This window comes from Fluviicola chungangensis (assembly GCF_007558725.1).
GTDB lineage: Bacteria > Bacteroidota > Bacteroidia > Flavobacteriales_D > Crocinitomicaceae > Fluviicola > Fluviicola chungangensis.
This window is the reverse complement of sequence record NZ_VLPL01000001.1, coordinates 594,150-651,820: the sequence shown is the minus strand read 5'-3', so window position 1 is coordinate 651,820 and position 57,671 is coordinate 594,150. Positions and strand designations below refer to the sequence as shown.

The following is a 57,671-nucleotide window of genomic DNA, read 5'->3' as shown; positions in this document are numbered from 1 at the left end:
TATAGCGATTTCGGTAATCTTGGAAGACTTAGTTGACCCACCGGTTGTTTCGATATCTACAATTGCGTAATTCACGGCACAAATTTACGGAATTTTTAATGCTTGATTTGTCAATCTGGCGTCGTGCCCACAGAAATTAACTAAATGTCGGTGAATATTGCTTAAATTTGTCAAAAAAAGTATCAAAAATGGCAAATAAGAGAGTAATCAAAAAGCAATTGAACGGGATGATCATCGACGTATTGGATGAGTGTTTTTCAATCCAATTGTATAACGAATCCAAAACAGAAGCTACAGAGAAATTAATTGATGAAGCATTGAGTTTTGGAGATGACGTTTTGAGTAAGATCCACGAAGCAAAGACAAAGAAAGATTTCCCTGCTATTCGTCAGATGATGGAAGATAAAGGTGTTTACTTTATTGAGGAATTGAACGGTTTGCAATAAAATTAAAATGATGATAAACACGTAGGGCGCGATTAATCGCGCCCTACGTGTTTAAACTAGTTTACGCATCCACAAATCACAGGCAAAATGCCCGGAATCCCCATAGGGATGATCCAGGTACTCAAAGCCCAAATGTTCGTATAGTCCCACAGCAATATGTAATTCGGGAAGGGTTTCCAAATAGATTTCGCTGTAACCTTCTGATATTGCTGCTGAAATAGATTTTTCCATCAGCATTTTTCCCAAACCGACACCCCGATGACTTTTCGCAACATAAAGTTTCACCAATTCAATACAGCCTTCCGGTAATCCTTCTGTCGGGTAAATGCCGCATCCCCCGATAATGATCCCCTGTTCCTTCGCTACGAAATAGTGTGCATGTTTTGTCTGAAAGAGTTTAAACAGGTTATCTGTTGTTGGGTCAGTGAATACCGTTCCGGGTTTATTGGCGCCAAATTCTGTCAGGACTTCACGAATTAAATGCGCAATAGCTGCGTTGTCACCGAGTTGGATGTTTTCAATTGAGATCATGCTCTGAAATAACGTTTAAGATTCAGTAAGGGTTTTTCGAAATACCGGTAAGAGATAAGTGACAAGAGACTATTTGATACCAGTAATAATAGGAAATAGAGCACGAAATAGCCCGCTCGCTGGTTCCAATTAAATGCTTCGAATGCTTTACAGAGATAGAATATCAGGAGGCTGTGAAACAGGTAAAAACCATAAGTTAGTTTTCCCGCCCGTTCGAAATAAGGAATCCGGTCTGCTTTGAAGAAAGAATGTTTGGATTTGAGTTGCTCAACCAGGACGAAAGCAAAAAAAACTCCTGAGATTAATCGTTCAAAAGAGATCATCCTTCCGGGAAGCAACTTGTGGGCTGTGTACAAAAAAACGGTTCCGAGAAGATAAATCCCGATGATTTGTCCCTTTTTGAGTTCTTCTATAATCCGGATGGATGGTTTTTCAAACACCCATGAGGCCAATAATCCACCGATTGCCATATCTGAAATGACACTTAGGGTATGATAATATAAAAACGATTGATTTTCTGAATAGTACCAACGGAACAGGAAAGAACAGCCAATCACTGCCAGGAAGAAGATCCGGAAAGAGCGAATCGTTTTCCATTGAAAAAAACCAATCACCAGTGCCCAGCCGATGTAAAACTGTTCTTCGATGCTGACACTCCAGGTTGCGGTGAGAAAATTTAAGGAATCCCTGCTACCGTTGATTATTTCATCAAAATTAGATAAGAACAGGCTGTAACGCCAGAATTCATGAATCGTTTGGATGCCGAATGGAAGATGAGGAAAAACAAAGAACCCAAAAAGGATGATTACAAAGTAAAGCGGCCAAAGTCTCAGGATTCGCCGGATCAAAAAGAAACCCACATGAATTTTCCCTTTTTCCTTTAATTCTTTTAACAGCAAATAAGTAATTAAAAAGCCGCTAAGGACAAAAAAGAGATTGACACCATAATGTCCGATAGAAGTCAATTTACGAATAACCCGAAATGAGGGAGATTCAAAAAAATCGCCCCAGACTTCCCGGTTGATGGTAAACGCATGGAAAAGAAAAACCATGAAAGCACCAATGAACCGCAATCCGTTCAGGTTTTCAAAGTGAATTTTTCCTTTTTGCATCGTTTATTCTTGTTTTTCCTTTTGACGGTGTTCAAATGTAGTGATTATATACTATTGCTTTTTCTAGTACATTTGCAGAAATTTTACAAATTCATGGCGTACGACGTAGCAATTATCGGTGGTGGAATAGTAGGTGCAGCGACACTTTACAAAATGCAAAAGCGTTATCCGGATTTAGCAATTGTTTTGATTGAGAAAGAAGCGAAACTGGCAGACCATCAGACGGGAAACAATTCAGGAGTGATTCACAGCGGGTTGTATTATAAACCGGGTTCACTGAAAGCTAAAAATTGTGTTGCAGGTCGTCATGAATTGGTTGCTTTTGCCAAAGAACACCATATTGCACACGATGTCTGCGGAAAAGTAGTGGTTGCCGTAGATCAATCGGAATTGTCCAACATGGATAAGATTTTTCAGAACGGGTTGGCAAACAATACCGAAGGAATTGAAATGATTGATGCGAAACGGGTAAAGGAAATCGAACCGTATGTGGAAAGCATCGGCGGTATTTGGGTTCCTTGTACCGGAATTATCGATTTTCGGGGAGCAACAGAGAAAATGGCGGAAATAGCACTTTCCATGCAGCCAAAAAGCGCTATGAAGTTGGGGCATGAGGTCATTGGTATTGAGCGCTCACCTGAAAAAACTACGATTGTAACGAACAAAGGAACTGTCGAAGCGAAGTTTTTGATTTTCTGTGGAGGTTTACAAGCAGACCGTTTGGCTAAGAAGGATGGTGTGAAGTTGAAAGAAAAAGTAGTTGGTTTCCGCGGAGATTACTACGAATTGACAGAGGAAGCGAAACATAAGGTTAAAAATTTGATCTATCCGGTGCCGAATCCTGATTTCCCGTTCTTAGGCGTACATTTCACCCGAATGACCAACGGTGAGATCGAGTGCGGACCCAATGCGGTATTCACCTTTAAACGCGAAGGATACGGAAAAACAGATTTTTCGATGAAAGACACTTTTGATGCATTGACCTACAAAGGGACCTGGAAGTTGTTTTTTAATAACATGAAATTTGGAATCGATGAATACCGCAGAGCGTTTTCAAAACGTTTATTCCTGAAAACATTGCAGCGGATTATTCCGTCACTGACAATGGAAGATATTCATCCGGGCAGAGCAGGAGTACGTGCATTACTATTGGCCGAAGACGGAGATACCCGGGATGATTTCCGCTTTGAATTCCATGAAAACTCCATCCATGTTTTGAATGCGCCTTCACCGGCAGCAACAGCTTCACTGGCAATTGGCGGTCAGATCGTTGATGAAGCGGAAAAGCATTTTGGCTGGAAGTAATCTTTGATGATCATTTAAAGAAATATTAATTGCAGGGGTATATTCAAGAGTTCTTTTAATAGAAGAAAGCGCTGAAATACCTGTTGAGTTTCGTACAATGAATTCAACAGGCCTGTCTCAGATATCAGAAAAAAAACGGGCATAAATCAGAGATTATTATGAGGTATGTAAGCCTTTAATTAAATTGGCTAAGATATAACTGGTAGTTTTCCTGGTTCAATGTGATGTGGTATGCGTGCCTTGCATACTCTATATGAATTAGATCTGCTTCTCTTAGGATCTTAATGTGGTCGTGAATTGTGGATACCCGCATTTCCAGTATTTTGCACATATCAGTATTTCTGAATGATTTGTTCTCTTTTAGCAGTTTAATCATTCGTGATCTTGCAGGATGTCCGATTGCTCTTCCAAATTGCGACATAAGTAGTTCTTCAGGTGTGTAATTGTAATCTTTTGATGCTCCCATGATTGATTTAAAATAAATGCATTTTATTTAAGTTAGTGGAAAAGTTGATTTATTACAATAGTATTAATGTTAAATTCCGATATTCCAATTTAGTGAAATAGCTATATCGGAATATCGGTATATACCGATGAACCGTTATAAAAAGAACGACACATTAATTTTCCAAACGACAGAGATGTAATCAGACGTTACCAGTATTTGCCTGATGAATTTCGTAACATGTTGTTTTAATCGTAACACCCCCCTCATCAAAACTTTTTGAAATAATAATTCCTGTTTTTCTTGCATAAGAACTAAATTATTATATATTTGTTATGTTCCTCCAAAGAACAAAACTGAAATCTTCATAGTCCATTTTCTAAGGACTGATTCAAACGAAACCTTAATATTCGACTGGAATAATAGAATTGTAACCAACTTTTGTGTTTTGATAAAATAGGCAGACTGTTTAGTCAAAAGAGAGTCTTGAAAATAGATGACTTGACTAAAATACTATTTGGGAGGTTATTATTAAACACACATCTATTAATAAACATTTGTCTACTAAAATAGACCGATGCTACTAACTGTTAGATTATGAAAAGGGATCTGTTCAAATGGACAAAAAGTATTGCTGCTTGCGTGCTTTTTTGTTCGACAGCGTTTTCACAGGAGGAGCACCAGCTCATTACTACTCCGCAAATTAAAATATCCTATGTGCGTGGGGACTGTGACGTTGAAACCGGAAAACAAGCTTATCAATTTGCTTTTTTAAAAATTGAAAACCTTACCAATGCGAATTTACATGCGGGCTTTAATATTGTCGTTCAATACGATGAAGGATGTGCCGGATGTAATGGCAGTGATGAGAGCCTCTACTATGTTAGTTTGTCACCCAACCAGGTTTATACAGCCTCTTGCGGTTCTGATGACAAAACTAAAGTCTACCTGCGTAATCCGAATTTTTCGGGAGCATGGAACTTCCAGGAATTACGAATTGAAAATTTGATCGTCGAATAATTCAGCATTCGAACCGGATGAAGATCCGTTGATCTTTACTTCTTATTCATTTATACGACTTACTATGAAAGCAACATTACTTATAGTGTGTCTGCTCGGTGTGCTCACTGGGTATACTCAAACTTGCGAAGTCTCAATTGCGGGACCAAACCCTCTAACGATATGTCCGGGAGCTGTCGTTACGTTAACGGCTTCCGGAACCGTTACTCAGTCAAATCAGGCCTTTGACTTTAATAACAATGCACTTCCTGCAGGATGGTCTACGTCAGGAGCGGCTAACTATGGTTCTCCCTGTGGGAATTCGTTGGATAATACGCCTTATTTTTGGGCTTCAACGGCTGTGGGAACACCAAATATTACCAGTCCTGGTTTTGATGTTTGTTCTGGCGGAACACTGGATTTTGAAATGAGATACGCCATTCAGGGAGGCGCCGTTCCTTGTGAAGGCCCTGACGAACAAGACGAAGGTGTTTCTATCGAATATAGTCTGGACGGTGGTGTGACCTGGATTGAATTCGTTTATTTCAGTCCATGGGGTTTTCAACTCGGTGCAAATCCGGGAGGAAATGCATCGATCAATGGAGCAACAGCCTACACTAACTGGAGTCAATTTTCAATTCCGATTCCGGCGGCTGCTGCCACAACGAACACCATGTTCAGATGGATCCAGTTGAATTCTTCCGGTAATTGTTGTGATAACTGGGGATTGGATAATATTTTTATCAATGCAGGTCCTTGTTTAACAACCAATATCGGATGGGACATTCCGGGAAGCAACACGCCCTCATCGAACACGATTACTCTTCCGATTTATAGCGATACGGTAATTGTTGCCGGGTTGTATGATAACAACGGAAATCTTCTATGCCAGTCGGCTCCTCTTACAGTTAATGTGTTTGTTCCGTTTATCAATGGAGGGCCGGATCAAACGGTTTGTGAAGGACAAAATGTCACGTTAGCAGCTTCCGGAGGAACGAACTTTGTGTGGGATAACGGAGTTACAGATGGCGTTGCGTTTGCTCCGGCAATTACGCAAACTTATACGGTGAATGGGACGGATTTGAATGGCTGTGCAGCAACGGACCAGGTTTTGGTAACTGTAAATCCATCCAATCCGTATACTTTATCCTATCCCGATTCGGAGTATTGCATGGATGCGGCTGACCCGACACCAAATCTTTCAACTCCTTTGGCAGGAACTTACAGTGTTTCTCCTGCTACCGTTACCATTAATCCGAATACGGGGGTGATCGATTTATCTACAAGTACTACAACCACTTCCCAGTTGTACACGATTTCGTTCACTCCAAGTGTTCCGTGTTATGCCGTTACAAGTACTCAGCTAACAATCAATGCCTTACCAACAGTGGATGCCGGTGCTGATGCTACCATGTGCGAAGGAGATCAAATGATCATGCTTGCCACCGGAACCGCAGTCAGTTATGTTTGGGGGGTGAATACTCCTAACGGAACAACAGTCACACCTCCTGTAGGAACAACAAATTATACAGCTACCGGAACAAGCGCTGCGGGATGCACAAACACGGATGTCAGAGTACTGACTGTAAATCCGATGCCGACAGCGGTTATTTCTGGTAGTGCAACCGTTTGTATGAATGATCCTCAGCCAACAGTTACATTTACAGGAGCAAATGCTACGGCACCGTATACCTTCAGCTATTCGTACAATGGGGGAGGAACAGTACAAGTGACGTCAAATGCTGCCGGAGTTGCAACGATTACAGTTCCTACAAATGTAGCCGGGACCCATCAATACAGTTTGATTAGCGTGGAGGATGCCAGTGCCGCTGCCTGTTTAAATTTACAACAGGGAGTAGCAACTATCGTTGTAAACGATTTACCCACTGCCTCCATTACCGGAGATGCAACAATTTGCCAATACTCCAATCAGCCTCAAGTGACTTTTACAGGAGGGAACACAGTCGGCCCTTATACTTTTACATATACCTTGAATGGCGTTTCACAAACGATCTCTACGCTGAATGGAACCAACATGGTTGCGATTACGATACCTACAACAACAGTTGGAAGCTTCGTTTATACTTTACAGAGTGTTCAGGATGGTTCTTCAACCGCTTGTACAGCCAACCAGGCAGGAACTGCAACCATTAACATCAATCCGCTTCCGAGCGCCACAATTGAAGGAGACACAAGCCTTTGTCTGAATGAAAATCAACCGATTGTAAGCTTCCAGGGAACAAATGGCGTGTCGCCGTTTACATTTACTTATTCGGTAAATGGAGGAGCTCCGCAAACCATTGTTTCTGTTTCAGGTCAACTAAATATGTCTGTTCCCACGAGTATTCCCGGAGATTTTATTTACGAATTAATATCTGTTCAGGAAAGTTCGGCTTCCATGTGTTCCAATGTGATCGGAAGTGATGTTTTGGTGAGAGTTTGGGACCTTCCTAATGTATTTGCAGGGAATGACTTTCCGATCTGCGACGGGGAATCGGCTACCTTGAATGGCCAGGGTGCGGCCACATATGTTTGGGATAATTATGTAATAAACGGAGTTGCTTTTACTCCTTCAACAACTCTTGATTATACTGTTGAAGGGACGGATGTAAACGGATGTAAAAATACAGATGTAATCCGTGTTACGGTAGTTCCTATTCCTCAGGTTGATTTTTCGGCAACGGAAGTCGCAGGATGTTCACCTTTGATTACCACCTTAACAAATCAATCTACCGGAAATCTGAACAATTGCCAATGGAGTTTGTCCAACGGCGATCAATATGCGGGGTGCGGTACCGTGGACATGGAGTTGAGAGAACCGGGATGCTACGATGTGACACTGACGGTTTCTACTCCGGAAGGATGTACCAATTCGGGGACAAAACCTGCTTTTTTATGTGTTTACCCGAATCCAATTGCTGATTTTAATGTAACTCCGACGGACCTGGAAACATCCAATACATTCGCCAATTTCTTCAATAATTCCTATGGAGCAGTGAGTTATTCCTGGGATTTTTCTGATGGATCTTTCGGTAGTACGGCAGAAAATCCGACCCATGTTTTTCCGGATGAAGAAGCCGCTTATTATGAAGTCTATTTGGTTGCGGTAAGCAGCGATGGCTGCCGGGATACGACTTCCAGAACAGTCCATGTGGGAGAAGATTTGATTTATTATGTTCCGAATGCATTTTCTCCGGACGGTGATGAATTTAACAATGTCTTTAAACCTGTTTTAACATCCGGGTTTGATGTAAACAGTTACCATCTGTGGATTTACAACCGATGGGGAGAACTCATTTTTGAATCACTGAATTATGAAGAAGGTTGGGATGGAACTTACCACAATGAGAAATTGCTTGATGGAACTTACATCTGGAAAATCAAAGTGAAACATAAATCGAGCGATAAAAAAACAGAACTGGATGGCCACGTAAGTTTGCTGAAATGATAGTCACACCTAAACACTATTCATAGCGTTGGAATCGTCTCGGGATATACTTGAGGCGATTCTTGTTTTAAACGGAAAACCAATTCGATTTTTTCAACGTATTTTTGAGCAAAGCAAAATCAATTATGAAAATTCTCATTTCTCCTGCAAAATCCATCAACGAAAATTGTCAATTCCCGGAATTTGATTTCACACAACCTGTCTTCTCCAAAGAAGCAAAATCCCTGGTTGGGAAATTGAAAAAAATGAAAGCAAAGGACATTATGGAATTGATGCATGTTTCAAAAGATATTGCAGAATTGAATGTGAACAGGAATAAATCGTGGCATTTATCTCCCGAACCAACCGAAGACATAAGACCTGCTGCTTTTCTTTTTACGGGTGAAGTTTACAAAGGCCTGGATATCGAGTCACTTTCCCGGGAGGAATTGAAAAAGGCCCAAAATGATCTGCGTATTTTATCCGGGATGTATGGTCTGCTGAAGCCAATGGATTTAATTCATCCGTACCGCTTGGAAATGGGAACAAGATGGGATATCAAAGAAGGAATTTCAAGCCTGTATCAGTTTTGGGGAGATAAATTGACTAAATCCCTGTTGAAAGAAACAGAAAAAGGAGAGGCAATTATCAACCTGGCTTCGGCCGAGTATAATAAGGCAATTCTTTGGAAAAAGGTTAAGAATCCGGTGGTGACTCCTGTCTTCAAGGAGTTTAAAAACGGCGAATACAAAGTGGTAATGATCTTTGCGAAACATGCCCGCGGAGCAATGAGCAGATACATCATTCAAAATGAGCTGACTGATCCCGAAGATTTGAAAAGTTACCACGTTGACGGATATTCGTATGATGAAAAGCAATCTTCAGCTACTGAATGGGTTTTTGTGAGATAATTCCGTGAATTAAACAAGGATGTTTTATTTCTATTCATTTAACCGGGAATTCTTAACAATTCCCTGATGAAAACTTACCTTTGTAACGACCGGTTAAGCAATTTCTTTGCTTAACCTTGCTTCAGTAAACTCACCCAATGGAACAAATTAGTGTTTTTGATATTTTTAAGATCGGAGTCGGTCCTTCGAGCTCTCACACCATGGGACCGTGGAGAGCTGCACAGCAATTCATCAATTTATACCAGGAAAAGCCGGGAATCAAAGAGATTAAACGGATTCATGTGGATTTATATGGTTCTTTAGCCAAAACAGGTAAAGGACACGGAACCGATATTGCTGTTCTTTTGGGATTGATGGGAGAAGACCCTGTTACCATTCCGGTGAACACCATTGACCCGAAATTTGAGAAAATTCATCAGACAAAAACATTAGAAATTTGTGGGGAACACGTCATTACGTTCGATCCCGAAACAGATCTGATCTTTCATTTTAATAAATCACTGCCCGGCCATCCGAATGCGCTGACTTTGACTGTTGTTATGATGGATGGTTCGGAAGAATCACACACGTATTACTCTGTTGGAGGTGGATTCGTAGTGAAAGAAGGGGAAGAGGAAAAAAAATCAGCGGATTCCGTTCAGTTGCCCTTTCCGATTGAAACCGCTTCAGATCTGAAAAGATATTGTGATGAACAAGGTGTGGGGATTTCTGAAATCGTCTTGCGAAATGAATTGACCTGGAGATCCCAGGAAGAAACATTTGCCGGATGTTTAGAGATATGGAATGTTATGCGTGATTGCGTTTACCGGGGTGTAAACACGCAAGGAACACTTCCGGGAGGATTGAACGTAAAGAGAAGGGCATATGAAATGAGCAGACGCCTCTTGAATGGCATCGCTTGCAAAGACTCGAAAGATTTTATCAAACAAATTCAGGCAACCAGCAATATCTTTCAAAACACCTTGAATTGGGTTAGTTGTTTTGCACTTTCCGTAAACGAAGAAAATGCGGCATTCGGGAGAGTGGTGACAGCACCTACAAATGGAGCTTCGGGAGTAATTCCGGCCGTTTTGATGTATTATGTTTGTTTCGCCGGTGGGACGGAAGATAAAGACATTATTCGATTCATGACCGTGGCTGCGGAAATTGGAAGTATTTTCAAAAAACGCTCTACTATTTCAGCCGCGATGGGTGGATGCCAGGCCGAAATTGGAGTTTCTTCTGCCATGGCTGCGGCCGCTTTGACGGAATGTTTGGGTGGTGATCCGGACCAGGCAATGATGGCTGCGGAAATTGCCATGGAACATCATTTGGGATTAACCTGTGATCCGATCGGAGGATTGGTGCAAATTCCTTGCATTGAACGAAATACCATGGGGGCGATTAAAGCGATTACGGCCTGTCAGCTTGCTTTACAGGGAAATCCGGATACCGCTAAAGTTTCTTTGGACGGAGTGATCAAAACCATGTGGGAAACTGCCCTGGATATGAACGAAAAGTACAAGGAAACTTCCGATGGCGGATTGGCGACCAATATTTCGGTAAATATTTCCGAGTGTTGATGCTTATTTTATTTCGATAATCATAACACAAACATCATCAATTTGTTCGGCACCCATTTTCCATTTATGGAATGCTTCACGCATGTAGTTCATTTGATTGCTGATCGTTTCGGAGGAGGAAACCAAAAGTAAGTTCATCATGTTTGCACGTTTCATTTTTTTACGTGTTTCCCCGCCGATTTGATCTGAATAACCATCGGAGAATAGCACTATCCGATCTCCTGAAATACAATTGAATTGATTGTTTTCAAAAGGAACATTTACAAATGATCTTCCAACCGGTCTTCGCGTACCGCTGATCACTCCCATCTGAATAGTTTCATTTTCGTATTTGGTTGGAAATTCATCCTCGGTGTTTTTTGATTTCCTGCGGATGACTAAAGCATTGTGATTTGCCCCGGTAAAATAAAGTATTTTATTGTTCGGCTCGAACACACAAAAACTCAAATCCATTCCATCATTGATGGTGTTGCTTCCCCGGTGGAGGCTTTTCAATAAAAACTCGTTTACTTCTTCAACCATGGAAGCAGTGTTCAGACCGGTATTTTCTTTCGTCACTTTCTCTAATCCATTCATTCCGATGAGCGAGACCATTGCACCCGGAACACCGTGGCCAGTGCAATCACCGATTCCGAAAATCAGTGCATCCTTTCGCGGAAACAGGAAATAAAAATCACCGCTTACAATGTCCTTTGGGGAAAAAAACAATTCAATATCAACTGCGGGGTTTTTAAATTGTTTCAGATTGGGTAAAGAGGCTTGCTGGATATAATTTGCGTAATTAATGGAATCCAGAACTTCTTTGTTTTTAACCTGAAGTTCACCCATAGCTTCAGATAATGCAAGGTGGGATTCCGCAATTTCAGAATTTTTGGAATTGAGTAACTTGTTCGAAAGTTGCTTCTGCCTGTTTGACCGGATGAGTATTAAAAGTCCGCCGCTCAAGAACAGCAGCAATACGACTGACAAAATCACGTAGTTCCTGTTTTTTTCAGCCTGGTCATTTAACCGCCGTTCGCGCTCTTTTTGTAACTCACCCTGGATTTGAAAATTCTTTATTTGAGCTTCTTTCTTTTCGGTCTCATACTTCGTTTCTAATTCTTCCAATGCTTTTACCTGTTCATGCAAATTCATGGTGTCTTTCAATGAATTGTATTTTTCCATAAATTCAAAAGCATCTTTATAGGAACCATTTTTAGCCAATGCACCGGCTAATCCCAGGTAACTGGATATGAGATTCAATGAGTCACCGATTTCTTGTTTTAGTTCACAGGATTTTCTGAAATAATTTATGGCCTCGGAATAATTGGAAAGATCCTGGTAAGTTTGACCGATGTTGTTATAATTGAATGAAATCCATTCCTGATTATTGGTCGCCTTATTCATCTCTAAGGCTTTGAAAAAATAATTCAGCGCTTCGGTATATTTTTTTGTCCGGCGCATAACATTACCTAAGTTATTGTAGTTTCCGGCAATTAAACGTTTGTTTTTCAGTTCTCTTGCGATAGCCAGGCTTTTGTTGTAATAACGAATAGCCTCCGGATATCTTTTTTGCTCCTTCACTGCATTCCCCAAGCTAATGTATGCGTTCGCCTGTAGCAAAGGATCTTCCAGTTGTCTGGCGATTTTCAGGGAACTGAGTAAATGGCTTTCCGCTTTTTTATATTCATCCAATTTCAGATAGCTCAAAGCAATTTGTCGCTGAATAGTTGCTTCAAGGAATTGAAACCCATACCTCTGAGATGTTTTGAGTCCTTTATAAAATAAAACGATCGCATCATTGAATTGACTGGAATCAGCCTTTTGTTTTCCCAAAGCGAGATATACGGAGGAACCGTATTTTAAATCAGGGACTCGTTTCAATGGGATTAATTGGAGAATGGAATCTCTCTTATCCGAACCGATCGAATCTAAGATGCCGGCCTCCCAGGCTAACCATTCAAACTCGTGTGCCTTGTCCTTTTTGATTTCCGTATCTACGGTTTTTATAAATATCAAATCGCACTGGGTTGATTTGCATTTTTTTAATTTGTTATAAGTGGAGGAAACAGAAAGTTGAGACCATAAAAATACAGGGCTCAAGAATGATATAACTAGTAGAATGTTTTTCACAAAACTAAATGTAGTAAAATTTCATAAAGATACCCGATGATTCTCATTATCAAAAATGTTGCAATTTTATTTGCTTTTCTCAAAATCTTTTCAAAACCTTTGCGCCGTAATTCTAAGCGAGAATACAAGTAGTTTATACAGAAGAGGCGAGAGACGGACTTTTTGACCCTCTGGCAACCAACTTTAAGTCCCGATGATATTTGTCGGGGTTGGAAAACCGGTGCCAACTTCCGAGTTTGATACAAAGTGTATCGGACGAATATAAATAATGTGTTATGAAAAGAGCAAAAATTTACATTCCTTATCTGCACCCGGTTCTTCGGGTAATCCCTTTTAACGTTATTTCCGGTCAAATGTGTTGTTGTTGCTGTCGTTAATTCTTCAGTCAATCCCATTTTTCATTTACAACACATTTTTTCATGTCAAGAATCGTTTCATTTCGCACAAGCGAAAAGGCTTTACAGCCATTTCAACATTTGTATTCATCCGGCTCCGAGTTCTTTTTGGAATCCGGAAAGAAATTATCCAATCTTTCCCTAGCCTATCAAACATGGGGTAAATTGAACGACGAGCAATCCAATGTCGTGTGGGTATGTCATGCACTTACCGGAAATCATTTGGTGCAAGAATGGTGGGGCGATTTATTCGGAGAAGGAAAATGTTTTGATCCGAATAACTATTTCATAGTGGCAGTAAATGTCCCGGGAAGTGCTTACGGATCAACCGGCCCCTTGAGTAAAGAGCTTTTACCTGAAGAGCGATTCGATGCTTTTCCTGTGCTGACTATCCGGGATATGGTGGCCGGATTGGAACGGGTTCGAAAAGAACTCGATATCCAACGGATTCATGTTTTGATCGGTGCTTCGCTGGGTGGACAGCAAGTGCTGGAATGGTCCTTACTGATCCCGGATAAGATCGATCATGTGATTCCCATAGCGACCAACCTGAAACATTCGCCATTCGGAATCGCATTCAATGAAGCGCAACGGATGGCAATCCAGGCAGATCCGACATTTTATGATAAAAAAGAACATGGAGGAAAAGCAGGGTTGAAAGCTGCCCGTGCGATGGGAATGTTGAGTTACAGGACTTACGAAGGTTATCGTTTGACACAGAGTGAGGATGATCATACTGCTTTCGATGAGTTCAAAGCGAGTTCCTACCAAAAATACCAGGGGGAGAAATTGGTGAATCGGTTTAATGCGTTCAGTTATTGGATTTTGTCAAAAGCGATGGATTCACACAATGTCTTCCGGAATCGGGATGAAAAAGTGTTGGAACGATGTCGCATGCCTGCGCTGGTAATTGGGATTGATTCGGATATGTTGTTCCCGATTTCGGAGCAGGAAGAAATTGCCGGTTATTTGCCGCGTGCGAAACTGGTGCGTCTGCAATCTGATTTTGGTCACGACGGTTTCCTGGTAGAAACAGAAACATTAACAAATCACATTAAACAATTTTTAAAGATTAATTAAGATGAAAAAACAACTCACAATAGGATTATTCGGTTTCGGATGTGTTGGAACCGGATTGTATGAAGTATTAAACAAAACGACGCTTCTGCAGGCTTCGATCAAGCACATTGTTATTAAGGATTTGAGTAAAAAACGCATCATTGATGCAAATTATTTCAGTACGGATGCAGATCGGATCCTGGATGATGAAGAGATCAACGTGGTGGTAGAATTGATCAATGATTATGAAGCTGCTTATGAAATCGTGACCAAAGCATTGAAATCAGGCAAGCATGTAGTTTCAGCCAATAAAAAACTGATCGCGTATTATTTGGATGAATTGATTTCCCTGGCAAAGGAGAACCAGGTGTCGTTCCTGTATGAAGCTTCCGTTGGCGGTTCCATTCCGATTATCCGAAACCTGGAAGAATATTACAACAACGATTCTCTGTCCAATATTAATGGAATCGTAAACGGGACAACGAACTATATTTTGACAAAGACAGGTGAAGGTGAATCCTTTGATGAAGCATTAAAAAATGCCCAGGATCTTGGATTTGCTGAATTGGATCCGACTTCGGATGTGGATGGTTTTGATGCAAAATACAAACTCGTTCTGTTGTTAAAGCATGCTTTTGGGTTTACAGCGAAACAGGATGCTGTTTGGAATTACGGAATCCGTCAACTGAAAGATTGGGATGCAACATACGCCCGCGAAAAAGGATTGAAGATTAAATTACTGGCTTTCGGAACCCGTATCAATAACCAGGTGATCGGGTTTGTTGCACCGCATTTGATTCCAGCGAATCATTTCGCATTCAACGTGGAGAATGAATTCAATGCGGTAGTGGTAGAGGCTTTATTTTCCGATAAACAATTATTCCTTGGAAAAGGTGCGGGAAGCCACCCGACAGCAAGTGCGGTACTTTCTGATATTTCAGCGCTGCAGTTTGATTATGCCTATGAATACAAGAAGTCCAAAACAGAAGAACGATTGACGTTCGAAAATGATTTTTCATTGAAAGTATATGTCAGTGCAACCACCCAGGAGAAACTTGATGAGGTAGAGTTTGCAGATACCCTGGAAACGTATTCCGGACAATCACATAGCTACAAAATCGGGTTGATCCGCTACAGCGAAATTCAAAAAATGGATTGGAATGCCGCTTCAGAATATTTTCTGGCGGTTGTTCCGGACAGCGTTGAATTGGACACTAAATCCATCCTTTCGGCGTCAGAATCAACAGAATTAATAGAGGAATTGTCATGAGATTAGAATTAAAACTGGTAGAATCCCCGTTTGTCATGGAAGTGAAAAATGAATCCGGAATTGTAATGAAAATGGATGCAGCAGAAAAAATAGGAGGTCAAAATAAAGGAATGCGCCCCATGGAAGTACTGGCAAGTTCGCTTGCAGGTTGTATGTCCGTAGATGTGCTGTTGATCCTGCAAAAGCAGCGTCAGGAAGTTTTGTTTTACGAAGTGACCATAGATGCTAATCGCAAAGATGCCGTTCCTTCGTCCTTTGAAACTATTCAATTGGTTTTTACTTTCAATAAAGAAGTGGACTTGAATAAAGCGCTTGCAGCAGTGAAATTAAGTCATGAAAAATATTGCTCCGTTTCCGCATCCCTGAGTCCAAATATTACCATTCGAACAGAAGTTAGACATCAATTATGAAAAATTATAGAAACGAAACGTTGGCAATCCGCACTCAAAATGAACGCTCACAGGAAGCAGAACACAGTGTTCCTTTGTATTTGACATCCAGTTATGTATTCGATGACGCGGAACAGATGCGCGCAGCTTTTTCGGATGAGATCGAGGCAAACATCTATTCCCGCTATTCCAATCCGAATGTAGATGAACTGCTGGAAAAAGTAGCCCTATTGGAAACCGGGGGAGCCGCTTGGGCCACAGCTACGGGAATGGCTGCCGTTTTCACTACGTTTGCTGCCCTGCTTCAGAGTGGGGATCACATAGTTTCTTCGAAGTCGGTTTTCGGCTCAACACACCAGTTGTTTGTAAATATTCTTCCGAAATGGGGAATTTCAACCACGTACGTAGATGCGATCGATTACGATGGGTATGAACAGGCAATCCGACCCGAAACAAAAATTGTTTATATCGAAACCCCTTCCAATCCCGGTTTGGATATTATTGACATCAAAAGGCTGGCTGCTATTTGTAAAGCGAAAAATGTCCTGTTAGTGGTAGATAATTGTTTTGCCACGCCGGTATTGCAACAGCCTTTGAAATTGGGAGCTGATATCGTGATCCATTCCGCCACGAAATATATGGATGGTCAAGGAAGGGTATTGGGCGGATTGATCGTTTCCGCGAAAGAGGTCATTGCCCGTATCCAGGGATTTGCCCGTCACAGCGGGCCTGCTTTGTCCCCGTTTAACGCCTGGATTCTTTCCAAATCGCTGGAAACGTTGCATTTGAGAATGGAAAAACATTGTTCACAGGCGTATGAAATTGCCGTTCGCCTGGAGAGAAATCGGCAAGTTGCATGGGTGAAATACCCGTTCCTGGATTCACATCCGCAACAGGTAATTGCCAAAGATCAGATGAAATATGGTGGCGGGATTGTCACTTTCGAGGTCAAAGGAGGTTTGGAAGCGGGAAGACGCTTTTTGGACCGTCTGAACCTGTTTTCGTTAACTCCTAATTTGGGAGACAGCCGAAGTATTGCAACACACCCGGCATCAACTACGCACAGTAAATTAAAACCGGAAGAGCGTGAAGCAGTCGGTATTTCAGACGGTTTGGTACGTTTAAGTATCGGATTGGAACATGTGGAAGATATTTGGGAAGATATTGATCAGGCACTCAGTAGGTAAGTTACTGATTTGAAAATGATGAGTTGATGTCATTTGCAGTTAATGATTGAAAGATTAGCAAGTTAGTAAACTTACTTACAGTTAAAATGTACAAATCTGCCGAAGCGAACCCGTTGAGTAAATAGAACCAACTATTGATTCAAGCGAATAATCGCTCCGCGGCGAAAGTGCTAATTTTAGCTCATGGAACGTTTTGTAACTGTAAAACCCAAAAGCGAGCTGATTGCAAAGTATATTTCCTATTATTATTTCCACGATTCGGATGAAGCTGAATTTAAACGGAATTTTGTGTTTTATCCGCATTTCAAGCATGGATTTACGGTTTATAATGAAGGAGAAACACTTCGGGCTTTGTATACCATGAATTACAACAGTCAAATTTCAGTCGAACTCAATGGGGCGTTTCAAAAGATTGGCGTTGCATTTAACCCGTTGGGAATGAATTATTTTGTTTCCTTGCCCGTTTCAGAACTCTATGATCCGCAAACATTTCTCTTTCAATATTGGAATCCGGAAATTGTCCCTGAATTGAAAGAAGTATTCCAGGCAAAGGAACTGCACGAAAAAAGAGATTTGCTTGATTCTTTATTTGAAAGACGTTTCAGACCGAATCCGGACCTGGAAATCGTAAAAGAAGCAGTGAATCATATTTTCAACACGTTTGGAACTATTCGGGTGGATGACCTGGCACTTCAGATAAGTGTGAGCAGGAAAACCTTACTTCGCCATTTCAAAAGACATTTGGGATGCTCGATTGAGGAATACAAGAAAGTCGTTAAGTTTCGTACCAGTATTCAGGCAGCGATCAACTTGGGAATGAAAAACCTGACGGAAGTTTCGCTATACAGTTTGTATTATGATCAGTCGGATTTCACAAACCGATTCAAGGAATTAACCGGACAAACGCCAGGTACTTTTTTTGCATCCGTTCAAAAAATGGGAGAAGAAGATATTTTTTGGAAATTTGATGAATGAGTCCCAATTCTACAAGTATTTGATTTTTTGACGGACTAATTTTGTGCTATAACAAAGCCCAATAATTACCAAATGATCAGAACCACTTTTATAATCGGTGTAGTAATCTTTAGTTGCTTGTTCCGGGTGCAAAATGCTCATGCACAGCAGGGAAAAGTATATGATTCGCTGGTAACTCAGGCATTTGGTCTTTATGAAATTAAAGAGTATAAAGCTTCCGCACAAAAATATGCGGAGGCTTTCGCTTTTTTTTGGGGGAAAGGATACTACGGAGATCGGTACAATGCTGCATGTTCCTGGGCTTTAGCAGCAATACCTGATTCAGCCTTCGTCCAGTTGTTTAAGATGGCGGATAACGGATCTTGCACTGACCTGGAGCATATTAGCTCAGACAGTGATCTCAATTCCTTACACCCGGATAATGCTGGAAAAAGCTAATCAAACTGGTCACGGAGAATAAAGCAAAGGAAGAAGCGAACTATTTCTGTGAGGCTTGTCATCGGATTGAAGTTACTCTTGCTAAAAACAACATAGTAATATATTCGTACGAATTTTTTCCTACCTTTGTAAAGCATAGAAAATCACAAAACAATTATGAATATTCAAACCGCTTTAATAACAGCTTTACTATTAGCCTGTACATGGTCTTTCGGACAAAAAAATACTATAGAAAAACGACTGGACTCCTTATTCAGTGCTCTGACGGTCCAAAATCAGTTTAACGGAAGTGTGTTGATAGCAGAAAAGGGAAAAATTAGTTACAAATCGGGTAAAGGTTATAGTAATGAATTAACAAAGGAGATGAATAGTTCAAAAACCATTTTTGAACTGGCATCTTGCAGCAAGCAGTTTACAGGAGTTGGAATCGCATTGCTTCATCGGGAAAACAAACTGAATTATACGGATGATATCACAACATATCTTCCGGAACTAAGCAGTTTTAAAGGGGTGACCATTTATGATTTACTAAGACACATGAGCGGAATACCTGAATTTTTGGGTGGTTTTGAACGAGATTGGCAAAACACCCGCATAGCCACCAATCAAGATGTGATTAATTATTATGCAGAACGGAAAGACACCTTGGAATTTACTCCTCGTTCTGAACACCGGTATACCAATACGAACTATGTTCTTCTTGCAGCAATAATTGAACGAGTATCTGGAAAAAAATGGGGAGATTATCTGAGCGAAAAAATCTTCAAACCTTTGAAGATGACCCAAACATTCGTTTACAATAGAAGATTGGAACCTAAAAAAATAAAGAATTATGCCTACGGATACAGTTGGGTGAATAATTCATTCGAGAAAGCAACGGAAGATGATAAGAAGATTGGACATATGATGGTTTATTACATGGATGGAATCTATGGTGCTGCGAAAATAAATTCTACTGTAGAAGACCTGTATAAGTGGATAAATGCGATCAAAAATAATGAGCTTTTAACAAAACAAGAGTTTGAAGAAGTGATGGGAATTACTCAAACTACAAAAGGTGAAAAAGTGGATTATGGCTTTGGTTTCGATGTTCGAAAAGGAGATAACTCCATTTCTTTCGGACATACGGGAAGCTGGGACGGGTACATTACCCTGATTCATTACAACTCTAAGAAGGATCGAACGATTATTGTGCTGAATAATTTCAAAAATGGTGTGTGCCCTTATGAATCGATTACTGAAATTTTGGACAACAAACCTTCTTCCAATGAGTTCGTCAAGAAAATCGATCTGAGTGAGGACAAGATCAAACAATTTACAGGAGAATATATAGATCCGTCAGATTCTACTCAAAAACACATCATTTCATACTTGGATGGACATTTAGTCTACAATACGGATAAATTGGCTTGGGATATGCGTTTTTTTCCTTCATCTGAGAATACTTTCCAAGCTATCAGACAAGGAGGTACAAATGGAGTAATGGAATTTACCAAGCAAGGTGATGGGGCTATGAGGTTGGAAATGAGTATGTACGGACGAGTTATCGGACAAGGAGTTAGAAATTAATCATTGGAAACACAGATTAGTTAAGCTGTTTCAATAAGTTTTGATTTACTTATTTTTAATCATGCATTCGTAATTCGGCATTCATAATTATAGATTATCTTTGCCACAAATTATTAAGCATGTCACAAGATATTCAAGCAGTTAGCTATTGCATTGGTTTAAGCGTAGCAGACAGCCTTTTACAACAAGATTTAGGAGGAATTGACCCGGCAGTTATGGCGGAAGCGATTTCAGATGTTTTCCAGGGAAAAACCATGAAGTATTCACCTGATCAGGCAAATGCAATCATTCAAAAATACGTGGAGGAAATCACTACATCAAAATTTGAGGTTTACAAAAAAGAAGGTGCGGAATTCCTTGCTGAAAATGCGAAGAAAGAGGGAGTTACTACAACAGCCTCAGGTTTACAATACGAAGTGATTGAACAGGGAACAGGTTCAAAACCTAAAAGTACGGATACGGTGAATGTGCATTATCACGGCACATTAATTGACGGAACGGTCTTTGACAGTTCGGTTTCAAGAGGAATTCCGGCAACTTTCGGAGTACACCAGGTGATTAAAGGATGGACGGAAGCATTGCAATTGATGCCTGTCGGATCTAAATACCGCTTGTATATCCCGGAAAATTTGGCGTACGGAGCTCATCCGCATCCGGGCGGTGCGATCAAGCCATTCATGACGCTTATTTTTGACGTTGAATTATTAGGAATCGAAAACAATTAAGATGAAAAAAATCATTCTGGCTTCTCTACTTTTAGCGGTTAATTTCGCATGTGGTGATGATAAAGGTACAGGGGAAGTACTGCCGTTAAATACTCCGAAACAGCAAATTTCATATTTAATGGGTGCTGATAATGCAGGACAATTACTTGCGGACCCGAATTTTGCGAAATACGATAAAGATCAGATTCTGAAAGGATTTGAAGAGGGATTGAATAATGAAAAAGCGTTTGATGTGGCTTGTCAGACAACCATTCAAAACCTGTTTGGGCAAAACCAGCAGGAATTCAATCAGCAATATGTGAAAGATGCTTCTTTGTGTATCGGTAAGTTCATCGGCGGGATGTTCAAAACCAGTTGGAAACAGGCGAAATCTTTTGATGACTTTGATAAAGAATACCTGATATACGGATTCAGCCTTGGTTTGAAAAAGGAAGATACCTTGATCAAAAAAGAACTGAAGGAAACCATGTTGAAAGACTTTATGGTAAAGATCAACAACCGGGTGATGGCTGAAGTGACTAAAAAAGAAACTGCGTTCTTTAATAAGGTGAAGAAAATGGCTGGTGTGAAAGAATTGCCGAACGGATTGTATATGGAAACTGTCGTGGCAGGAACCGGAGGAAGTCCAACTGCTACCAGCGATGTAAAAGCACATTATGTTTTGATGAATACGGAAGGCGATACCTTACAATCTTCTTTAACGGCAGCTCAAATTCCCGTGTTTAATTTGGGAGGAGTCATCCCGGGTTGGACGGTCGGGATTCCTTTCATGAAAAAAGGAGGGAAATACAAATTGTACGTTCCGCAAAACATGGCATACGGAAAAGATTCTCCGGATCCGAATACGATTCCACCATTTGCAACATTGGTTTTCTATGTTGAGCTGGTCGATTTCGGACCGATGGGAACTGTAAAATAATAATTAAATCCTCTTCGCTTTTCGAAGAGGATTTTTTTTGACAGTTTGCTTTGATACCTGCTCAATGATCAATGCAGGAGGTAATATCGTACTATTGCGTACGGAACTTTAGGTAAAGTATATTAAGTGTTTGATAATTAATGAGTTAAATTATTTAAAATGAAATTGAATCAGCATGTTTTTGATCAGTTTCCGGTGATCCGGACAAAAAGACTGCTCTTGAGACAAATCGAACTCAAGGATGCTATGGAGATCATGAAGATGCGTCAAAGTAACCGCGTAAATCAGTTCATTGCACGAAACAGCATAACTGGCCTTGAAGCGGCAGAAGAATTGGTGAAAAAGACCTCGGATGCATTCGAATCAGGGTCCGGGATCGGATGGGCAGGAATTTTAAGAGATGGTTCGCAAATTATCGGGACATGTGGGTTTAACCGGATTGATTATCCGAATAACCGCGCGGAAATAGGTGGAGAACTCGCAGTCGATTTCTGGGGAAAGAATATTGCCCTGGAAGCTGTTACTGCCATAGTTTCTTTCGGATTTAAGGAAATGAACCTGCATGCTATCGAAGCGGTGGTATCTCCTGAAAACAGAGGAGCAATTTACCTGTTGGAGTCCCTGGGATTTGAAAAAGAAGCCCATTACAAAGATCGAATCTATTTCAACGGCGTTTATTCAGATATGGCGGTCTATACCTTATTCAGGTTGAATTGGAAATAATAAAATACTTGAAAAGACAGGTCGAAACCAATCATAGCTTGAAAAAGAACGCGATTCGGTAAATAAGCGGGATCAATGTTCCGTTTTCTTTTTTCATAAAGTATCCGGGTCTGAACGGACTGTTTGAACTATTGATTAAATCATACATGATTCCGGCATTTAACCGGAAATTTTGTTCTTCTCCGAATGCATGGGAAAAACCAAAGCCGAGTAATCCGGTTGGGGCCCAGGTCCTTTTGGCAGAAACGATTCCATTGGCGTAATTGTACGGGTTGGATAAAAGCTCAAATTCAAATCCTACAAATAAATAATTGAAAAATCGCCCGTGAATAAATGCGCCGCCTCCATAAACGGAATAAGATCCCGTTAAACCGTATTGTTTGTAAAAGGAGTAATGATAACGTGCAGAAGGACCGAACGAAATATATTTGTTCCGAACAACCCCGAATTTCAACCCAATTCCACCCGTTCCACCAAAACTCCCTGCAGAAAAATGCAAATCTGCCCCAATCTCATTGTATGGAGTAAATTCTTTTTTATCGGCTTCCTCTTCGTCATGAATATAGAGTTCCGTGTCTTCCTGTGCAAAACTGAAGTTGATACCTGAAACAAGGATGAGAAATAGAAAAAAACGTTTCATAAAATGGCTGTAAGTATTTCTTTGTCAATATCGTGAGTTCCCTCAAAATGTGCAACACGAATTCCTTTGGACCGGTAATCGGCAATCAATATTTCCTGGTCTTCTTTCGGGAAGTATTCGTCTTCAGTTCCCAAAACAAAGGTGTTTTTTTGAGCAAGCTCGGTAGGTGCTTCAATGGCCAGGTCGGGAGGGTAAACACTTGCCCAGGAAATAAAATGATCACAGGTAATTTTTCCGTTTGCAAGCCAGCGGGCCGCAGTAGCTCCGCCTTGTGAAAATCCGATCACGGTGATCTTTTCGGGGGAATAACTTTTCAGTATTTCTTGGTGAAGCAGGTCCAGTCCAACGATGTTCAATCGAATATCTTCCTCTCTCCATTCTTTGGTCATCCAGGATGCACCGACTCTTCCGGAAGTTCCTCTTAAATAAAACCGGTGTCTCCCTTCAGGGAAAACAAATAAAATTTCTTCATGGGGAATCCCTGAAAATTTTTGACTGAAATATTCCACCAATTGTCCGTATCCGTGAAGCACATATACCAAATGCCTGGCATTTTGACCGTTTTGGATCGTCCGGTATCTCAGAGAAGAGGGGACATCTATTTTCCCTTCTGCGAAACTCATATTTTCTTTGGCAGGTTCTTAGCAAATTCCGGATAGAGACGGTATTTTTTCGCCACCGGGTCTAAGAAAAATTTAAACTTCAGTTCTTTTTTCTTCGTGATCGAAGGGACATACGTGTAGATGTCTCCGATGTTCTTGGTGTAAGAATCGATCTCACTGGAATAAATGGCAATGTCCATCGGGATCTGGTTCGGATTCTCTTCGAATTCGTGGACAAATGCTTCCGGATGATCTTCTCCGGCAAAATCAAACCATTTCCATTGAAAAACCATCATCATATCGTGGTCGTTAAATACAGAAAAGTAACTTTTCCACCCTGAATTGCGAATCCGGTATCCGACAATCAGGTCTTTCCTGGTTGGGGCAACCAACGATTTGAACTCAATATCCAGTTCTCTTCCCGGGCTGGAAGGAGCAAAAATGGGATTGGAAATCCGGTCAAGTGCGCCATCGTAATAGAACAGGTAGTTGTAATTCCCCGTAAACCCGATTTCAGCAGCCTTTGCCTGACGGTTGTTTTTAATTGCCTCATCCATAGCATATTCCAGTCGATTGATCGTAATGATGGCATCCTGGATCGTATCAGCATTGATATATTCCTTGTAGATCCGCATAGAAAACTTCTCATTTACAGGAATTGCCAAGGAAGCCATAATTTCTCTTTTGGCCCGTGCATCGAAACTTTCGTTGCTTTTTTGGTTTGTGGCTTCTGTTGTAGTATTTGAATCCGAAGTGTTTTCTTCACCACAGGAACTTGCAATAAACAGCAGACAAAGGATGCTAATTTTAAGGATTTTCATATAATTAATAATCGATGTCTAAGTTAAAACGATTCTTCAGGTCGAAAAGGTTTGAATTTTTCTTGGCTAATTTCTCAAATCGGTCAGGACCGTTGAGATACTTCACTTCTTCAGGAGCATCTTTAAGCATTTCCAACTGGATAACCAGGTCGTAATTTTGGATTTCCTTCCGGATGTATGCCATTACTTCCCCAATCGCACCTTCCAGTCGGGTCATTTGAATAGTATTGTCCACTTCAAACTGGAAAGTCGTTTCATCCAGCTGTATGGGGTCACGTTTGATCATAACATGGTAAACCTGGTCCTGTCCGTTCAGTTTTTGGGTATGTGCCATGGTTTTCCAAAGCCGGACCACATCATCCTTGTGGAATTCTTTTTTAGGTAAATCACTTTGAGGAACATGTGCTTTTGCTTTTTGCTGCTCAATTAAATGATTGATCGATAAATTATTGGAATTCAGATTTCCGGTAGGAGCAGAAAGGACTTTGGCCTCAGGTTTTACAGAAAAAGCAGCTCTTTCGGGCGCTACGGAAGGTTTGTTCACCGGTTTCGTCTCGTTTCTCAGACTTTGTCCGACGAAAGGAATAATGAGGACCGGATCAGTTAAGGATTTTTTTTTTCGAGCTCAGATTTAACCGAACAGATTTGCATCAGGGTCAATTCGACCAGCAGTCGCTGATTCTTTGCGGACTTGTAATCCACATCGGCTTTACTGAGTACGCCTAAACAACGCAATGCAAACGCGCCGTCGACTTTTTTCGCCTGTTCCACAAATAGTTTCTCTGTGGTTTCACCGACTTCCAGCAAATTTGCCGTGCGCGGATCTTTACAGATCAATAGGTTCCTGAAATGTTCTGCAAGTCCCACTAAGAAATGATGTCCGTCAAATCCTTTTTCCATGACATCATTAAAAAGCAACAAACAGGCGGGAATATCTTCATTCAAAGCGTTTTCTACAACTTTGAAATAATAATCGTGATCCAGTACATTCAGATTTTCCAGTACGGCTTTATGCGTAATCGTTGTTCCGCAGAAGCTGACAATCTGGTCGAAAATAGACAAGGCGTCACGCAAAGCACCATCCGCTTTTTGAGCAATCAGGTGCAATGCATCCGGATCTGCAGAAATAGCTTCCTGTGTAGCCACATGCGCCAAATGGTCTGCGATGTCTTTGACTTTTATTCGCTGGAAATCAAAAATCTGACAACGAGACAAAATAGTTGGCAGGATCTTGTGTTTTTCCGTTGTTGCTAAAATGAAAATTGCGTGTGCTGGCGGTTCTTCCAAGGTTTTTAAGAACGCATTGAAAGCTGCCGTTGACAACATGTGGACCTCGTCAATGATATACACCTTGTGGGTTCCCAATTGCGGAGCAATGCGCACTTGGTCAATCAGCCCGCGGATATCATCTACGGAGTTGTTCGATGCCGCATCCAATTCGTAAACATTTAAGGAAGCTCCTTCGTTAAAAGATTTACAGCTTTCGCACTGATCACAGGCTTCAACAACCTCTGTTCTGTTAAAACAGTTGATCGTTTTCGCTAAAATACGTGCAGTAGTTGTTTTACCAACTCCGCGTGAACCGCAAAATAAGAAGGCTTGAGCCAAATGCTGGTTCTTGATTGCATTTTTAAGCGTGTTGGTAATTGCTTTCTGCCCAACAACCGTATCAAAGGTCTGGGGTCTGTATTTTCTGGCAGAAACAACGAAATCCGACATGACCACAAAATTAATCAAACTTTCGCAAAGTTTGAATGCTGTTAATAACTAAAACAAAGGAAAATTGAAAAGTAAAACCGGGAATAAACAATTCATTTGAGCAGGCCGAACTTTTTCCCTGCCTCTCAACGTGTTTGGTTTTCCAAAATCCCGAAATCCCGGATGCGTTTTTCCAGGATGTTGGAGTAGTACAAAGCTTCGTCCTTACCTCCTTCCACATAGGATTTTTGCACCCACAATTTCGCATTCTGCAAATCGTTTAAAACTTCATAGGCCAAGGCGATATTGTAAGCTGCACGGGCTTTTATCTTTGATTTCGGATTCGAGTCGTATTCTTCTTTCCAGGTATTCAGTGCACCTTCCCAATCTCTTGTAAGCGCTTGCCTTGCACCGATTTTCATACGGCCTTTTTTTCCGACATACATCATGCGTTGTTCCCAAAAGTAAAGTGGTACCAGGTCATGTGCAAAGGATTGGCCGGTGAAGTAACTGACATTTACCAGGGCGTCGTTGCGTTTAATTAAACGGGCCAGAGCTTCAACCGGGTTGGAGGATCGCTGGATCCATGTTCTGTCTTGCTTGTACCGGTCTTCATACAGAATGGTTTTATCTGCCGGATAGTATAAGCGAAAACCTGCTCTGGCTGTTGCTTTTCCGGTGATTTCTACTTCCGCACCATTCCCGTTCAATACATTTTGAACCGTTGTTGCAGCTGTTGCAGCAGAATTGATCACGCTGAAATCCGTGTCAAAGAATTCCAGACTTAAAACCGCATCTGTTCCGTATTGCTTACAAATACTGTCTGCCTGTTCCCAGGTCATGGGTGATCCGAAATCTACGCTTGTAGCTTTGGATGCAAGCATGGAACTGTCGCAGCGCATAATTTGAAAACGGGAACTTGTTCTTAAAAGTTCGTCTATTCCCCGGATGCATTCATTGGACAATTCTTTATCCTGTTTCGGCGTTTCGAGCGTTAAGGTCCCTTCAAGTAATCCTGCTTTTCCGGGGATGGAATGATTCAGTAATGCCAGAGATTTGATTTGCGGATTGATGCTGATCGTTGCCGGACGCTGTACTTCAATTCTCATTCCTTGAGTTGTTCTGCAAGAACTGAAAATCAATAAACTAATGGTGCAGATAGTAAGTATTTGTTTCATCGTATTTTGCTTGGATACAAATATATTTGATTCTTTATAAATTCAAGATAAAATGGTTTTTTAGTTGCTGAATCAATAATTGATTTTCTTATTTAAACTGTAAAGTTTTGATAAACAAAACTTTAATATCTTTAAATATTTTTTCAAAATAACTTTTTTGTTAAAATTTACGATAAACTGTTTATTGATTGACTTTTTTGTATTAGTTTCACAACTCACTTAAATCAAAAAATATGAAGAAAATCTTATTAGCATTGTTCATCAATGCTACTTTTGCACTAACGACTCAAGGTCAAACTCTTCAGTCGTATCTAACTCCATGGAAATCCAATGGTTTCATTTATTGGTCGAAAGAAGATGGAGTAAACTACAAGGTCAATGTTTATCAACTGGTAAATAGTAGTTACACATTAATTTCATCTACAAGATCTACGAATAACTACTTTCAATTCACGTCTCCTCAGTTAACTTCTTCAGATTTATTTTACACCATTGGAAAATATAGTTCTACTGATGTTTTATTGGAAGAAAGTGATCCTCAATCTATTGGAGATCATCCTGGTCCGGTACCCATTTGTTATTTGGATTGCAATGGCCTACGTGAGTCCTACCGTATTAACCTTATGCAGACTTATAATGGTTCCACTTATTTGATGGCTTCTGATAATGCAGGTGCACACAATGCTTTAATTGGGCAGTATGCTCCTTATTATCAGGCGATTGATATTGTGAATTATGAATTGTATGATGTTCTTCATCCTTACAGAAAAGCAACTGCTGGATTTGGGTCATTAATTTACGAAAGGGATCATATCGAGATTTTTCCCACTACACCAGGTGGGCCATATTATGATGCGCAAAACAATATAGTAACAACAGGTTTCTTGGTTGAAAAGAAAATGGACAAGTATGAGCATTTTAACACTGCAAATACGGGAAACTATGAAGCATCTACGGATTGGTGTGAAGCAAATATCGGGACGGGGACAAGTATTTTTAATGCTAATTTGGATCCTGCATCACTTCCAACTAGTGGAAATACAGTAACGGGAAACCAAGCTTGGTTTTTAACCCAAACAGGGACAGACTCTCAAGGGAATCCGATTTATCAAATTCCAAATCAATTGTATTGTTCAACCATGCAGAACGGTTCAGGAAGTTCAGGAGGACCTGGGGCTCCCAATATTGATGATTTTATGGAAGCAATAGAGCTTTGTTTTGATTTTGCTACGGGTGATGTTTCTGGAGATCCGGAGGATTGTTTGATTCCGGACGGCCCTATTGGTGGTGGTCTTGGAGGACTTATCGGGGGAATCACCTTTGAATCCCTGGATAAAGAATCCGGGTATTATTTATCTATTGATAATCCGAATGGAACACCTAGTGTGAAAGGAGAAGAAGGTGATTTTTCTGCTGGTTTGTACAGAATCAATTTGTTCTTAACTGATGGGAGAATCATTCCGGTCTATAGAGTGTTAGGTCCAATTGCAGACGCACGAGTTGTTGAAATTAGTATCTCACCCAATGTAATAGTAAATTCAGAGTTAAAATTCGGTGTTCAATCAAATGAGAATACTTCTGTCAATATCTTGGTACAAAAACTAGATGGAACAACGGTTTACACAGAAGCAGTCAATTTAATTGCCAATACTGAAATCCTTCGAGTAATACCAATTACCGGTGATATTCCATACAACCAATTGAGAGTTTCCGTAATTTTAGATGACGGAACCGTTATACAGGAAACGGCTTTAACAGAATAATTCGTTAACCAGGAGGCTTCGGCCTCCTTCATTTTACTTTGTATGAAAACGCTTTTCACTTTTCTTTTAGCAGTATCAATAAATACAGCTTTTACACAATTCGATATTGTTTTTCAAAAAAATATTGGAGGCAGTGGTTTTGATGGATTGGAAATGATTTATACTCCGGACAGTTCGGGTTACTATTTGATTGGACTTTCCAATTCGAACAGTTCGTTTGATAAAAGTGAAAATTCGCGTGGTGGTTTTGATTTGTGGATCCTGAAAACAGACCTGAATTTTAACATCGAATGGCAAAAAACCATAGGAGGAAATCAAGAAGATTCATATACAGGTGCGATTGTTACCGATACGGCAATTTATTGTTTATTAACTACTTTTTCAACGCCTTCTTTTGAAATGAATGCTACGAATTATGGGCTCTATGATTTTTGGTTCTTAAAATTGGATTTAGACGGAAATATTCTTGATCAGAAAACTTATGGTGGAACTTCTGGTGATCAAGCAGTGAAATTAATGAAATGGAGTAATCATTTCCTACTTTTGGGCACAAGTAATTCTCCCATCAGTGGCAATAAAACTCAGGACTCAAAAGGAGCTGGGGATTATTGGCTATTGGAAATCGATCCTCTAGATTTATCGGTTGTAACCGAAAAAGTCATAGGAAGTGCTAACGGAGACACTTTTAGAGATGCTACTATAACCGATAACCAGGAATTGTTTTTAATGGGGTATTCTTTAGTTGGAACAAGTGGTGATAAAACAGATAATGGATATGGGGCAACTGATGTTTGGATGGTCAAACTGGATAATACATTGAATGTTGTGGCGGATAAGTGTTTTGGTGGGTCAAATTCCGAAGAACCGGCAGGAACACTTATTACCGATGGAACCAATCTCTATTTTGTCAACTCTTCTTATTCGGGAGCAACCGGAAACAAAACAACACTCCAGGTACCTGGTTTTGATGGGAATTCAAGAAGCGACATTTGGTTAGTAAAATTAGATGATGACTTAAATAAAGTTTGGGAAAGAAGTTTTGGGGGATCACATGATGATTACCCTAGTAGAATAGTTCTTTTAGAGGATGGGTTGTTAGCTATCGGCTCAAATGCGCAATCAGCGCAAGGTACAGGGAACAGGACTGCTCCTTCGTATGGCGCAAGAGATGGTTGGATGGTTTTTGTAAATACAGATGGAACACCCATTGGACAATTCACTTTAGGTGGGTCAGCAGATGATGGGGTTTCTGTAGGATATCAACGAGGAGACACATTGATTTGTTTGGCTTCAACTGCGAGTCCAGTTTCCGGTAACCAGACTACGGGAACACATGGGAGTACGGATGCTTGGTTGGTAAAGTTGAAAATCACGGATTTAGCCACATCGAATTTTGCAGCAAAGAACTTCGACCTGAATCTCTACCCCAATCCGTCCAATGATTTTGTCGTGTTTGATTTTTCGGCACCTCAAGATAAGGATCAACTGATTTCTATTTTTTCGAGTGATGGAAAAAAAGTAGATGAGTTTATATTGCTTGCTGGGGAAAACTCAAGTACATGGTATCCAACTTGTGGCAGCGGGATTTATTATTATTCAGTTGGAGAATTGAAAGGAAAAGTAGTAATTGAAGATTGACAGTTACGTTTATTATGTGACAACAATCAAAATGTCACTAGATGATTTAATGCAGAGAACCTGAACAAACATCTTCTTGGAATCAAAATTCGCTGATCTTTTTCATTTTGAATTTTATATTTTGGATTAAAACTATCTTTGTGTAAAATTCAATGCATGAAAGTTTATAACAACATATTGGAAACCATTGGGAATACTCCTTTGGTCAAATTAAACAAACTAACCAAAAACTGTAAGGCAACTGTTTTGGCGAAAGTTGAAACAACGAATCCGGGGAACTCCGTAAAGGACCGAATGGCGGTGAAAATGATCGAAGACGCGGAAAAGAACGGATTATTGAAACCGGGCGGTACTATCATTGAAGGAACTTCCGGTAACACAGGAATGGGGCTTGCTCTGGCTGCTATTGTAAAAGGTTATAAACTGATTTGTGTTTTGAATGACAAGCAGTCGAAAGAGAAGATGGATATTCTGCGTGCGGTAGGTGCGGAAGTAGTGGTTTGTCCAACTGCAGTTGAGCCTTCGGATCCGCGTTCATATTATTCTGTTTCCAAAAGACTGGCGAAAGAAATTCCGAATTCCTGGTACGTGAACCAATACGATAATTTGTCGAACCGCATTGCTCATTACGAGCAAACAGGACCGGAGATCTGGGAACAGACCGACGGGAAGGTGACACATTTCGTTGTCGGAGTGGGAACAGGAGGTACCATTTCCGGAGTTGGAAAATACCTGAAAGAGCAAAACCCGAATATCAAGATTTGGGGAATCGATACCTACGGTTCTGTTTTCAAAAAATACAAGGAAACAGGAATTTTTGACGAAAATGAAATCTATCCGTACATCACCGAGGGAATCGGGGAAGACATCCTTCCTGCAAACGTGGATTTTGATGTGATTGATCTATTTGAGAAAGTAACGGATAAAGATGCTGCAATTTACACGCGTCGTTTGGCACGCGAAGAAGGAATTTTCGTAGGAAACTCCGCAGGAGCTGCTATCGGTGGATTGTTGCAATTGCAGGACCAGTTGACTGAAAACGATGTGGTGGTAGTTTTGTTCCACGATCATGGAAGCCGCTATGTTGGTAAGATCTTCAATGACGATTGGATGCGCGAACGCGGATTCCTGGAAGAAGAATTTAAAACAGCGGAAGATGTCATTGCACGTCATGCAGACTTACCTTTGGTTACCTTATATTCCGAAGAATTGGTGTCGCATGCCATTATGAAAATGCGTAAGTACAACATTTCCCAAATTCCGGTATTGCGTGACGGAGAATTGGTCGGTTCATTGAATGATTCCCAGGTTTACCAGTTGTTGGTTGACAATCCGGCATTGAGAGACACACCGATTTCCAAAATCATGCAGAAACCTTTCCCGGTTGTTATGGGAACAGCAAAATTGGAAGATGTGGCGAAACTGATCAATGAACAGACTCCTGCAGTGATTGTTGAACGGGCAAACGGAGACAAAAAGATCCTGACTCGTCAGGATGTAATTGCGTCTTTGGCGTAATAACCTCATGATAAATGAAAACCGTAGTGTTCAGTCACGACAGAGTACTGCATGTTTTTAAATGAGAATGGATAAAAAAAATTACACAGATCAAATGCAGCGAACGGTGGAGATTCAATCCACCGTTTCGCGTATTGTCTCATTAGTTCCTTCGCAAACCGAATTATTGGTCGACCTGGGTTTGCGGGACAAATTGGTCGGTATTACCAAGTTTTGTGTACATCCTGTTGGGTTGAAAAAAGAAGTGCAGCTCATTGGAGGGACCAAGAATGTCAAAATTGACCTGGTTCGATCCTTGAATCCTGATTTGGTCATTGGGAACAAGGAAGAAAATAATCAGGCGGATATCGAAGAACTGGAAGTAATCCATCCAACCTGGATGAGCGATATTTTCAACTTGGAAGATGCGCTCGATATGATCCGGAAAATAGGAGAGATCACTGAAACGGCAAAAAGAGCTGAAGAGATTGTTTCGGAAATCAAAACGAACTTCTCACAATTGGAAGGGTTAAAAAAAACAGGTAAAACCGTTTTATACCTCATTTGGAAAAATCCGTATATCGCAGTCGGACCAAACACCTTCATCGATTCCATGTTGCATACGCTGGGGTTTGAAAATGCAATGACAAAGGAACGTTACCCGGAAGTGAACTTACAGCAGTTAAATCCCGATCTGATCTTCTTAAGCTCAGAGCCTTTTCCTTTTAAAGAGAAACACATCGAAGAATTGCAAAATCAATTTCCGGCAAGCCAGGTTGTTTTGGTCGATGGAGAATATTTTTCCTGGTACGGGTCGCGATTGATCGGTGCACCGGCCTATTTCACAGAATTGTTACATCAGATCAAAACTTGATGATTCAATCTCTTTCAATGCGATTATAGAGAGAAGACAAATTAGCAGGATGTTTTAGCTTGTCAAATATTCTTTTTCTTCTATGAGCTTCTTCACTGCGTCGAGATCATTTTTTACTATCGCAGAAATCAGTGCATTACTCATTCCAATTTAAGAACTAGTTTGCTATCCTGAATTGAAAACGGAAGTAATTTGTTAAATCAAATCGAAACGTGTAAAGGTTTTAAGAGGATGTATTAAATTTATGCAAGCACATCTGTTTAACACCATGAAAAGATCATTCTTCACAGTCATTTTACTCGCGGTTATTTACCTGGTTTCCGCATCATTCAAAGCAACAAACTATCATACCATCACAATTAAAGTAACTAACATCCGGAATAATAAAGGAAGTATTCAGCTTCAAATTTTCCGGAGTGCAGAAAATTACAACAAAGGACTTCCCTGGAAGGTGAAGATCGTGGATAAGAGTGAAATGAAGAACAATACATTGATATGCACTTTTACCGGAATTGAAGAAGGGGAATACGGAATAGCACTTTTGGATGATGAAAATAAGAACAAAGAAATGGATTACACCATGTTCATGCCCGATGAAGGATTTGGATTTGCAGATTACTACCACACTTCCTGGAGCAAACCCAAATTTGAGAATTTTAAATTCGTACTAAAAGAAGATAAAACGATGACTGCAAAAGTGCGTTACGTTTAACTATTGTTCAAAAATCGGCATTCCGAATACCATTTTGGTCATTTCATGAAGTGGGCGTTTGTCTTTCTTGAAATTGATCTGTCCACTGATTGTATACAGGCTCCCGTGCTGATGTTTGATCTCGATACTGATCGATTCGGAACTGTTCAGGAAATCGTTAAATGCTTTGACAGGTCCCATGTTTTCAATGAACGCAGTAACAAAAGTACTTCCGTAAATCTTCGTAGATTTTTCCAGGTGACCTTTGACGAAAAATACATCGTTGCCCGAATAGGGAACAATTGCTGTTGGATCAACCCCGATAAAGTAGGCGTTGGCTGAAAGCTGCTTTAAATGAAACACCGTATTCCCGAAGTTCAAAGTCAGGTTTGGTCTGCGAACCGACTCTGGAAATGCTTTCCACAAATCTTCTACCTTGCAGTCATGTTTCGATTGAACGATCAGGTTCATGACCGGCGTGGGTAAAAATCCAATAATACTTGGAAGACTGTCTTTCGGGTCCTCGAGGTATGTTCCCTGAAAATCTACCGCATAAGCTTCAATGTCTTTAAAGTGAGGAAGTCCGTCGGGTAGGAAGTTCAGTAAGGTATCCGGCAATGCTTCCGGGATGAACCGTGAATAAACATATACTCCTTCGGATTTCAAACCGAATTTCAAACTGGCATGAAGTTTTTTGGGATATACCACATTCCCTTCCAGGTTAATGGATTTATCCCGGTGTTGAACGGATAATTTCATGGAAGAAAAACCACTTTTTGCCGGAAGTTTTTGGAGGTCCAAAGCAATGAATTCGTTCTTTTCGGGAGCAGCTTTCTTGAGTTCTTTAAAAGGCTGATTAAGGATTTGCATGAGCGTTTGTTCCAATTCATCCCGGTCTTTTTTTCCCTTGATCTGTTGGATAAACAATCCGCAATGTCCTTTTGCACTTCCGGCCTGGTTGGATTTGCAATAGGCACCAATGTGCTTACTGAAAGCGTCTGCATCCTTTGTCTGCACAGCAATCAACAGATAGGTTTTATGATTTCGTTCAATGCTGTAGAGCACAATGTCTTCCTGGGGATCAATCCGCAGTGATTTTTTATTGGAATCGCCGTTGAAGTTCTTATTAATCAATTCGCGCACCTTTTGGATAAAGGCATCGTCTTTTTCAGCAAACAAGGTGTTGTACACTTCTTTCTTGACAAATGATTCTGCATCCAGTCTTACTACCCATTTAACATCCCCAGGAATGGGTACAAGCGGGTTGGTTTGATTGGTAGAAAGAATATTCAGGCAAATAAAAATGAGTAAACTGGAGGCTGTAAGCAGCACTACAAGAAAGGCAGCATAAAAGCGTTTTTTTATTTGCATGGCATAAAGGTAATTTTTTATTGAAATTGTAACTTTGTTTCATGGGAAAATTCTTTTTCTGGTTACTTAAGCTATTCGGTTGGAAAATAGATGATCATGTTCCAATAGGAGTTAAAAAAGCAGTTGTGGTCATGGGACCACATACATCCAATTGGGATTTTATTATCGGAAAAATTGCATTTGCACATTATAAAGTGAATGCGAAGTTCCTGATCAAGAAAGATTTGTTCTTTTTTCCGCTGGGACCAATTTTAAAAGCAATGGGAGGAATTCCCGTCGACCGGAAGAAGAGCAACAACAACATTACTGAGCAGGCAGTGAAGTATTTGAATGAAAATGAAAAGTGCTTCATGGTTTTTACCCCTGAAGGAACACGCAGTTATCAGCCCAAATGGAAAAAAGGTTTTTATTACATTGCTCAGCAGGCACATGTTCCCATTTATATCGGTTACATCGATTATAAACAGAAAATCGGCGGATTCCATTCCCTTTTTGTACCTACAGGTGACGTAGATACTGATATAAAGTATATCAAGAATGTTTTGGCGGAATTTACCGGCAAAGTTCCTGAAAACGGAATCCGTAAAGAAGATTGATATGTCAGATTTTTTAAGAACGGTAAACGTAACGAGATACATTTCCCCTTTGCGGGAAGGTGGTTCACTGCCTGCATTGGTGGATGCGGATGACGATTTCAAGTATGTTCTGAAGTTTAAAGGAGCCGGACATGGAGTAAAAGCATTAATATCTGAATTTTTGGGAGGGGAAATTGCACGCATGCTGGGCTTTAAAGTTCCTGAATTGGTCTTTATAAACCTGGATGAAGATTTCGGACGTTCTGAAGCAGATGAAGAAATTCAGGATTTGTTGCGTGCAAGTCATGGATTGAATTTGGGGTTGCATTTTCTTTCCGGTGCCATTACATTTGATCCTGTGGTGACAAAAGTGGATGAGGAAACGGCTTCGCGGATTGTGTGGCTGGATGCCTTTATAACGAACATTGACCGTACTTTCAGAAATACGAACATGTTGATCTGGAAAAAGGAATTGTGGCTGATCGATCACGGTGCATCGTTTTATTTTCATCATACGTGGGAAAACTGGGAGAAAACCGCTCAAAGTAATTTCACCTATGTGAAAGATCATGTGCTTCTGCCACAAGCTGCCAAGATGGATGAAGCAGACGCGTTTGCGCATTCCAGGTTGACGCAGGAAAAATTGAATGAACTGGTGGATGCACTTCCTGAATCCTGGCTGGAATGGGAAGACCTGGAAGCAACTCCGGATGAGATAAGAATGGTATACAAACGGTTTTTAACTATTCGTCTTGATCATTCGCAACAGTTCGTAAATGAAGCTAAAAATGCCCGGAATGTTTTTATATGAATATGCAGTAATACGCCTGGTACCGCAGGTTGAACGCGAAGAATTCATCAACGTGGGTATTATCTTGTTCTCGAAAAAGCAAGGGTTCATTCAAACCAGGATCGTGCTTCCCGAAGAACGACTGAAACTCTTTAAGTGCGAAATAGACCTGGAACAGATCAAAGCGAACTTACATGCTTTTGAGTTGATTAGCGCCGGATCAAAAGCCGGTGGGCCCATTGCGTGTGAAGAATTACCGGAACGCTTCCGTTGGTTGACTGCTGTAAGGAGTTCGGTCATTCAAACTTCACGTCCACATCCCGGGAAGACGGATGATTTGGAGAAGGAGGTGGATCGGTTATTTCTGGAATATGTGGGTTAATTATCAGGTAGGAATTCCAGTCTTGATAATTAAATCATTCGTAATTGATAATTACTTTCTGAAGGAGTCTGTTTTTTTATCATATCCGTACGGACAATGTCTGCAGCCGCTTTTACAACAATATCCACGCTTTAAATGATATTTTTCCGTAAAAACAATATACCCTTCCGGGGTATAATAAAAATCTTCCGGATCTAAACCATTATTTTTGGGAAGTGGACGAAAATTATCATTCATACAACAAAATTACACATTTCATGGAGCTCTTTGATACATCCAAATCCATTTTACAGGAAATCAGATTGGATCCCGGTAAATTCCGGAACGTTCGCCTACTTGTAAAGCGGGATGACCTGATTCACCCGGAAGTCTCCGGGAATAAATGGCGCAAGCTCAAATACAATATCGAACTGGCTGAATACCAGAAAAAAGACGGAATTCTTACTTTCGGCGGAGCTTATTCAAACCATTTGTTGGCAGTTGCCGCTGCCTGTGTATCTGCCGGATTGAAATCAATCGGAGTTGTAAGAGGGGAAGAATTGAACAGCGAGAGCAATGAGAACCTGAAACGTTGTTCCGAACTGGGCATGGAACTGAAGTTTGTTTCGCGCGAATCGTATGACGAACGTAATGAAAAAAGCTGCCAGGAAGGCTGGAAAGAAGCTCATCCACATTTTTTATTGGTCCCGGAAGGAGGCGCAAATTATTACGGAATGGTTGGATGCCAGGAAATCTGGAAAGAACTTTCTGAAAAAGTAGACCACGTGTTTGTTGCACAGGGAACTACGACAACCAGTTGCGGGTTGCTGATCGGATCAGCTGAAAATACGGTACTGCATGTTGTTCCTGCGTTGAAAGGATTTGATTCGGAAGCTGAAATGCGCAAGCAGCTTTTTCCGTTTTTGATCGATGAAGAAACAATTGATGACTACATGAGGCGGGTAGAAGTGCACCCGGAAGCCCATTTCGGTGGTTATGGGAAATGGACTCCGGATCTCCTGGATTTTATTTCCTCTTGTAAAAATGCATACGATTTGCCGTTGGATAAAATCTACACCGGGAAAGCGTTTCATGCCTTGATGGAATGGCTAAAACAGCAGGATTTTAACATACCGCAAACCATCCTTTTCATACATACCGGCGGATTGAAAAATGGTGGAGTTTAATTATTCTCCGACGTATATATAGATGACAGAGCACTATTTCAATTGTTTTCCCAAATTCTGAACCTTTTCCAACCACTTCTCGCGCATTTCCGGTTTGGAATTCCGGACAATACCGATGTAACTGACTTTAACAGGTTTGATCCCGCAGAATTTCAAAACGGATCGCTTCAATTGATTAACACTTGGTCTGTGAAATACGATGCGGTAAAACAAGGACGGCTGATCCAAAGTTGTGATGATATGTGCTGTTTTCCCTGTTAAGAGTTTGTCCCAAAACGGAGAGTTTTCCCGGTATTGAAAAGCGAATCCCGGAAGAAATAAGCGATCGATAAATCCTTTGGTGATGGCAGGAAGTCCGCCCCACCAAACCGGGTGAATCCACACCAGGTGCTCCGCCCACTGGATTTTTTCCCATGCGCTCAAAAGATCGGGTTCCAATTCCGTTCTTTTTTGATACCCGAATTGAAGGTTCGGGTTAAAGTTCAGTTCTGCAATGACGATTTCCCGGATTTCAGCACCGGAATCGGCAGCACCTTTTTTATATGCTGCTGCAATTCCGAAATTGAATGAGTCCTTATTCGGATGTCCGTTGATTAGTAAGATTTTCTTGCCCATGATTGTTTTTTTGAGCAAAACTACTTGCTAAAACTTCCTTAAAAAAGGACATTTGTCACCAAATAAACCCTTTTCGGATGCGGCTTAAATGGCGTTGTGTAATGCCCAGATACGAAGCCAGGTGCTTTACTGGAATTTGCCGAACGCATTCCGGTTGCTCTTTGATGAGGTTTTCATAACGTTCGTGTGCAGAATCACGCGTCCTTCGAGTTCAAGGCAAAAAGAGTGAAAACTAATTTCATAACGGATTATTTGTGTTTACTCAATACCACCGGGAAAAAAAAGTTGTCAGGGAGCAATAAAAAACCCGGCACTTCGATCAAGTACCGGGCTTTTTTTCAAATCGAAAGCTGCGCTGACGCTTTTAAATCAGTCAGCTGCTGCTAATCTCTTATTCAAACAATGTCTTGTCAACTTCTCCGTTGAATTCAATTGTTTTTACAGTTCCGGAAAGTGTCATTTCACCCATGATTTGGGTTAGTTTGTGAGGAAAAAGAAAACCGTTTACCTCCTTGTAATCATCATACATGACGGTTACTTCATTAGTTTCTTCCTCTTTTTTGGTAATGGAAACGGTTTTGAATTTCAGGTTAGTAACCGCATCGAAGTAATCAAAAGATTCTTTTTCACCATCATTCGTAGTCAACACATAATAGTCTTTTCCTGCGATTGTCTCGATGCCTTTGATTTCGTACTTCATCCCGGAAGTTTTATATGTCGCTTCAGGGAACAAACCTTCTCCTTTTTTCTTCGCGGCAATTTCCTCAGCACTCATTGCTTTTTTGCCTGTCTGCATATTCATTTCAGAACCTGTTGTCCCGTCGTAATATGAGCTTTGGAAAACCATTCCCTGTGCTTCAATTTTTATTGCTTCTTTGTTCGGAGCAACAAAAGCTTCCGTCATGGTGATTACTACCGGGATTTGAGGGGAAGAAAGTTCGATTTTCTTTACAACTGATTTTACTTTCTTCATTTTCTTCGCCAAATCCTTAGCAGAAGCCGTTTTCGTAACCGTATTGACATATCTTTCAATCAATTGGTCTGCTGTGATGTCTGCCTTCTTCATTTCCTTTACAGGATTTCCGAATGGATCTAATTTTTCGATTACACCATCGCTATCGAACGCTTTCAGTTTTGGTAAAATATCCTCGTTTCCTACTACTACGATATTGAATCCGTTCTTGAAGTATTTTTGAGCAACGGTCAATACGTCATCCTTAGTAATAGCATCCAGGCGCTTTAAGTATGTTTGGTAGTAATCGGCAGGTAAATTGTCACGGATAATATTCAACGCAAAACGAGCAATTGTTTGAGGTCTTTCCAATGAACGTGCAAATCCTCCTGCCATTGCAGACTTCGCAAGGTTCAATTCATCATCTGTTACGTAGCTGTCGCTGATTTTCGTGATCTCTGCCAACAATTGAGTGATCGCTGAATCCGTTACTTCATTTCTGAAACTTCCGGATGTTCCGAACCAGCTTCCGTCTCTGGTCACCTCGAAAGAAGAATACGCACCGTAAGTGTAGGCTTTATCTTCACGAAGGTTTTGCATCAAGCGGGCTCCGAATGATCCTCCACCCAAAATGCTGTTCATCACATTCAGTGCGATTTGATCGGAAGCTCCCGGTTTCATTTCGATAGGGAATGTAATGGATATAACTGATTGTACGGCTCCTGGCTTGTTAACGAAAATCACACGGTTTCCTTTTGCTTTCAACCCTTTCCCGAAATCTTCCTTGTACGGCTGACCACCTTTCCATGCTCCGAAATACTTTTCAGCCATTTTCATTGCATTGTCTTTGGTGATATCCCCTACAATTACCAGGTATGCTCCGTTCGGTGTAAATACCTGCTTGTAGTTGTTTTTCACATCGTCCAGTGTAATTGCAGCCAAAGAAGCTTCGTCCATCACTTCACCAAGCGGGTGATTCGGGAAATCGATCTTTGATTCTGCATTGGAAGCCATCGTGTTGGGATCTGATTTCGCAGATAACAATCCGGATTCATTTTGTTTTTTGATGCGTTCAAATTCACTTTGCGGGAACGCTGGATTCATTGCGACATCCTGCATGATATCCAATCCTGTTTCCATGTGCTTGGTCAAACAGGAGAAGTAAATGGAATGACCATCTGCATTCAGGTCTGCACCCATATTATCCACTTCTTTATCCAATACGTCTTTCGAACGTTTGGTTGTTCCGGAAGTCAATAATTGCCCCATCAGGTTGTTTGTTCCTGCTTTAGAACCTTCAATCATAGGAGAAGCTCCCATGGTAAGCGAGAAAGAAACCCGTGGTAATTTATGGTTCTCAGAAAGAATAACGGTAATACCGTTACTTAATTTGAAAACTTCCGAGTTTTTAATATTAATGGTTGGAGCCGCAGCCGCAGCGGGTCTTACAGAACGGTCAACTTGTCCGTAAACCCCTGTAAATGCTGTTAAAGCAACAAGTGTAATTAACTTTTTCATGACGCTGTTCTGTTAGTTTGCCTTTGGTAAATAATATAAAATGATCCGATTGTCCTGGGTCAGGTACTTTTTAGCAACACGTTGGATATCTTCACGTGTAATACCCATGTAGATTTCCATTTGCTTGTTGATCAACTCCGTATTTCCGAAATACATTTTGTTTTGAGCTAAATTTTCAGCGATTCCGGCTACTGTTGAGTTGGAGCTTACGATTTGGTTCTCGAACTGATTGCGAACAGCCTGAAATTCTTCTTCGGAAATTAAATTGTCCTGGATCGATTTGATCTCTTCATCCAGTGATTTCTCCAAATCTTCCACTTTTGTTCCGTTAGCAGCAATAGCAGCAACAATTCCTAATCCCGGGTCTTCCATATTGAATGCGAAAGAGAAGGCAGCAACTGCTTGTTGTTTTTTCTCTACAATGTCTTTGTTCATGCGGGAAGAATTACTTCCGGATAACACGGCATTTAACATTTCAATCGCAGCAAAATCCTTGTCCGTTTCTTTCGGGAATTTGTATCCCATAAATACTGCAGGCAATTGAATGTTGTCGTAAACGGTTTCTCGCTGAACACCGGTGATCGGTTCGAAAGCCGGATTTGGTCTTGGAATATCACACGGCATTGCCGTGTACTTCTTCAATAATTCTTTTGCTTTCGGATCAGTCGGGTTATTGAAGTTTTTGGCGTCAAACGCCATTTTCTCCACACCGTATTTCGTTTTGAATTCACCTTCTCCCAGGTTTTCGAAATCACGGAACAAGTTAATTGCTTGTCCTTTCGGAACGGAAGCAAAGTACTTATCGATCCACTTCTTTGTTTGTTCGATATTGATATCCCCGGCAATGGAAAGAATGGAATTGGAAGGAACATAGAATGTATGGTAGAAATTCACGTAATCAATTTCCTGGGCTGCATTCAAATCTTCCATACTTCCGATCGGTACCCAGCGGTACGGATGGTTTTTGTATGCCAGTTTGAATAGGTTCTCCATAAATGTAGCGTAAGGCTGATTGTCAACACGCTGTCTTTTTTCCTCTTTTACGACTTCCCGTTGTGTTTCAACACCTGTTTGGTCTACTTTTGCGTGAAGCAAACGTTCACTCTCCAGCCACAATCCCAATTCCAATTGGTTGGAAGGAAGGATCTCGTAGTAATACGTTCTGTCCTGGCTGGTATTTGCATTTAACGCTCCACCATTTTTTTCCACTAATTCAGAGTATTCACCTCTTTTAATGTTGGTGGAACCTTCAAATAACAAATGTTCAAAAAAGTGCGCAAAACCTGTTCGAGACGGGTTTTCGTTTTTTGAACCTACGTGATACATGACTGAAACAGCTACAATGGGAGTAGCGTGTTCTTCATGTAAAATAACATGCATTCCGTTTGCCAGATCATATTCGATGTACTTTACTTTCTCCTGGGAGAAAGCGGTAATCGAAGAAGAAAGCAACAATGCTGTAAAAAGACTTTTTTTCATGTTGAATTTTTCGACTTGTTTGCACGAAAATAACAACAAAAATTGCTTTACAATCATTTAGGTGAATTTCGGATATAAAACTGGACGAACGGTTTTTATCTGCTTTCAGTAAGAGCGAAAAGTTTTTTGGCCTTATTGGGGTTTCGCAATTAACCATTAGTTAGCATGGTTTTTGTTATATTCGGGACTATGAAATTTTTGACTTTTGGCTTTTTGCTGCTTACATCCGGTCTTTTTGCACAAAAACAGACTGTTTTCGCCTATATGGACTACAACAATTTTTTCCATTCGTTTAAAGACGGGTATTTTAACCAGGTCGATCACCAGGCAGTTACAGGGGTTGCATACGGAGATGAAGTAATTGCTTATTACAACAACCAGCGCGATTTTAAAATTTACGACGGAACTTTTTCCCGGGTAATGACCAACCAGCCGGCAACATTCAAGATTTCGGACCATATGGCGGCCTGGAATATTGGTCAGCTCATTTATTATTATGAAAACGGAAAACCGCATAACCTGACTTCGTTCGGTGCGGATTACTGGGTGGGTGATTCATTGATTACTTTTCAGGATACACGTTACAATTCATTGAATGTGGTCTACAAGGGGAAAATATCGACACTTGTTCAAAGTACGGTGGAACTGCCTTCTCCGGTGGTCCAGGGAGATAATTTGGTCGTTTTTAAAGATAACGGAGATATTTACAAAGTCTTCTACAGGGGACAAATCTATGACTTGGGGACGTACAATGGGACAGAATACGAGTTTTTTGCAGGAACCGACATACTCGGTTTTAACGATCCGCAAACCCGTACATTTGCCGTTTTCCAGGATGGGGAATTTTTTGATGTGGAAGAATTCAGATCGCCTAAAGTCAAAGCCGGAAGAGGATTTGTTGCATACGAAGATTTACAGGGAAACCTGAAATATTACGGAAAAGGAAAATATGAAACCCTGAGTTCCTTCGCCCAGTTTTGGGATGCAAAAGATGATCTGGTGGTTTGGGGCGACGCCAATACGACGTACCAATTTTACAAAGGAGAAAAGAAAAACCTGGCCAATTTCGTAGTGAAAGAATGGCAGATGAAAAACGATGTGGTGGCTTTCAGGACTTTAATGGGTGGAGTAGGTGCCTCCGTTGGAGGAGTTTACAAAGAAGTCACCTCGATCAACGACACGGATTTCGTTATCAACGGCCACGGTGTCATGGTTCAAATGAAAAATCGAGCAGTAATCGTTTTGTATAACGGACAAATCTATAGGGATTAAAACAATTCAAAATTCCAAACAGGAAGTCAACTTTCGGAAATTTAACGAATTCACTTTGGTATTTTGCATTTTTCATTTTGAATTAGTAGTATCTTTGTTCCTCTAAAAAATGGATAAATGAATAGTTGGTTTACCGTAAAGGTTAAATATACAAAACAGCTGGAAGACGGTACTTTTAAGCGTGTTTCAGAACCGTATCTGGTTGCAGCAATGACGTTCACAGATGCGGAAGCAAGAATCTATGAAGAGCTTGGAAGCCTGATCCGCGGTGAGTTTGTCGTGACAGGAATTACACGTACTGATTTCCACGATATTTTCCACTATGAGGATGCAGATGTTTGGTACAAATGCAAAATCACTTATGAAGCCGGAGGCGATGGTGGTGAAGAAGGTGCGAAAGCCAAAAAAGTATCTCAAAATTTCATTGTAACGGCTCATTCCGTTAAGGATGCATATGAACGCCTGAAAGAGAGTCTGGGTGGAATGATGATCGATTATGTGATTCCTTCTATTACGATTTCCCCTATCGTGGATGTTTTCCCTTTTGGAGATGAAGCCGAAGATCGTGTAGCTGTTGATTTCGAAAAACAAGTGAAAGCAGAAGTTGCTGAACATGCTATGGGAACAAAAACGGTATTTTCAGCTCCGGGGTCGGATGTGGATGAATTCGAAGGAGATGACGAAGATTCAGTGATTGATGACCAATTCGGAGAAGAAGAATAAAAATGGATGATTTCCTCGATGTAATTCGAAACGACCATCACCAATTTGACAAAGGGAAACTGGAAGATCACTTTGGTGATGAACCTTTTGCCTTGTTAGCCAAATGGCTTCGGGAAGCGATTGAAAAACCTGCGATGGAACCCAATGCGATGATTGTTTCAACTTTGGGATTGAATGGGTTTCCAAGGTCTCGTGTGGTTTACTGGAAAGAGTTACTGGAGGAAGGAATTGTTTTTTATACGAATTATTCCAGCGATAAGGGAAAAGCAATCGAAGCGAACCCGCAAGTACATGCGTTATTGTACTGGCCGGAATTGGAACGCCAGATCAGTGTTACCGGGTTTGCGGAAAAAGTTCCGGCTGAAATGAGCGACGCTTATTTTGAATCACGTCCGAGAGGCAGCAAGTTGGGAGCTTGGGCATCCCACCAAAGTGAATTCCTGAACTCAAGAGACGAACTGGAGAAACGAGTGGCTGAATACGCTGGGAAGTTCCCGGATTTTATTCCAAGACCCGAACATTGGGGAGGTTATTTGATTCGGCCGATCAATGTGGAGTTCTGGCAGGGAAGACCTTCCCGCTTACACGACCGGATCGTGTTTAATTTGAAACCGGACAATTCTTGGGAATTATATCGCAAGTATCCTTAATGAATGATTGAATTATTACCCCACATATATACCCTTTCCAACGGGCTGAGATTGGTTTATCTGCACACAGGCTCACCGGTTGCTCATTTGGGAGTGACTGTTTTGGCCGGTTCCAGGTTTGAAGAGGACCATGAAGTCGGACTGGCACATTTCCTGGAGCACAGTATTTTCAAAGGGACTCAAAAACGGAAAGCATTCCATATTCTCTCCCGACTGGATTCAGTGGGAGGAGAATTGAACGCATATACCACGAAAGAAGAGATTTGTCTCTACGCTTCGTTTGTGAAAACCCACTTGAATCGTGCTGCGGAGCTATTATCAGACATTGCAATCAACAGTAATTTCCCTGAAAAGGAGATCCAAAAGGAAAAGGAGATTGTATTGGACGAATTGAATTCGTACCTGGACAGCCCAAGCGATAAGATTTTCGATGATTACGAGGCGCTCATCTTCCCCAATCACCCTTTGGGGAATAACATTTTGGGTACGCCTGAATCGGTGCAATCTTTCGGTAGAGATTCGCTCAAAAATTATGTAGATAAGTTCTTTTTTACCGAAAACACAGTGATTTCATTTGTCGGAGATATCCCCTTGAATACACTGGTGAAATGCTTGGAAAAGTATTTTCATTCCATGCCTTCTGGAAAAATGAAAGCGATCCCGAGAGGGTTTGACAGTTATATACCTGTAAAGAAACGGGTAGAAGAAGGAAATTACCAGGCACATGCCATCATTGGCGGAATAGCTCCCGGATACAACAGCGATCACCGCAGGGGAATGACCATGCTTACGAATGTACTGGGTGGCCCGGCAATGAATTCCCGTTTGATTCTTTCCGTTCGTGAGAAATACGGATATACGTACAATATAGAAGCACAATACTCTCCGTACCCGGATTTGGGATATTGGTCTATTTATTTTGGAACCGATCCGAAATACCTGGCAAAAACGATGAAGATCATTTATGCCGAATTAAAGAAACTGCGTGAAATCCCATTAACGGCAAAACAATTGCAACAGGCCAAAGAACAACTCAAAGGGCATATTGCTTTGTCGCTGGATTCGAACCTCGGACTAATGCAGGGATTGGGGAAATCATTGCTATTGTTCAACCAGATTGACACGATCGGGGAAATGTATGCCGGGATTGATAAGCTAACCAGCGAGGAGTTACTGGAAATTGCACAGACCTATTTTAGGGAAGAGCATATATCGGAATTGATTTATGATGTGAAGTCCGATTCGGGTTCTGGAAATTAGAATTCGCTTGTTCGCAAATTTGCGAACTGTATTATTGAAATCCTAATTCAAAATTGACCGGTTATTTAGTGATTTTTGTCATACGTTCTCCAAGAATTGAGCCGTAACTTTGAACTATCAAATTTACAGACATGGACTTTCAAACTTATTTAAAACAATTCGAACAGATTTTAAATGCATCTAATCAACAAGCTCCCTACGATAACGAAGATTATTTGAATTACACCAAGCTTAATTGGTCGCGCATGAACCGATGGTTGAAAAAAGGAGAGATCCTGCCTCATGTCAGAGAAAAGATCGAGTCAATCAACGAAAAGCAGGAATGGATTGTCATTACCGAGCCTTGGTGTGGCGATGCCTCACACATTGTACCGTTTATCCATATGATGGCGGAATTGAATCCGTTAATCCATGTGGACTACGAATTGCGTGATTCCGAACCGCATCGTATTGAGCAATACCTTACAAACGGCTCCAAGGCTATTCCGAAACTGGTAATTAAAAATGCCGCGGGTGAGGATCAAGCAACCTGGGGACCAAGACCGGTTGAATGCCAGGTTCTTTACCAGGAATTACATGAGAGCAAAGCTCCTTTTGAAGAGGTGAAAATCAAACTTCAGAATTGGTATAACGAACATCACGGAGTGGAGATCCAGGAAGAAGTAGTGGCCTTGTTATAAGACACGGTCGTGAAATTCACGTGTCAAAGCCTTGTATTCTTCCGTGTAACTGCCATTTTCCGTTCGGATGTGCAAAGACGAAAATTGGGCTTCGAGGGGGTATTTGATCAGCGAAACGATCATGCGCACAGGCTTGTCGGGTTTCCCGAAAAGGGTGATGAGTTCCGAAATAAACAAATTGTTTTCTTCTGCCAATCGTTGGATGCTTTCTGTACTTTCGAACGGAATAATGATCCAGGCTTTACCTGTTTTTGTAAGTAACCTGGAAATAGAACGAATCAAATCCGGAAATGACAGACTTTCCGTGTGGCGAGCCAATGATTTATGCTCATCCGGGTTTTTCTGACTGTTCTCAAAGAATGGCGGATTGCTGATAATCGCATCGAATGGTTCTTTGGGAAAATATTGCTGGATGGGTTGGTTTATGATCGAAATCGGGGATTGGAACGGACTGTTTTGTGCATTGAAATGAGCGTCCAAAACCGCATATTCTGAAATCTCGAGTCCGATTATTTCATGAAAATTGAAACGTTGTGCACACATGAGCGAAAGAATTCCGGTTCCGGTGCCTATGTCCAATAAGCGTTTAGGATTTTCCCAATGACAGACAGATCCGAGAATCATCGAATCGGTCCCGACTTTTAAAGCGGCATGTTTTTGCTGTACCTGGAAGTGTTTGAATTGAAAAACACTCATTATTCACCCATGTACATTTCAATCAGTCCTTCGGGAGACGTGACATGCAATGTTTTGGATTTACGGTCGACCTTTTGAACAAGTCCTTCAATGAATGGGATGAGGATCTCTTTTTCGCCGTTCATGACAACGATCAATGGATTTACGCTGTTATCGACTACTTGTTCAATGATCCCGGTTTCTCCGTAACGTGTGTCCACTAATTTGAAACCGACGATTTCGTGATCGTAAAAATGCTTGTCATCTAATTCCGGGAGAACAGACAAAGGAAGGTAGCAGTTTTTGCGCAGGATTATTTTAGCATCGTTTTCAGAATCAACACCTTCCAGTTTGATTGCTGCAAACCCTTTATGTTTTAATTGAAAGGATTGAACAAAGAAAGGGGTTAGTTGGCCGTTGATGTCGATGAAAAAGGCATCCAGAGTTTTGTAATCTTCCGGATTGGTTACGTCTAAAAATAGCGAAACTTCACCTTTGTATCCGTGAAGTTTCGCAATATAACCAAGTTGAAAGCAATCAGCATGTTGCATAGATCAACTTTTAATGAATTAAGCCTCAGCTTCTCCTTCTTCAGCAGCCGGAGCATCCTCTGCAGGAGCTTCAGTAGCCTCTTCGGCAGCAGCTTCCGGAGTTGCAGTTTCTGCTTCTTCGGCAACCTCTTCCACTACAGGAGCTTCTTCAACAGGCGTGTTTTTAGCTTCAATCGCTTTTGCTTTTGCTTCATTTGCATCAGCTTCAGCTTTCAAACGTGCTGCTTTATCAGCAACAGCGTCTTTTCCAAGACCTTCAATTTTCCCTTGGATTTTAGATGCTTTTTCAGCTTCCCAAGCAGCAAATTTAGTTTCTACCTGCTCAGCAGTCAAAGCTCCTTTTGTTACACCTTTCAATAAGTGATTTTTGTACAAAATTCCTTTGTAAGAAAGAATTGCACGTGCAGTATCAGACATTTCAGCTCCTGTACCAACCCATTTTAAAGTTGATTCAAAATTGATGTCAATTGTTGCCGGGTTCGTGTTCGGATTGTAAACCCCCAACTTCTCAATGAACTTACCATCACGCTTAGCGCGGGAATCAGCTACTACTAAATGGAAAATTGCTTTTCCTTTTTTACCGTGTCTTTGCAAACGAATACGTGTTGCCATAATGTTAATTGTTTGAGGTACGAAACCTCGATTAAAATGAATATTAACTCCTGCTTAGCGAATAAACAGGGTGCAAAGATAGCAAAAGCTTCCCAATCTGCAAATAAAAAGGGTACGATATTTCTACCGTACCCAGAACCAATAAATTTCGTTAAGATTTCCGATTAGTCTTCTCCAAAAGTTAATTTGATACCCACTTGAACAAAGAAGTTGCTGAAGTTTGCAATTTGTCTTAATTCTTCACTTGGAGATGTTAAGGTTGATCCGGTTGGATTCGTAGAGAAATTGTTGGAAGAGGAATTCAGTTCATCTACATACTTGATGTCTTTGTTGTATGCCGGAACGCTTCCAAGAAAATCGTTCCCGTTGATACTGTATTTTGTTACTTCTGTTTCTTTTGATTTTACGCGTAAACTGTTGGCTCCCACTTCAGCAAAGAAACCGAATTTCTTCCCGAAATGAACATTCAGACCGAATGCCCCGGTATATCCCAATGCCACTTTTCCGCTTGTGGTGGATGCTTGCACGACACTTACCCCGGGAGAAGAGTTATCATTTGATTCATATTTAACAGAGCCTAAAAGGGGAATGAGTAATCCCGTACGGGCGTATACAGACATTTTTTCTCCTCCCGATTTGATATAGAAAGCCGGAGCAATACGGAACTGACTTGACTTCATGGTCTCCGTAAGTGTACCGCTGGGATGGTTTTCTTTATGGGTAGTAGTCTCCGAACCAAAGAAGCCGTTCAAACCTAATTCAATCCCGAAATGCTCTCCGAACATGTAGCCGGGTGTCAGGTTTGCCTGAAGCCCATTTCCCAATGTCCCGTAAATAGCTTTTGAGTTGGTAAGGCCGCCGGCATCATGTTGTTCGTCAGTTCCCAGAAACTGCCCTGGTGAACCAAGACCATAACCAACCGAAACGCCCAGATTGAATTGTGCGGATGCTGTTCCGAAAGCCATTACAGCCAATACAGGTAGAATTAATTTTTTCATAAGAGAGATTTTAGATTTTTTTGCAATGTAGAATCTTTTAGTTATTTATGCAAGCATAATATCATGAAAAATAACACGTATTTGTTCGAAGAAGTGAAAACTATCGTGGAACAAAAATTTAGAAAGGAAAGCGCAGACCACGATTGGTACCACATCGAACGGGTATTGAAATTGGCTGAACATATTCAGGATCAGGAAGGTGGGGATTTGTTGGTTGTCCGGCTGGCGGCCTTATTACACGATATTTCCGATCACAAACTGAATGGTGGCGTAAAAAATGACTGTGGAAGAGTTTCGAGAGAAATACTCACGAAACTGAATGCGGAGAAGGAACTGATTGACCGGGTGTGTTCCATTGTGGATAAGGTTTCCTTTAAAGGAGCCGGAGTAGAAGATGAAGTGGGAAGCCTGGAACTGGATATTGTGCGAGACGCTGACCGCCTGGATGCGATCGGGGCAATTGGGATTGCACGTGCATTTCATTACGGAGGAAAAAATAACCGCTCTTTCTATGAGCCTGATTTGGGACCGTCTCTTCATTCGGATTTTGAAAGCTATTCTTCTGATAAGTCACATACCCTGAATCATTTTTATGAGAAATTATTATTGATAAAGGATCGTTTGAGAACCAAAACCGCACAAAAGATCGGGGAAGAAAGACATCAAATAATGGCCGCTTTTGTAGCTGATTTTCTGAAAGAATGGAATGTTAAATTCAAATGAATCGATCGGCTAAATCAATTTACTAAAAGTTAATTCTCGAAAAAAAATCCCATTTTTACGGCATGATTGAACATGTTGCATTAGGCATAGATATCGGTGGAACCAACACTGCTTATGGTTTGGTGAACCGAAATGGAGAGGTGTTATTCGAAGAATCCGTTACGACAACAGATTATTCTGATCCCGAAGATTTAGTAGAAAAGATTTACCAGGATGTAAAAAACAAGGGGTTCTTGGATAATTTACTCGGTTTGGGTGTTGGGGCTCCAAACGGGAATGCATTTACCGGAAATATTGAATTTGCTCCGAACTTAAAATGGAAAGGAGTAATCCCGATTGCCGAATTGTTTGAACAGAAATTTCACAGGCCCACTTTGTTAGCGAATGACGCAAATGCAGCAGCGATCGGTGAGCATCTTTTCGGAAATGCAAAAGATCTGAACGATTTTGTTTTGATTACGCTTGGAACAGGGCTTGGTTCAGGAATTTTTATCAATGGCGAATTGATTGTAGGTTCCCAGGGTTTTGCCGGTGAATACGGTCATATTCGGGTCGTTCATAACGGACGTTTGTGCGGATGTGGAAGAAAAGGTTGCCTGGAAACTTATGTTTCAAGCACAGGTGTCGTACGTAGTGTGGAAGAATTGAGTAGTACCTGTAAAGCGGATTCCAAATTGAACGGACTCTCGAAAATTACCGCAAAGGATGTTTTTCAGTTGGCAGTAGCCGGAGATCAATTTGCTTGTGAAATCGTAGATTATACAGCAGAAATGCTCGGGATTGCCTTAGCTGATTTTGCTGCGTTCTCTAATCCGAAGGCTTACATTCTTTTTGGAGGATTGGCGCAGAGTGGTCCCTATTTTTCTGAAAAAGTAAAAAAACACATGGAGGAGAATCTGCTTCAGATCTACCAGGGACATATCGAAATTCGAAATTCAGCTCTTCATGATATGAACGCAGCTGTATTGGGTACGGCAGCTTCTATGTTCTGGAAAGCAATCAAAAAATAAGAGAAAGCATTACTTTCGACTAAAAGACAAGCGTTAGCGCAGTCACACAAAATAAACCGGCGGAGACAAGTGATTAAAATTTAACCATATGAAAAACAGGATATTTCTACTTACGCTAATTTGTTCTTTTTCGGGCTTTTCTCAAATCCAGGAATTGAAAACCAATTCGGACATGGCAAGAGATAAAGTGTACTCAGATAAATTATCCAAAGCGATACCAAGTCCGTCACGCTACGTCAATACATTTGTAGGGACAGGAGGGCACGGACATACTTTTCCGGGGCCGGTACTTCCTTTTGGAATGGTTCAAGTGGGACCTGACACGCGGTATGAAGGATGGGACGGTTGCGGTGGTTATCATTATTCGGATTCCGTGATTTACGGATTCAGTCACACGCATTTGAGCGGAACAGGAATTCCGGATTATTCGGATGTGCTGCTGGTTCCGCAACAGGGAAAACTGAATACCGTTCCGGGATATAAAAAAGCAGGGGGATTTGGTTCCGTTTTCAAACATTCCAAAGAAAAGGCGCTTCCGGGTTATTACCATGTAGAAATGGAAAACGGGATTACAGCAGATTTGACGGCTACTTTGCGTTGTGCCCTGCACCGGTACCAATTCTCAAACCCGAAGGGAAAACGCTACATCGTTATTGATTTAGGATACCGCGATCGCGTATTGGAAGTGGAGGCGATGAAAACGTCTTCGACTTCGGTTGTAGGAAAACGTGTTTCCGAGGCTTGGGCGACACATCAGCACCTGGCGTTTAGTTTGGAGACATCCATTCCCTTTACCAAGACCAAATGGATTGAAGATAAAAAAGAAGGGACGTATTTGTTTGTATTGGAATTCCCGGAAGGTGTAAGGGAAATTGCAGTGCGTGTTGGAATTTCCGGAACGGACCAGGCGGGTGCAACTGCCAATTTGAAAGCGGAACTAACCAGTTTTGATTTTGATATTGTCCGCTCACGTGCGCTTGCAGCCTGGGACCTGGAATTGGGAAAGATCAAAGTGAAATCTTCTCAAAAGGACGTTCTAAATAACTTTTATACAGCACTTTACCATTCGTTTATTCATCCTTCACTTTGGACGGATGTGGACGGGAGATACCGCGACTATAACGATCAGATCCAAACCTCAGAAAATTCCTTGTATTCTGTTTTTTCCTTGTGGGATACGTATCGCGGAGCGAATCCGCTTTACACCATTGTTCAGCCACAAAAAGTTTCTGATTTCGTCAGTTCCTTTTATAAGCAATACCAAAATACGGGATTGCTTCCGGTGTGGACCTTATCCAATAATGAAACGAATTGCATGATCGGGTATCATTCCGTTTCGGTAATTACAGATGCTTATTTGAAAGGAATTCCACTTGAAAATCCGGAAGGATTGCTGGAAGCGATGATTGCTTCAAGCACGGCAGATCAATGGGGAAAGAAACAATACGAGGAAATCGGGTTCATTTCTGCCAATACCCAGGCCGAATCGGTTTCAAAAACATTGGAATATGCATACGACGATTGGTGTATTTCGAGATTTGCAGAGAAACTGGGGAAAACAGATATTGCAAAGAAGTACCAGGTACGCTCAGCCAATTGGATGAATTTATTGCACCCGGAGTCGCGCTTTTTTCAACCGAGAAAAGACGGGATCTTCCTTCCTTTTTTCAAACCGAATGAAGTAAACCACCACTTTACGGAAGCAAACGGATGGCAATATTCCCTGGCTGCTCCGCAACACATCCAGGCTTTGATTGATATGCACGGAGGAAATGAAGGAATGATCAATTTCCTGGACACGATGTTCCTGGGTTCTTCCTCCATGTCGGGGCGTGAGCAGGCAGATATTACAGGCTTGATCGGGCAATACGCACATGGAAACGAGCCTTCGCATCACATGGCGTATACCTACAACTATTGCGGTGCTCCGGAAAAAACGCAGGCTTTGATCGATACGATTCTAAAAACGTTTTACGTCAATGCGCCGGATGGTCTTTCAGGAAACGAAGATTGCGGGCAAATGTCTGCATGGTACGTCCTGAGTTCGATGGGCTTTTACCCGGTTTCCCCGGGCAGTCCGACGTATACAATCGGTCGGCCGATGATGGACCATGTGCTGATCCAGGGCGAAACAACTTCTTTTGAGATCAATGTAGTGAATAATTCAGAGGAGAATAAGTATGTTCAATCTATTTCCTGGAATGGAAAAGCATACCAGAAATTATTTATTACCCACGACATGATCAGAGAAGGGGGTGTTTTGGAAATTTCAATGGGCGCGAAACCGAATAAGCAGCTGGCAAATTATGAATTGGATCTGCGACATGAAATCAGTCCGGCTTTTGTTCCTGTTCCCTTTTTCACCACTTCTCAAACGATGTTTGAAACAAGTATGGAATTGGGGATCGACGTACTTTTCTTTGAAAAAGGGAAAGTGTATTACAGTTTTGACGGGGAAAAGTACCAGCCGTTTTATAAGCAAGGAGGGAAAAATATTCACCTGAATGAAACAACACAGGTCTATGCAAAAGTAGTGCGTGACGATGGTTCGGAAAGCAAAGTCATCAAGACTTTATTTACAAAATACGTCCGGGATAAAAAGATTACGCTTGCCACGGAATATGCAAACCAATATTCAGGTGGTGGTTCGCAGGCATTGGTTGATGGTCAAAAAGGAACCGAAGAATACCGCGGAACGGAATGGCAGGGTTCCTTCGGGAAAAATGTTCAGGGAGTCATTGAACTGAATGAACAAAGAGAGATCTCCCTGATCCAGTTCTCGTATTTACAGGATCAGAAATCGTGGATCTTCCCTCCGAAAAGTGTGAGCATCGAAGTTTCAACAGACGGAGTAATTTACCGGAAATTAGGCAAAGTTGCGGGAGTTCCGGTAAAAGAAGGTGAAACTTTGAAGGTAGGAGAGTTGAGTGTTGAAATCGCTCCGACTTCTTGCAAGTTTATCCGTTTCAGCGTTGAAAATTACGGATCATGTCCGGATTGGCACCTGGGAAAGGGAAATCCGACCTGGTTGTTCCTGGATGAAATAATTGTTAAGTGAGAATTGAAATGTATCATGGAAAAGAGGTGGCTCCCAATAAGAGGGAAAGTCACCTTTTTTATTGAATGTACTTATCAATTTTCAACTGAAAATACATAAACGGTTAAGGTTTCCTCTTAAAAGTTGTTAACTTTAGCGCTCTTTTAAACTAAACTTAAAGAATGAAAAAAATAGTATTCGCTTTGGTCTTACTGACCTACACCATGGGTAACATTGCTCGCGCAGATGAGGGAATGTGGCTTCCGTTTTTGATCGGAAGAAACTATGAGGACATGAAAAAGCATGGCTTGAAATTAACTCAGGAGCAAATTTATTCCATTAACAAATCTTCTTTGAAGGACGCGGTTATCTCGTTCGGGGGGTTCTGTACCGGAGAGATCATTTCCAACCAGGGATTGATCCTGACAAATCATCACTGTGGTTATGATGCAATTGCAGGAGCTTCAACCGAGGAACACAATTACCTGGACAATGGCTTTTGGGCTAAAAATTTCAAGGAAGAGATCGCTGTGAAAGGACTGACAGCTACGTTCATGATCCGTATGGAAGATGTAACTGCTCAAGTGGCGAAAGAATTGAATGCAAAAATGTCACCGGAAGAACGTGCAAAGAAAATCAAAGAAGTAACGGATATCCTTGTAAAGGATGCTACAGCCGGTACGCACTACGAGGCATTTGTTCGTGATTTTTATGATGGAAATGAGTTTTACCTGTTCGTAAAAGAGACATTTAAAGATGTGCGCTTGGTAGGAACACCTCCGCAATCTGCCGGAAAATTCGGTGGAGATACAGACAACTGGGAATGGCCGCGTCATACAGCGGATTTCTCCATGTTCCGTGTTTATGCCGGAGCAGACAACAAACCGGCTGATTTCAGTGATGCAAACGTTCCGTTGAAACCCAAACATTCCCTGCCAATCTCATTGAAAGGCGTAAAACAAGGTGATTACGCCATGATCATGGGATTCCCGGGAAGAACAAATCGTTATTTGACTTCTTACGGTGTGGAACAGGCTATTTCCTTGGAACAGCCGAAAATTGTGGATATCCGTGCGAAGAAACTGGAGATCATGAAAAAGTACATGGATAAAGATGTGACAGTCCGTCTACATTATTCATCCAAATACGCACAGGTGGCAAATTACTGGAAATACTTCATCGGTCAGACAAAACAGTTGAAAGGAAACCATGTGGCGGATAAGAAAAGAAAAATAGAAGAGGAATTTACGAAATACGCTGCCGGTAAAGCGGAATACGACAACGTGCTTTCGGACATCGAATCGGCTTTTAAAGCAACGAATGATATCATTTACATCAAGGTGTACAACAGTGAGTTTGTGCGCCAGGTAGACATTAACTCGTTGGTGTATTATTACAAACTGGCTTTTGATGCGAAAAAGTCAGGAAATGAAGAACGTTACAATATGATCCTGGATGTTGCAAAAGCAACAGCAGAAGAGATCTATGCTGAACGTTCCATGGACATTGAATTGGAGACTCTGGAAGAAGTATTGAAAATGTACATTCGCGACGTCCCGATGGAACAACAGGTTGGTATTACACGTTCCATTGGTATGGACGGGGTAGATGCGTTCATGAGCCGCGTGAAAACGAATTCCATTTTTGCTTCAAAAGAGCGTTACGAAGAATTCATGAAGAACTTCGATGTTGAAAAAATGAGTCAGGATCCGTTGTTTATCCTGATCAAAGACTTGGATAACGCATACCAGGCTGCCATGGCACAGGATGCGGTGAAATCGGCGAATGCCAAGTTGACTGCAGCAAATCGCGCATTTGTAAAAGGTGTACGTGAAATGCAGCCGAACAAGAAATTCTATCCGAATGCAAACTCAACGATGCGTTTGACCTACGGAAATGTATTGGCTTACGATCCGCGTGATGCTGTTCATTACGACTACTTCACTACGTTGGATGGAGTGATGCAGAAAGAAGATCCTTCTAACCCGGAATTCGTGGTGGATCCACGCATCAAGGAGTTGTGGATGAAAAAGGATTACGGTCAGTACGGAGTAAACGGGAAATTGCCAGTAAACTTCCTTTCCAATAACGACATCACAGGAGGTAACTCCGGTTCACCGGTAATCAATGCAAACGGAGAATTGATCGGAACTGCATTTGACGGTAACTGGGAAGCCATGTCCGGTGACATCTATTTCGAGCCGAACATTCAGCGTACGATCTCTTTGGACGTGCGTTACACGCTTTGGTTGATCGACAAGTGCTACGGTGCTGCGAATTTGATTAATGAGATGAAGTTGGTGAAGTAACCAAAATCAATAAGAACAGAAAAGCCCTGACATGTATCGTCAGGGCTTTTCTTATGCTAATGAGTTTTATTTTTCGCGAATTTCTTTTTTGATCTCGATGCGTTGTTCTTCTTTGTGCATGGATTTCGAATCATTCATTTCCAGTTCTTTCAATTTCTTATCTGCTTCAGCACCTTTGTAGACTTCTTCTGTTGTTTTCCCGTTTTCATTGCGGATGATTCGAACCACTTTCTCACCGTTCTCATCGGTTACTTTGACGTCTTCCGTTACCCGGTCAGATTTCATTCCTCCTTCTATTTCCCGGAGCTTTTGGTCTGCTTCAGCACCTTTGTATACTTCGCTGGAAGTTTTGCTACCGTTCGTGGTATTGATGGTCAATGTTTTTTCACCGTCAACCACTTCCATTTTCACTTCTTTGCGAA

Annotated in this window: 54 protein-coding genes, 2 pseudogenes and 1 riboswitch (2 of these 57 cut by a window edge); of the genes and pseudogenes, 34 read left to right on the top strand and 22 right to left on the bottom strand. The window is 41.2% G+C overall.

Annotated features, from left to right (window positions below):
- Positions 1–75, bottom strand: partial view of an exonuclease domain-containing protein gene (locus FO442_RS03180; protein WP_144331688.1) — the 5' portion only. Its footprint begins 1,302 nt before the window's first position; only the first 75 of its 1,377 coding nucleotides appear in the window; the start codon lies at positions 73–75; its stop codon lies beyond the left edge, outside the window.
- A 113-nt stretch (positions 76–188) separates the two neighbouring features.
- Here FO442_RS03180 and FO442_RS03175 point away from each other — a divergent pair, with 113 nt between their 5' ends.
- Positions 189–446 (top strand): hypothetical protein, encoded by a 258-nt coding sequence (locus FO442_RS03175; RefSeq protein ID WP_144331687.1) that lies wholly within the window; start codon positions 189–191, stop codon positions 444–446.
- A gap of 51 nt (positions 447–497) precedes the next feature.
- Here the strand turns inward: FO442_RS03175 and FO442_RS03170 are convergent, their stop codons facing one another.
- Together FO442_RS03170 and FO442_RS03165 are read right to left on the bottom strand one after the other, a co-directional pair.
- On the bottom strand, positions 498–977 hold the full coding sequence (locus FO442_RS03170; protein ID WP_144331686.1) for a GNAT family N-acetyltransferase: 480 nt from the start codon (positions 975–977) through the stop codon (positions 498–500).
- On the bottom strand, positions 974–2,089 hold the full coding sequence (locus FO442_RS03165) for an acyltransferase family protein (RefSeq protein ID WP_144331685.1): 1,116 nt from the start codon (positions 2,087–2,089) through the stop codon (positions 974–976). Before FO442_RS03165 ends, FO442_RS03170 begins: the two co-directional genes overlap by 4 nt.
- A 93-nt stretch (positions 2,090–2,182) precedes the next feature.
- Here FO442_RS03165 and lhgO point away from each other — a divergent pair, with 93 nt between their 5' ends.
- Positions 2,183–3,394: an L-2-hydroxyglutarate oxidase gene (lhgO, locus tag FO442_RS03160; RefSeq protein WP_144331684.1), complete on the top strand. Its 1,212-nt coding sequence runs from the start codon at positions 2,183–2,185 to the stop codon at positions 3,392–3,394.
- A gap of 175 nt (positions 3,395–3,569) precedes the next feature.
- Here lhgO and FO442_RS03155 read toward each other — a convergent pair whose 3' ends face one another.
- Entirely contained in the window at positions 3,570–3,860 is a 291-nt protein-coding gene (locus FO442_RS03155; protein WP_144331683.1) for a winged helix-turn-helix domain-containing protein, read from the bottom strand.
- Between the two features lie 576 nt (positions 3,861–4,436).
- Here FO442_RS03155 and FO442_RS03150 point away from each other — a divergent pair.
- The 4 genes from FO442_RS03150 to FO442_RS03135 all read left to right on the top strand — a co-directional run bounded on the left by FO442_RS03150 (position 4,437) and on the right by FO442_RS03135 (position 10,738).
- Positions 4,437–4,859 carry a hypothetical protein gene (locus FO442_RS03150; RefSeq protein ID WP_144331682.1) on the top strand — a complete coding sequence of 141 codons (423 nt, stop codon included), beginning with the start codon at positions 4,437–4,439 and terminating at the stop codon, positions 4,857–4,859.
- 64 nt (positions 4,860–4,923) lie between these two features.
- Positions 4,924–8,286 carry a T9SS type B sorting domain-containing protein gene (locus tag FO442_RS03145; protein WP_144331681.1) on the top strand — a complete coding sequence of 1,121 codons (3,363 nt, stop codon included), beginning with the start codon at positions 4,924–4,926 and terminating at the stop codon, positions 8,284–8,286.
- A gap of 125 nt (positions 8,287–8,411) precedes the next feature.
- Positions 8,412–9,176, top strand: a complete 765-nt coding sequence (gene yaaA, locus FO442_RS03140) for a peroxide stress protein YaaA (protein ID WP_144331680.1) — start codon at positions 8,412–8,414, stop codon at positions 9,174–9,176.
- A 137-nt stretch (positions 9,177–9,313) separates the two neighbouring features.
- The gene (locus FO442_RS03135; protein ID WP_144331679.1) at positions 9,314–10,738 is read left to right on the top strand and encodes an L-serine ammonia-lyase; all 1,425 of its coding nucleotides are present in this window, start codon (positions 9,314–9,316) and stop codon (positions 10,736–10,738) included.
- A 3-nt stretch (positions 10,739–10,741) separates the two neighbouring features.
- Here the strand turns inward: FO442_RS03135 and FO442_RS03130 are convergent, their stop codons facing one another.
- Entirely contained in the window at positions 10,742–12,736 is a 1,995-nt protein-coding gene (locus tag FO442_RS03130; protein ID WP_186279857.1) for a tetratricopeptide repeat protein, read from the bottom strand.
- Positions 12,737–12,980: 244 nt separating this feature from the next.
- Positions 12,981–13,118, top strand: a riboswitch (SAM riboswitch).
- 151 nt (positions 13,119–13,269) lie between these two features.
- On the opposite strand from FO442_RS03130, the gene FO442_RS03125 reads away from it, so the two are divergent.
- From FO442_RS03125 to FO442_RS03080, 10 genes are all read left to right on the top strand, one after another.
- On the top strand, positions 13,270–14,325 hold the full coding sequence (locus tag FO442_RS03125; RefSeq protein ID WP_144331677.1) for a homoserine O-acetyltransferase family protein: 1,056 nt from the start codon (positions 13,270–13,272) through the stop codon (positions 14,323–14,325).
- A 1-nt stretch (position 14,326) separates the two neighbouring features.
- Complete coding sequence (locus FO442_RS03120) at positions 14,327–15,574, top strand: homoserine dehydrogenase (protein ID WP_144331676.1); 1,248 nt, start codon at positions 14,327–14,329, stop codon at positions 15,572–15,574.
- Positions 15,571–15,984: an OsmC family protein gene (locus FO442_RS03115; protein ID WP_144331675.1), complete on the top strand. Its 414-nt coding sequence runs from the start codon at positions 15,571–15,573 to the stop codon at positions 15,982–15,984. The genes FO442_RS03120 and FO442_RS03115 overlap by 4 nt, the downstream gene beginning before the upstream one ends.
- Positions 15,981–17,150, top strand: a complete 1,170-nt coding sequence (locus FO442_RS03110) for an O-succinylhomoserine sulfhydrylase (protein WP_144331674.1) — start codon at positions 15,981–15,983, stop codon at positions 17,148–17,150. The genes FO442_RS03115 and FO442_RS03110 overlap by 4 nt, the downstream gene beginning before the upstream one ends.
- Positions 17,151–17,333: 183 nt before the next feature.
- Positions 17,334–18,125, top strand: a complete 792-nt coding sequence (locus tag FO442_RS03105; protein WP_144331673.1) for a helix-turn-helix domain-containing protein — start codon at positions 17,334–17,336, stop codon at positions 18,123–18,125.
- Positions 18,126–18,197: 72 nt separating this feature from the next.
- Positions 18,198–18,563 carry a hypothetical protein gene (locus FO442_RS03100; protein WP_144331672.1) on the top strand — a complete coding sequence of 122 codons (366 nt, stop codon included), beginning with the start codon at positions 18,198–18,200 and terminating at the stop codon, positions 18,561–18,563.
- Positions 18,564–18,719: 156 nt separating this feature from the next.
- Positions 18,720–20,132 (top strand): serine hydrolase domain-containing protein, encoded by a 1,413-nt coding sequence (locus FO442_RS03095; protein ID WP_144331671.1) that lies wholly within the window; start codon positions 18,720–18,722, stop codon positions 20,130–20,132.
- Between the two features lie 119 nt (positions 20,133–20,251).
- The gene (gene bamJ / locus FO442_RS03090) at positions 20,252–20,857 is read left to right on the top strand and encodes a BamJ family beta-barrel-assembly machinery protein (protein WP_144331670.1); all 606 of its coding nucleotides are present in this window, start codon (positions 20,252–20,254) and stop codon (positions 20,855–20,857) included.
- A gap of 1 nt (position 20,858) precedes the next feature.
- Positions 20,859–21,776: an FKBP-type peptidyl-prolyl cis-trans isomerase gene (locus tag FO442_RS03085; RefSeq protein WP_144331669.1), complete on the top strand. Its 918-nt coding sequence runs from the start codon at positions 20,859–20,861 to the stop codon at positions 21,774–21,776.
- A gap of 159 nt (positions 21,777–21,935) precedes the next feature.
- Entirely contained in the window at positions 21,936–22,499 is a 564-nt protein-coding gene (locus tag FO442_RS03080; RefSeq protein WP_144331668.1) for a GNAT family N-acetyltransferase, read from the top strand.
- A 31-nt stretch (positions 22,500–22,530) separates the two neighbouring features.
- On the opposite strand, the gene FO442_RS03075 is transcribed toward FO442_RS03080, so the two are convergent.
- From FO442_RS03075 to FO442_RS03050, 6 genes and pseudogenes are all read right to left on the bottom strand, one after another.
- Positions 22,531–23,139, bottom strand: coding sequence for a hypothetical protein (locus FO442_RS03075; protein WP_144331667.1), 609 nt, complete (start codon positions 23,137–23,139; stop codon positions 22,531–22,533).
- On the bottom strand, positions 23,136–23,762 hold the full coding sequence (locus FO442_RS03070; protein ID WP_144331666.1) for an alpha/beta hydrolase: 627 nt from the start codon (positions 23,760–23,762) through the stop codon (positions 23,136–23,138). The genes FO442_RS03075 and FO442_RS03070 overlap by 4 nt, the downstream gene beginning before the upstream one ends.
- Positions 23,759–24,562, bottom strand: a complete 804-nt coding sequence (locus FO442_RS03065) for a hypothetical protein (protein ID WP_144331665.1) — start codon at positions 24,560–24,562, stop codon at positions 23,759–23,761. Before FO442_RS03065 ends, FO442_RS03070 begins: the two co-directional genes overlap by 4 nt.
- A 4-nt stretch (positions 24,563–24,566) precedes the next feature.
- Positions 24,567–25,106, bottom strand: a complete 540-nt coding sequence (locus tag FO442_RS03060) for a hypothetical protein (RefSeq protein ID WP_144331664.1) — start codon at positions 25,104–25,106, stop codon at positions 24,567–24,569.
- A gap of 65 nt (positions 25,107–25,171) precedes the next feature.
- Positions 25,172–26,281, bottom strand: a pseudogene (gene dnaX / locus FO442_RS03055) (DNA polymerase III subunit gamma/tau); the annotation flags it as partial.
- A gap of 125 nt (positions 26,282–26,406) precedes the next feature.
- Positions 26,407–27,438, bottom strand: a complete 1,032-nt coding sequence (locus FO442_RS03050) for a DUF6340 family protein (protein ID WP_144331662.1) — start codon at positions 27,436–27,438, stop codon at positions 26,407–26,409.
- Between the two features lie 233 nt (positions 27,439–27,671).
- Between FO442_RS03050 and FO442_RS03045 the strand changes: the two genes are divergently transcribed.
- The 5 genes from FO442_RS03045 (at position 27,672) to FO442_RS03025 (ending at position 33,922) form a co-directional block, all read left to right on the top strand.
- On the top strand, positions 27,672–29,201 hold the full coding sequence (locus tag FO442_RS03045; protein WP_144331661.1) for a hypothetical protein: 1,530 nt from the start codon (positions 27,672–27,674) through the stop codon (positions 29,199–29,201).
- Positions 29,202–29,243: 42 nt separating this feature from the next.
- Positions 29,244–30,839: a T9SS type A sorting domain-containing protein gene (locus FO442_RS03040; protein ID WP_144331660.1), complete on the top strand. Its 1,596-nt coding sequence runs from the start codon at positions 29,244–29,246 to the stop codon at positions 30,837–30,839.
- 156 nt (positions 30,840–30,995) lie between these two features.
- Entirely contained in the window at positions 30,996–32,357 is a 1,362-nt protein-coding gene (locus FO442_RS03035) for a pyridoxal-phosphate dependent enzyme (protein WP_144331659.1), read from the top strand.
- Positions 32,358–32,424: 67 nt separating this feature from the next.
- On the top strand, positions 32,425–33,210 hold the full coding sequence (locus FO442_RS03030) for an ABC transporter substrate-binding protein (protein ID WP_144331658.1): 786 nt from the start codon (positions 32,425–32,427) through the stop codon (positions 33,208–33,210).
- Between the two features lie 268 nt (positions 33,211–33,478).
- Complete coding sequence (locus tag FO442_RS03025; protein WP_186279855.1) at positions 33,479–33,922, top strand: DUF2141 domain-containing protein; 444 nt, start codon at positions 33,479–33,481, stop codon at positions 33,920–33,922.
- Here the strand turns inward: FO442_RS03025 and FO442_RS03020 are convergent, their stop codons facing one another.
- The gene (locus FO442_RS03020; RefSeq protein ID WP_144331656.1) at positions 33,923–35,272 is read right to left on the bottom strand and encodes a hypothetical protein; all 1,350 of its coding nucleotides are present in this window, start codon (positions 35,270–35,272) and stop codon (positions 33,923–33,925) included.
- A gap of 41 nt (positions 35,273–35,313) precedes the next feature.
- Here FO442_RS03020 and FO442_RS03015 point away from each other — a divergent pair, with 41 nt between their 5' ends.
- From FO442_RS03015 to FO442_RS03005, 3 genes are read left to right on the top strand one after another with little or no spacing between them, the layout of a single operon-like run.
- Positions 35,314–35,868: a 1-acyl-sn-glycerol-3-phosphate acyltransferase gene (locus tag FO442_RS03015; protein ID WP_144331655.1), complete on the top strand. Its 555-nt coding sequence runs from the start codon at positions 35,314–35,316 to the stop codon at positions 35,866–35,868.
- 1 nt (position 35,869) lies between these two features.
- Positions 35,870–36,658 (top strand): HipA family kinase, encoded by a 789-nt coding sequence (locus FO442_RS03010; RefSeq protein ID WP_144331654.1) that lies wholly within the window; start codon positions 35,870–35,872, stop codon positions 36,656–36,658.
- Entirely contained in the window at positions 36,645–37,019 is a 375-nt protein-coding gene (locus FO442_RS03005) for a DUF3037 domain-containing protein (protein WP_222101967.1), read from the top strand. The genes FO442_RS03010 and FO442_RS03005 overlap by 14 nt, the downstream gene beginning before the upstream one ends.
- 51 nt (positions 37,020–37,070) lie before the next feature.
- Here the strand turns inward: FO442_RS03005 and FO442_RS03000 are convergent, their stop codons facing one another.
- On the bottom strand, positions 37,071–37,256 hold the full coding sequence (locus FO442_RS03000) for a C1orf53 family protein (RefSeq protein WP_144331653.1): 186 nt from the start codon (positions 37,254–37,256) through the stop codon (positions 37,071–37,073).
- Positions 37,257–37,276: 20 nt separating this feature from the next.
- Here FO442_RS03000 and FO442_RS02995 point away from each other — a divergent pair, with 20 nt between their 5' ends.
- Positions 37,277–38,185, top strand: coding sequence for a 1-aminocyclopropane-1-carboxylate deaminase/D-cysteine desulfhydrase (locus FO442_RS02995; protein WP_144331652.1), 909 nt, complete (start codon positions 37,277–37,279; stop codon positions 38,183–38,185).
- Between the two features lie 33 nt (positions 38,186–38,218).
- Here FO442_RS02995 and FO442_RS02990 read toward each other — a convergent pair whose 3' ends face one another.
- From FO442_RS02990 to FO442_RS02975, 4 genes and pseudogenes are all read right to left on the bottom strand, one after another.
- Positions 38,219–38,800 (bottom strand): NAD(P)H-dependent oxidoreductase, encoded by a 582-nt coding sequence (locus tag FO442_RS02990; RefSeq protein WP_144331651.1) that lies wholly within the window; start codon positions 38,798–38,800, stop codon positions 38,219–38,221.
- A gap of 55 nt (positions 38,801–38,855) precedes the next feature.
- Positions 38,856–38,999 (bottom strand): annotated as a pseudogene (locus FO442_RS19025) (Crp/Fnr family transcriptional regulator); the annotation flags it as partial.
- Between the two features lie 192 nt (positions 39,000–39,191).
- Positions 39,192–41,270 carry a M16 family metallopeptidase gene (locus FO442_RS02980; RefSeq protein WP_144331650.1) on the bottom strand — a complete coding sequence of 693 codons (2,079 nt, stop codon included), beginning with the start codon at positions 41,268–41,270 and terminating at the stop codon, positions 39,192–39,194.
- A 12-nt stretch (positions 41,271–41,282) separates the two neighbouring features.
- A complete protein-coding gene (locus FO442_RS02975; protein WP_144331649.1) occupies positions 41,283–42,749 on the bottom strand; it encodes a M16 family metallopeptidase in 1,467 nt (488 codons plus the stop codon).
- A gap of 189 nt (positions 42,750–42,938) precedes the next feature.
- Between FO442_RS02975 and FO442_RS02970 the strand changes: the two genes are divergently transcribed.
- From FO442_RS02970 to FO442_RS02950, 5 genes are all read left to right on the top strand, one after another.
- On the top strand, positions 42,939–44,021 hold the full coding sequence (locus FO442_RS02970; RefSeq protein ID WP_144331648.1) for a hypothetical protein: 1,083 nt from the start codon (positions 42,939–42,941) through the stop codon (positions 44,019–44,021).
- Positions 44,022–44,138: 117 nt separating this feature from the next.
- The gene (locus tag FO442_RS02965) at positions 44,139–44,744 is read left to right on the top strand and encodes a DUF4494 domain-containing protein (protein ID WP_144331647.1); all 606 of its coding nucleotides are present in this window, start codon (positions 44,139–44,141) and stop codon (positions 44,742–44,744) included.
- A gap of 2 nt (positions 44,745–44,746) precedes the next feature.
- Complete coding sequence (gene pdxH / locus FO442_RS02960; RefSeq protein WP_144331646.1) at positions 44,747–45,394, top strand: pyridoxamine 5'-phosphate oxidase; 648 nt, start codon at positions 44,747–44,749, stop codon at positions 45,392–45,394.
- A gap of 3 nt (positions 45,395–45,397) precedes the next feature.
- A complete protein-coding gene (locus tag FO442_RS02955; RefSeq protein ID WP_144331645.1) occupies positions 45,398–46,654 on the top strand; it encodes a M16 family metallopeptidase in 1,257 nt (418 codons plus the stop codon).
- Between the two features lie 131 nt (positions 46,655–46,785).
- A complete protein-coding gene (locus tag FO442_RS02950) occupies positions 46,786–47,334 on the top strand; it encodes a thioredoxin family protein (protein ID WP_144331644.1) in 549 nt (182 codons plus the stop codon).
- Here the strand turns inward: FO442_RS02950 and FO442_RS02945 are convergent.
- The 4 genes from FO442_RS02945 to FO442_RS02930 form a co-directional block, all read right to left on the bottom strand.
- Complete coding sequence (locus tag FO442_RS02945) at positions 47,329–48,030, bottom strand: tRNA1(Val) (adenine(37)-N6)-methyltransferase (RefSeq protein WP_144331643.1); 702 nt, start codon at positions 48,028–48,030, stop codon at positions 47,329–47,331. The genes FO442_RS02950 and FO442_RS02945 overlap by 6 nt on opposite strands.
- Complete coding sequence (gene rimM / locus FO442_RS02940) at positions 48,030–48,560, bottom strand: ribosome maturation factor RimM (RefSeq protein WP_144331642.1); 531 nt, start codon at positions 48,558–48,560, stop codon at positions 48,030–48,032. The genes FO442_RS02945 and rimM overlap by 1 nt, the downstream gene beginning before the upstream one ends.
- An 18-nt stretch (positions 48,561–48,578) precedes the next feature.
- Positions 48,579–49,172: a 30S ribosomal protein S16 gene (locus FO442_RS02935; protein WP_144331641.1), complete on the bottom strand. Its 594-nt coding sequence runs from the start codon at positions 49,170–49,172 to the stop codon at positions 48,579–48,581.
- A 164-nt stretch (positions 49,173–49,336) separates the two neighbouring features.
- Positions 49,337–50,170 carry an outer membrane beta-barrel protein gene (locus FO442_RS02930; RefSeq protein WP_144331640.1) on the bottom strand — a complete coding sequence of 278 codons (834 nt, stop codon included), beginning with the start codon at positions 50,168–50,170 and terminating at the stop codon, positions 49,337–49,339.
- A gap of 63 nt (positions 50,171–50,233) precedes the next feature.
- On the opposite strand from FO442_RS02930, the gene FO442_RS02925 reads away from it, so the two are divergent.
- The 4 genes from FO442_RS02925 (at position 50,234) to FO442_RS02910 (ending at position 57,249) form a co-directional block, all read left to right on the top strand.
- Positions 50,234–50,893 carry an HD domain-containing protein gene (locus tag FO442_RS02925; protein ID WP_144331639.1) on the top strand — a complete coding sequence of 220 codons (660 nt, stop codon included), beginning with the start codon at positions 50,234–50,236 and terminating at the stop codon, positions 50,891–50,893.
- Positions 50,894–50,955: 62 nt separating this feature from the next.
- Positions 50,956–51,903: an ROK family protein gene (locus tag FO442_RS02920; RefSeq protein WP_144331638.1), complete on the top strand. Its 948-nt coding sequence runs from the start codon at positions 50,956–50,958 to the stop codon at positions 51,901–51,903.
- 88 nt (positions 51,904–51,991) lie between these two features.
- Positions 51,992–54,961, top strand: a complete 2,970-nt coding sequence (locus FO442_RS02915) for a GH92 family glycosyl hydrolase (RefSeq protein WP_144331637.1) — start codon at positions 51,992–51,994, stop codon at positions 54,959–54,961.
- Positions 54,962–55,122: 161 nt separating this feature from the next.
- The gene (locus FO442_RS02910; RefSeq protein ID WP_144331636.1) at positions 55,123–57,249 is read left to right on the top strand and encodes a S46 family peptidase; all 2,127 of its coding nucleotides are present in this window, start codon (positions 55,123–55,125) and stop codon (positions 57,247–57,249) included.
- 66 nt (positions 57,250–57,315) lie between these two features.
- On the opposite strand, the gene FO442_RS02905 is transcribed toward FO442_RS02910, so the two are convergent.
- Positions 57,316–57,671, bottom strand: partial view of a hypothetical protein gene (locus FO442_RS02905; protein WP_144331635.1) — the 3' portion only. 94 nt of this gene lie beyond the right edge of the window; 356 of the gene's 450 nt are visible here — the last part of the coding sequence; its start codon lies off the right edge, out of view; it ends in the stop codon at positions 57,316–57,318.

Bases quoted from the DNA above. Each gene is read 5' to 3' on its own strand.
- FO442_RS03005 (WP_222101967.1), top strand. From the start codon at position 36,645: ATGTTTTTATATGAATATGCAGTAATACGCCTGGTACCGCAGGTTGAA.
- FO442_RS02990 (WP_144331651.1), bottom strand. From the start codon at position 38,800: ATGGGCAAGAAAATCTTACTAATCAACGGACATCCGAATAAGGACTCA.
- FO442_RS03165 (WP_144331685.1), bottom strand. From the start codon at position 2,089: ATGCAAAAAGGAAAAATTCACTTTGAAAACCTGAACGGATTGCGGTTC.
- FO442_RS02915 (WP_144331637.1), top strand. From the start codon at position 51,992: ATGAAAAACAGGATATTTCTACTTACGCTAATTTGTTCTTTTTCGGGC.
- FO442_RS03000 (WP_144331653.1), bottom strand. From the start codon at position 37,256: ATGAATGATAATTTTCGTCCACTTCCCAAAAATAATGGTTTAGATCCG.
- FO442_RS02930 (WP_144331640.1), bottom strand. From the start codon at position 50,170: ATGAAAAAATTAATTCTACCTGTATTGGCTGTAATGGCTTTCGGAACA.
- FO442_RS03025 (WP_186279855.1), top strand. From the start codon at position 33,479: ATGAAAAGATCATTCTTCACAGTCATTTTACTCGCGGTTATTTACCTG.
- bamJ (WP_144331670.1), top strand. From the start codon at position 20,252: ATGTCACAAGATATTCAAGCAGTTAGCTATTGCATTGGTTTAAGCGTA.
- FO442_RS03070 (WP_144331666.1), bottom strand. From the start codon at position 23,762: ATGAGTTTCGCAGAAGGGAAAATAGATGTCCCCTCTTCTCTGAGATAC.
- FO442_RS03085 (WP_144331669.1), top strand. From the start codon at position 20,859: ATGAAAAAAATCATTCTGGCTTCTCTACTTTTAGCGGTTAATTTCGCA.
- FO442_RS03125 (WP_144331677.1), top strand. From the start codon at position 13,270: ATGTCAAGAATCGTTTCATTTCGCACAAGCGAAAAGGCTTTACAGCCA.
- FO442_RS03120 (WP_144331676.1), top strand. From the start codon at position 14,327: ATGAAAAAACAACTCACAATAGGATTATTCGGTTTCGGATGTGTTGGA.
- FO442_RS02975 (WP_144331649.1), bottom strand. From the start codon at position 42,749: ATGAAAAAAAGTCTTTTTACAGCATTGTTGCTTTCTTCTTCGATTACC.
- FO442_RS03075 (WP_144331667.1), bottom strand. From the start codon at position 23,139: ATGAAACGTTTTTTTCTATTTCTCATCCTTGTTTCAGGTATCAACTTC.
- FO442_RS03010 (WP_144331654.1), top strand. From the start codon at position 35,870: ATGTCAGATTTTTTAAGAACGGTAAACGTAACGAGATACATTTCCCCT.
- FO442_RS03105 (WP_144331673.1), top strand. From the start codon at position 17,334: ATGGAACGTTTTGTAACTGTAAAACCCAAAAGCGAGCTGATTGCAAAG.
- FO442_RS03150 (WP_144331682.1), top strand. From the start codon at position 4,437: ATGAAAAGGGATCTGTTCAAATGGACAAAAAGTATTGCTGCTTGCGTG.
- FO442_RS02920 (WP_144331638.1), top strand. From the start codon at position 50,956: ATGATTGAACATGTTGCATTAGGCATAGATATCGGTGGAACCAACACT.
- FO442_RS03045 (WP_144331661.1), top strand. From the start codon at position 27,672: ATGAAGAAAATCTTATTAGCATTGTTCATCAATGCTACTTTTGCACTA.
- FO442_RS03040 (WP_144331660.1), top strand. From the start codon at position 29,244: ATGAAAACGCTTTTCACTTTTCTTTTAGCAGTATCAATAAATACAGCT.
- FO442_RS02965 (WP_144331647.1), top strand. From the start codon at position 44,139: ATGAATAGTTGGTTTACCGTAAAGGTTAAATATACAAAACAGCTGGAA.
- FO442_RS02945 (WP_144331643.1), bottom strand. From the start codon at position 48,030: ATGAGTGTTTTTCAATTCAAACACTTCCAGGTACAGCAAAAACATGCC.
- lhgO (WP_144331684.1), top strand. From the start codon at position 2,183: ATGGCGTACGACGTAGCAATTATCGGTGGTGGAATAGTAGGTGCAGCG.
- FO442_RS03110 (WP_144331674.1), top strand. From the start codon at position 15,981: ATGAAAAATTATAGAAACGAAACGTTGGCAATCCGCACTCAAAATGAA.
- FO442_RS02995 (WP_144331652.1), top strand. From the start codon at position 37,277: ATGGAGCTCTTTGATACATCCAAATCCATTTTACAGGAAATCAGATTG.
- FO442_RS03155 (WP_144331683.1), bottom strand. From the start codon at position 3,860: ATGGGAGCATCAAAAGATTACAATTACACACCTGAAGAACTACTTATG.
- rimM (WP_144331642.1), bottom strand. From the start codon at position 48,560: ATGCAACATGCTGATTGCTTTCAACTTGGTTATATTGCGAAACTTCAC.
- FO442_RS03175 (WP_144331687.1), top strand. From the start codon at position 189: ATGGCAAATAAGAGAGTAATCAAAAAGCAATTGAACGGGATGATCATC.
- FO442_RS03020 (WP_144331656.1), bottom strand. From the start codon at position 35,272: ATGCAAATAAAAAAACGCTTTTATGCTGCCTTTCTTGTAGTGCTGCTT.
- FO442_RS03145 (WP_144331681.1), top strand. From the start codon at position 4,924: ATGAAAGCAACATTACTTATAGTGTGTCTGCTCGGTGTGCTCACTGGG.
- FO442_RS03080 (WP_144331668.1), top strand. From the start codon at position 21,936: ATGAAATTGAATCAGCATGTTTTTGATCAGTTTCCGGTGATCCGGACA.
- FO442_RS03170 (WP_144331686.1), bottom strand. From the start codon at position 977: ATGATCTCAATTGAAAACATCCAACTCGGTGACAACGCAGCTATTGCG.
- FO442_RS02935 (WP_144331641.1), bottom strand. From the start codon at position 49,172: ATGGCAACACGTATTCGTTTGCAAAGACACGGTAAAAAAGGAAAAGCA.
- FO442_RS02925 (WP_144331639.1), top strand. From the start codon at position 50,234: ATGAAAAATAACACGTATTTGTTCGAAGAAGTGAAAACTATCGTGGAA.
- FO442_RS03050 (WP_144331662.1), bottom strand. From the start codon at position 27,438: ATGAAACAAATACTTACTATCTGCACCATTAGTTTATTGATTTTCAGT.
- pdxH (WP_144331646.1), top strand. From the start codon at position 44,747: ATGGATGATTTCCTCGATGTAATTCGAAACGACCATCACCAATTTGAC.
- yaaA (WP_144331680.1), top strand. From the start codon at position 8,412: ATGAAAATTCTCATTTCTCCTGCAAAATCCATCAACGAAAATTGTCAA.
- FO442_RS02910 (WP_144331636.1), top strand. From the start codon at position 55,123: ATGAAAAAAATAGTATTCGCTTTGGTCTTACTGACCTACACCATGGGT.
- FO442_RS03095 (WP_144331671.1), top strand. From the start codon at position 18,720: ATGAATATTCAAACCGCTTTAATAACAGCTTTACTATTAGCCTGTACA.
- FO442_RS03135 (WP_144331679.1), top strand. From the start codon at position 9,314: ATGGAACAAATTAGTGTTTTTGATATTTTTAAGATCGGAGTCGGTCCT.
- FO442_RS03015 (WP_144331655.1), top strand. From the start codon at position 35,314: ATGGGAAAATTCTTTTTCTGGTTACTTAAGCTATTCGGTTGGAAAATA.
- FO442_RS03115 (WP_144331675.1), top strand. From the start codon at position 15,571: ATGAGATTAGAATTAAAACTGGTAGAATCCCCGTTTGTCATGGAAGTG.
- FO442_RS02955 (WP_144331645.1), top strand. From the start codon at position 45,398: ATGATTGAATTATTACCCCACATATATACCCTTTCCAACGGGCTGAGA.
- FO442_RS03100 (WP_144331672.1), top strand. From the start codon at position 18,198: ATGATCAGAACCACTTTTATAATCGGTGTAGTAATCTTTAGTTGCTTG.
- FO442_RS03065 (WP_144331665.1), bottom strand. From the start codon at position 24,562: ATGAAAATCCTTAAAATTAGCATCCTTTGTCTGCTGTTTATTGCAAGT.
- FO442_RS02970 (WP_144331648.1), top strand. From the start codon at position 42,939: ATGAAATTTTTGACTTTTGGCTTTTTGCTGCTTACATCCGGTCTTTTT.
- FO442_RS02980 (WP_144331650.1), bottom strand. From the start codon at position 41,270: ATGAAAAAGTTAATTACACTTGTTGCTTTAACAGCATTTACAGGGGTT.
- FO442_RS03035 (WP_144331659.1), top strand. From the start codon at position 30,996: ATGAAAGTTTATAACAACATATTGGAAACCATTGGGAATACTCCTTTG.
- FO442_RS03030 (WP_144331658.1), top strand. From the start codon at position 32,425: ATGGATAAAAAAAATTACACAGATCAAATGCAGCGAACGGTGGAGATT.
- FO442_RS02950 (WP_144331644.1), top strand. From the start codon at position 46,786: ATGGACTTTCAAACTTATTTAAAACAATTCGAACAGATTTTAAATGCA.